Genomic DNA, 57,671 nt, shown 5'->3' with positions numbered 1-57,671 from the left:
CAAGAAGATTGAGCACCTCGCCCTGCACCGAGACATCGAGGCCTGCTGTCGGCTCATCGGCGATGATCAAATCGGGTTTGAGCGCAAGGGCTCGCGCGATGCCCACACGCCTGGCCTGACCGCCGGAAAGCTGATGGGGATAGCGGCGAGCAAAATCCCCTGGCAAGCCGACCATGCGCAGCAGGCGCTCCGCTTCGCCTCCGGCATCGCGATCTTTTAACCCGTGGATGCGGAAAGGCTCTGTCAGGAGCGATCGAACAGTCAGCCTCGGCGAGAGTGAGCCAATTGGGTCCTGGAACATCATCGCCATGCGCCGCAAGTAGGGCTTGCGATCAGCCCCTTTGAGCTCTTCAATTTCCTGTCCGTCGAAGTTGATGCTGCCGCTCACAGCCCGCTGCAAGCCGATGATAGTGCGCGCAATCGTGGATTTGCCCGAACCGCTTTCACCGACAAGGGCCAGCGTCTCGCCCTTGCGGATTTCAAAAGAGACACCGCATACTGCGTCGATGAAAGGGGCCTTCGTCCCGGTTGCGAACGCCTTCAACTGACCCATGGTGCGGAAGCGGACGCAGAGGTCCTGAACGCGGAGGAGCGCAGTCATGCCGAAACCAGTCGCTTTTCGTCGAGAAGATGGCATCGGGCGACTTGGTCCAGGCCGACGCGGTACTCGACCGGGTTCTCTTGCAGACAGCGATTGAATGCTTGGGGACACCGGGTGCGAAAGATACATCCCTGCTTGCTGCCCAGAAGACTCGGCACCTCACCGGGTATGGTCGGCAAAGTCCGTGTCTTTTGTCTGATCCGTCCCGGATCGCAGTCAAGCAGCGCGCGCGTGTAGGGGTGAGCAGGATTGTGAAAGATGTCCCGGACAGCTCCCTGCTCCACCACTTCGCCCGCATACATGACCGCAACCCGGTCGCACAGCTCAGCCACCGCGCCGAGGTGGTGGGAGACGAAGAGAATCGAGCAACCAATTTCTTTTTGCAGATCCTTGAGCAAATGAATGATCTGCACTTCCAGCGTTGCATCGAGTGCGGTGGTTGGCTCGTCGGCGACGAGGAGCGCTGGTTTCACAAGCAGCGCCATGGCAATGCAAACGCGCTGCCGCATGCCGCCAGAGAAGTGATGCGGATAGGCGCCGATTCGGCTTTCCGGATCGGGAATTCCGACCCGGTGAAGCATTGCGAGGGCACGAGCGCGCTTTTCGCTCCGGCTTACTTGTTCGTGGTGCTGGATATCGATCATCTGATTCTCAATGGTCCGCACCGGATTCAGTGCGGTCATCGGATCCTGAAAGATCATGGAGAGACGATCCCCGAGCAGGCTCCGACGCGCTGGAGCGGGCATTTTGAGCAGGTCTCGACCTCCGAACAGGATGCTGCCGGCTGTGACATCTGCATTTTCAGAGAGCAGGCCCATCACTGTATATGCGAGTGTCGATTTTCCGGATCCACTCTCGCCAACGATGCCAACCACCTGTCCGGCTGGCACATCGAGCGACACGTTTCGCAGTGCATGGATGCGTCCACGCGGTGTGCCGAAATCGAGATTTAGGTCGCGGATCTCAAGAAGCGGCCGGACGGACCTATGCTGTGTCAGATCCTCGCGTCTCATAACTCTTTCCGCAATTTTGGATCGAATGTGTCGCGCAGCGCCTCACCCAGGAACGTGAAGCCAAGCGTTGCCAGGACGATCGGAATGCCGCCGGCTATGACAAGCCAGGGCGTCTGGTCGATGTAGCTATAGCCATCGTTGAGGATCGCTCCCCAATCGGGCGTCGGCGGTCGCACGCCCATGCCGAGAAAGCTGAGACCCGCCTCTACGGCGATGACGGCCGGGACGTCCATGCTCACGAGAATGAGAAGTGGGCCGAGGACATTGGGCAGTACGTGCACGGCGAGGATGCGCGTTGTGCCAGCGCCCATACTACGCTCTGCGGCTATGTACTCACTGCTACGCAGCGCTTCTGTCTGGGTGCGCACGACACGCGCGTAAATGGGCATGGATGTTATTGCGATGACGAGAATGACACTCGCCAGACTGGGTCCCAGAAGCGCGATCATGGCCAGCGCGAAAATGATACTGGGAAACGACCGGATCGTATCGAAGAAAAGCAGAAGTAAATTGTCGAGCCAGCGGGGACCGAATCCCGCGATCAAACCAAGGACCAGGCCGACGGCTAGTGAACTGCCGAGAGAGGCGAAGGCAACGAAGAGCGGGATGCGGCCGCCCATGATGGTGCGAGAAAACGTGTCGCGGCCCAGTTGGTCTGTGCCCAGCAGAAAATCCAGTGAAGGTGCAGCCAGACGTGGCCCAACCATGATCCGGATCGGATCATGCGTGACAATCAGCGGAGCGAAGATCGCGCTCGCGAACACGAGCACGACGAGCACGGCTCCAAGCACGCCTAGACGGTTCTTTCGTAATTGCCGCAGGAAGGTGCTAGAGGCGCCAGTATCAATGGCATCGTTGGCGACTCGAGAGATGGCTTCAACCCTTACCATGTCAGAGCTTTTCCCGGGTTCGGGGATCGAGGAATGCATTCACAAGGTCCGAGAGCGTCGTGGCGACAACGATAAGGAACGTGGTGACGAGCACGACGCCCATCACTGTTGGATAGTTGCGCGTATTGACCGCGGTCACGATCAACGCGCCGATGCCAGGTCTCGCAAAAACCACTTCGATAAAGACAGCGGACGAAAGCAGCCACGCGATGCCTACCCCGAGTATGGTCACAGTCGGCAGGATCGCGAGCGGCAGCGCGTAGCGCGCAACAATGCGCCATTCCGAGATCCCGAAGGAGCGGGCCATGCGGATGTGATTTTCACCCAGGACCTCGAGCATCGAGGCGCGCACCAGCCGGGAGATGTAGCCGACCCAGCCAATCCCTATGGCGAAAGCTGGGAGGATGAGATAAGCAAGTCCATCCCACAATCCATTGCCGACACCGATCGCTGGCAGCCAGCGCAGAGTCACGGCAAAAATCAGCAGCGCGTAGACCGCCACGACGAAGGACGGAATTGCGATCGTCGCGACCGTCACGACGCCGGCCACCTGGTCTACCAAGGAGTTGCGCCGCATAGCCGAGTAACAGCCGAGCGGCACGGCTGTCACGACCGCCCAGAAGATCGAGACCAGGATCAGTTCGATGGTATAGGGCAATTGCTCGAACACGATTTCGGCAACAGGTCTTTTGCTGAACACGTCGTAACCGAGATTGCCGTGGAGCAGCCCGCGGAAAAACGTGACGATCTGCACAACGAGCGGCTTGTCCAGCCCCATCTGCTCGTGCAGTTGCGCCTTCATTTCAAGCGTCGCCCGCGGGCCGAGCATAACCGCGGCAGGATCGCCGGGCACTGCCCTGATCATAAGGAATAGTAGCGTCACCGCGATCGCAATTATTGCGACCGCGAGGACAATTCGTTTTAGGAGGTAGAGCCACATCCTCTAAGTCACACCGGCTTAAAATTGAGGAAGAGCGGGTACCCGTCCGGACGAGTTGCTGCCTGCGCACGCGTGGTGCGATACATCACTGGATTGCCTCCATATGTCACGAACCGGTAGGCGCCAGATTCCTCCATGAGATCCTGCATCTCATAGTAAAGCTTCGCCCGCTCATTCGGGTCGCTGATGGTGACCGCCTTAGCGCTGAGCTCGTCAAAACGCTCGCTACGGAAGCGTTCCCAGTTCCAAACGCCCACTTGAGCTTGCACGAACCAGGACGTTGCGTAATACGGATCGGGCACACTGGAGAAGCCCATGACGCTGAGCTGCATCTCCTTCCAGCGATCGCCTTCCGATTCCATGCCGAGTGTCCAGAACGAGCCGGAATCCTGGACATTGATCTCGACCGTGATACCGAGCTGCGATAATTGCGCCTGCACAGTCTGGGCCACAGTCGAAGACCCGCTCTCGTTCAGGCAATCGATGGTCAAGGTAAGATCGCTCACGCCGGCCTTTTCCAGGAACTCCTTGGCTTTCGCGAGATCGCCTTCCGGCGGGACGAGCGCTTTGTCGCGATGCCCCAGAATACCTGGAGGAATGGTGCCTGTCGCGACCTCCGCCTGTCCGGCATACGCGGCATCCAGGATCTGTGGCACATTGATCGCCCACTGGATTGCCTTGCGGACATTGATGTCCTTCAGCTTTGGATGATCCATATTCATGCCGATCCAGTAGTAATAGAGCGAGGGATGTTCCTCGACTTTGGTGTCGGCGGGCGGATTGCTCTTGAATGTCGCAAGCGAATCCAGACTGATACGAGTGAAATCGGTGTCGCCCGCCTGATAGGCGCGTTCCGCTGTCTTGTCGTCGTTAATTGGAACGATGCGGATTTCGTCAAAGCCTGGCTTTGGCCCCAACCAGTCCGGGTTGCGCGTCAAAAGCACATGCTGGCTTTGTTTGAAATCGGCAAGCACATATGGCCCGGAGAAAGCCGGCGGCTTCATGCCGAAACTACTGCCATCACCGGTCGCCTTCATCACCGCATCCTCGGAAACGATATGGCCAACCCCATAAGGGAAAGCGACGTTCCAGACCGGCACGAACGGCGTCTTGAATACGACAACGCCAGTATAGTCATCCTCGATCTCAACATGATCGAGCGGCCCCCAATCGGGCTTTTGCGGCGAATTGTGCTTGATCACGCGCTCGAAGGAGAATTTGACGTCCTTGGCGGTTATCTCGCCATGGCCGCCAGTAAATTTGATGCCCTTCTTGAGATGGAAGCGGATATGCGTCGGATCGACCTGCTCGACTTTTTCTGCGGCCTCCAATTCCCAGCCCCATTCCGAACCCGGCTTGTAACGCGTGAGCTTCGAATAGATGCAGGCCATAACGTCGATTTCGTTGCTACCCGTGTAGAAGCCGGGATCGAGCGTTTTGAGGTCCAGAAGGCCGCGCGCCTTGAGCACCTTGCCTTCCGCTGCCCAGATGGCTTGCGACAAGGGCATCCCGGCGATGAGACCTCCGCCGAGCGCGGCGCCGGTCTTAAGAAAAGCCCTTCTGCTCACACTAGCTGCGGTACTATTCATAGTCTGTTCCTCCCTTTCCGTTGAGCGTTTCCCTTCGCAGCCGGGCCGCTTTCGTATTGCTTAGTCTGGCACGTCAGCGAGATCGCGAGTCGCACTTTCGACAGGTCGTCGGCGCGGGCCGCGTCTGCTGCTATCGCTGCCAAACAGGTTCCCAGAAACAGGAATTATACCAACATTGGACATTTAACGAACGAATATAATTCGGGGCTGACATCGGCTTTCTCGATGCCTGCCGATCCAAAGGCACGGGACGATGGTCGCTTGTCGATCGATAAATACATCATCAGTGTTTTTTCTGTAGCTGAACGGGAGCATCGGGCCGTGCGTTTCGGGGGAGTCACAGCTTTGCGGTATCTCTGCCGGCCATCACCGCAAGCACGTGATCCGTGTGCTCAGCCGTCGGGGGACCAAGCGGGGGCGCTTGAGCGGCATAGCCTGCTTTATCCGGATGGCGAGCTTCGCGATAAGCTGCTGCCGATCAACGCAGCTACGATGGATCGGCTCCTGTCGCAGGTACGATGAACACATCCGCTCTCGGTGGCGATGGCGGCCACGGTTTTGCTGGTTGTGTTCAGTCGTTTTTGCGTGCTGGCGCCGAGGGTGACGTGTCTAGCGTCTTCGATGCGCTTTTTTCCATTTGCACGTATACCGCGAGCTGCACAATCGAAAGCGGCACATCGAGATGCTGCTGCTTAAGTATGAGTAGCAGTGCCTTCCTGACGATCTGGTCCCGCGGGGGGCAACATCGAGGCTTATGGCCGCGACAGTGATTCCGCACCGCCTCGTCCAACATCACGATTCGTAGATTTTCCGCAGCCGGCGTCTTGCCAACGTGACGCTCGATCGATGGTGCGCCGTGCTCACACCCCGAACATGTCCGCCGATCTTGGTCAACAACAAATATTTGATTGGATACGGTTTCAAACCGTAATAACGGCGCAGGAAGTCTGAGCCGCGGAACCGCTAATGCAGGAAATTGCATCTCGTCGTCCCTCGATCCGCTGACCAATGTAGTCGAACCGGCTTAGATTTCCGATCAGTTCACACGGCTGAAGTGCGATGCCCGCAACTTGAATGGAATGTGCTTAAGTCAGCGGAGACAATGCGCCACGAGCAGCGGGCCGGGCGGCTTCTATCCCCTTCGTTGGCGCGAGACGCAAAACGTCGACGATATTGGCGAAGGCGCGCTCAGGCTGAAGCGATTCAAGAGCAGAAATCGGACCGATAGACGGGGAGCAGTGGCACTTCATCGACTAGGCTGTGGTCTCAGAACGTCGTTAGGAACCATGTTGCGTTGTCTCAAATCGTATGCCGAACTGTCGCGAATATTCTTTTCGCACATTCGCAGAAGGTCGATAGTGGTTTCCGGCAATTATTGCCACATGAGGAATGCTCGATGACCACGCGGCAGCCATCCGAATCGAAACGCACTCCTACGAACCCGGGCCTAGCCGGCCCAATCGTCTTCGCCTTTTATCTCGTTCCGGATTTCACGATGCTGGCTTTTTCCTCGGCGATCGAGGCGCTGCGGCTTGCCAATCGTGTACTCGGTTACAAAGCATTTAAGTGGCGTCTTGTTTCCGACGACGGTGGCGCGGTTCGCGCAAGTTGCGGTCTTCCCGTGCTGACCGATAGCTATTTGGCTATGGAGCGCAAGTGCCTGTTCGGCACGGATCGTCCGTCAATGGCGGTCGTCTGCGCGGACCTCGGCATGGAAGAATACTCCAACAGATCGCTGGAAGCCTGGCTGCGCGAATGCAGGCATCGCGGCATCAACGTTGGAGCGCTCGGTACTGGTACTTACGTGCTGGCCAGGGCGGGACTGCTGGATAACAAGCGTTGCACCATACACTGGGAGAAACTGCCGGGCTTTGCTGAAAGGTTCACCCGTCCTGTTGCAAATTCCAGCATTTATGAGGTCGACGGCAAGATCTGGACCTGTGCCGGCGGGTCCGCCTCTTTCGACATGATGCTGCACCTGATCGAGCGGGACTTCGGCGAGCAGACAGCGGCCGTCATCTGCGAGCAGGCGTTGGTTGAGCGGGTGCGAGCTCCCGGCGAGCGTCAGCGGCTACATTTGTCACCTCGCCAGGGGATATCGAACAAGACTGTTATCAGAGCGGTCGAGCAGATGGAACTGAACATGACGGAACCGCTGTCCATGGATGACCTCGCCGCCCGTCTCGGGCTGTCCCGTCGTCAGATCGAGAGACTGTTCCGGTACGAGCTCGAATGTTCGCCGGTTCGGTACTATCGCGAGTTGCGGCTCGAGCGGGCCCGGCTGCTGCTCAAGCAATCGACCATGCTGATCGTAGATATCGCCGTTGCCTGTGGCTTCATTTCGGCCTCACACTTCTCTAAGTGCTACCGTGAGGCAAACGGCACCTCGCCTCAGGAAGCTCGCAGAACTAGGCTTCGGCAATCGCCGCATCCCGTGAAATCGGATCCGGCAATTGCAAACGTCAGACTGCCGAGAAAGATTTTCGTGGAAGCGGCGTAGACAAAAAATAGCGCCCACATGCCGGCGTCGCCATTGGCTAAGGCCTGTCGAGATTCAGGATTGGACGAAGAGGCCGCGGCCTGAGGGTTTTTTTCAGGCGACGGAATTTTACTCAGTGAACTAAGCACGAGTGACGCGATCAGAGTGTGTCTCCTTGGTCGGCGCCGGCGCATGCATTGTGCAAGCATCGGTGCGCCGGTCGCCGATTATCTCGATACCCTTTGAGAGTGAGATCACGGCGTGGCTACGAAACCATGCAGACGTCATTCGGACCTCCGATCGCTGAAGGCCGGCTGCGCGGCGTTGACCGACGCATCCCAATAAGAACATCGGTCGGCAGTAACTGGAAACGCTAATTAACCGGTCGAGGAAGCAGGGGCGCCGCAGGCCAGTTCGTCAGCAACCGCCCGTCCTTAAAGCGCTTTTACCGCAGCAGCGCAGCAGAGCTCTGGGACCGAAATTGTCGGGGGGTTTGCTGGCAGTAATCGCGGAAAACCCGGCTCAGATGCGAGCTGTCACAAAAGCCGCACTCTAGCGCAATCGTGGAAGTCGATTTCTCCGTCCGTGCTAACAGGTGGCGTGCATGGTCGAGACGAATTCGGGTGTATACTACTTGCGGAGAAATACCGAGGTCGGATCGGCAGTGACGCTCGATCCGCCGCTTATTCAAATCGAGCTTGTCGGCAATTTGGTCGATGGTGAGTGGGACATCCAAGTGGTGCTGCATGAGCAACACAACCCGTTTCAAGATTTCGTCCCGAACGACAATATCCAGGCTTCCAGTCGGCTGGGCAGTTTCATCCTTCGCAGCTTCGTTGAACATCATGATCCGCAAGCTTTTGGCGGCGAGAGCCTTACCCAGGTGTCGATCTACGAGAAAAGCGGCCAGATGTGCGGTGCTGGCACCGCCCGAACAGGTCAGCCGGTCGCGATCGACCACAAAGATCTGATCCGAGACGGCCAGCAAACCATCGAAAAGCCTCAGGAAGTCTGAATTGTGGAACCAGCTGACGCAACATCGGTAGCCGTCCATAAGGCCGGCCCGGTGCAGGATAAACGAGCCGGTACACAGGCCCACCAGCGGAATGCCTAAAGCGGCCGCTCGTCTTAGATGCTCGTCAAAACGCGCATCCGCCAGGAGACTGTTCTTGTCGAGGAGACCTCCGACAACAACAAGATAGTCAAAGCGTTTGAGGTCGCCGATCCTTTCGTGAGGAGAGATTGCGACGCCGCAACTCGACATTATCGGCGACATATCGGGAGAGATGATACGCCACTGACAGCGAATGGGTCGACTCCGGTCGCCGTCGTCCGCGGATAAGCGAAGCACATCAACGAAATTGGCAAAAGCCCCAAGCGTGAAGCGATTGAGTAGGACAAATCCTACGGATAGTGGCGCGCGACCCCGATTCGGCGCCAAGTCGGAATTTCGGTGAGTGGCACGTTGTCGCAAAACTACTGGCATGCCGACGCAATTTCCTTTCCGAGACTCTAAGGGCCAGGTGTTATGGGCGCGACCCGATTCCAACGTCGCGGCAAGAACGCCGCCGGAGCAATCTCAAGTGGTCCATCACTGGTCCCGCAATGGCAATGAGCTTGGCCGCTCCCCGTGTCGCTATTTTCGGGATCTGAGGTTCGAACGTGCGAGGATCCTGCTTGCCCAGTCAGCTCTGCCGGTTATGGACGTCGCGACTTTCGGCGGCTTCCTTTCTGCGTCCCACTTTTCGAAATTCTTTCGCGCGGCCCACCTGATAGCCCATCAAGCGCGTAGGCTCCCCCCGGGAGATATCTAAATGTGCCTTCGCAGCGCTTTCAGCCTGCCGCGATTTGAATGGAAATCGGCGTAGCATCTTCTCGTGTCAAAGATGCGCCCCAGGTTGCGTGTGCCGGCGGTCCTAATAGCCCGCTTCCCTGTTGAACAACGGAAAGACGTCAAGCCCGAGCTCGAGGCGACGGACATTGTTTGCGATCACTGCGGCTGCGCTGGATGCAAACGTAGCCCCAGACATATGTGGTGTCACAAACACACGCGGATGAGACCAGTATGGATGCTCGACAGGAAGCGGCTCCTGGGCAAATGCATCCAATGCCGCGCCCGCAAGGTGGCCGCGATCGAGAGCTTCGAGCAGCGCATCGTCATGGACGACCGCTCCCCGGCTAATGTTGATGAAGAACCCACCTTGACGCATCGCTGCAAAGATACCGGCATCCAGGAAATGACGGGTTTTGTGTGAGAGGGGCAGCGCATTGATGATCACATCGGTATTGCCTAAGAACTCAGCGAGGGAATCGGTCCCCTGATAGCAGTCCACCCCTTCGATCTGTCGCTTGCTGCCGTCCCACCCGCTGACGGCATATCCGAAATCACGGATGCGACTGGCGACTTCCGTGCCGATGCGACCCAGGCCGCACACCCCCGCGCGAAAATCTCTCGTGGGGACGATTTGCTGGCGATGCCAGACCCGGTCTTTCTGTTGGGAGCGGTAATCCGCATACCGCCTATGAAAGGTCAGCACCCAGTATAGGGCATGGGCAGCCATGTCGCGGGCGACGGCCGGGTCGGCAAGCAGGATCACGGGAACGTCGGGCAGGCTTGTATCTGCCACGAAATGCTCGGCGCCAGCGCCGAGCGAAAAAATCGCCTTGAGATTGGGATAACGGTTGAGGTCACCCGCCGGATGGTTCCAGACCATTGCATAAACGACCTCGTCAGGATCGATTGGTTCACCGAACACTTTGACAGGCAATTCAGGAAGCTGGCGGCTGATTTCTCTTCGCCAGCTTTCATTGTCGTAGCCGTGGTTGTTCAACAAGATAGTCATGGGTTCGGGTGCCATAGTTGGAGGAGAATCGGCTCGCACGGAAAGGACGGCTGGCCGTTGGACCTCCGTGCAAACTTCTGCAGACGAATGGACGCTGGAAACCCCGGCTATCGTCGGCCAAGGCTTCCAGCTGTCAGGTTAGTATCGATACGAAGGATCGACGCGATCGCACTGGCGCAACAGTGCAGGCCATTCATACTTGCCAAGCGGGAAATCGTCGTACTGACGATGCGCCAGACGCCAGATGTCTTCACTGCTCTTGCCGAGCTTCAGGCCTGTGGAATAGGCGTCGATCAACACGCGGCAGGCGCGGACCGTGTAATAAAGGTTCATGAAGGCTTCACCGGCGTTGGCACCGACCGCGAGGAACCCATGGTTCTTCATGATGAGGCATTTCTTGCCTTCGATGTTCTTGGCAAGACGATCCCGCTCCTCAAGGGTCAGCGACAGGCCTTCCCAGTCGTGGTAGCCGATGTCGCCCCACAGCATCGACCCGTCTTGCGTCAGGAACTCCAGGCCATCCTGCAGCGCCGTGATGGCGAGGCCTGCCGGCGCGTGGCTGTGAAACACCACCTTCATGTCGTGATGGGTGTTGTGGATTGCCGAATGGATGACGAAGCCTGCGGTATTGACGTCTGGCGGGCCGTACAGAACCTTTCCCTGCTCGTCGACTTTGATCAGGTTCGACGCCGTGACCTCGTTATAAAGCAGGCCGAAGCGGTTCAGGAGGAACTGATGGTCGGTACCCGGAACCCGCATCGTGATGTGGTTCCAGATCAGATCGTCGTAGCCGTACATGTTGGCGAGGCGATAGAGGGCCGCAAGGTCGACTCGCGCTTCCCATTCTTCCTTGGAGATGTTCGCGTGGCCGCCCTGGACGCTGAAGTCCTCGGCTTTCATCTCATGTGCCATTGGTGGTCCTTTCGATCGGTTGTTGTCAGGTGGAGCGGAGGAATGTGCCGTTTTGCTCTTCCAGGAGCTTTACGGCCATGAGATGGTTCTGGTCAAAACCGTACTGGTCGACTGCTTTCTTGTAGATCGCCTCAACCTGCTCGCACATGGGCAGGGTGGCGCCGACAGATCCTGCCAGTTCCAGGGTCAGGGCCATGTCTTTGTGCGCGAGCCCCAGTGCGAAGCCGGGATCGTAACTGCCGTCGAGAATAGCCGGACCGTAGCGGTCCGCGACGTAACTTGCGCCGGTGCTGCCCTGGATGATGCCCAGCATGATGTGAGCAGGGACCCCACCTTTTACCCCCAGCATCAGGGCCTCGCTGAGCGCTACCGAGTTGAGATAGCAGAGCACGACTTGTGCAATCTTGGCGACATAGCCCGCCCCGTGGGGGCCAAGGTGCATGACCCGGTTGCCTATCTTATCCAAGATGGGTTTGCAGCGCGCAAATACCTGCGCGTCTCCGCCGACCATGATCATCAGCGTTCCGGCAGCTGCTCCTTCAATCCCGCCGGTAACCGGAGCGTCCAAGAAATCGACTTCGCGGGCTGCGGCGGCGGCGCGGATGCGGCTCTCGCAGTCGAGATTGTTGGTTGAAAGGTCTATCCAGACCGCGCCTTTCGGCAGCGCTCCCAGCATGCCCTCATCAGATAACGCGACGGCTTCGATGATCTTTGGGTTTGGCAGTGATGTAAACGCGATATCGGCACCGGAGGCCGCCTCGGCAGCGGTTACGGCCGACGAGATCGCCCGGTTGCCGGCCGCTGCTCCAGTCGCCCGCACCGCATCAACCTTGTTTGTATCCAGGTCGAACAGCGCGAGCTCGTATCCGGCGCGCGCCAGGTTACTGGCCATTGGCCCGCCCATGTTGCCCAACCCGATAAATGCAATCCGCATATATATCTCCGTTCAGTGGCCAGTCAGGGCCGTTTCGGCGCTCCAGCTGTCGCGTCGTGACCGATGCTACACCACTCTTTCTCACCCGGATTGACGTGGCAAACGAATATAATTAGGGAGTCATATCGAAGAATTCGATTTGAGGGCAGGTTTTTTGAACATCGAGCATATCAGGGCATTTTTGGAAGTCCGCTCGACCGGCAGCTTCCAGCACGCCGCCGACCAGCTTAACGTCACCCAGTCAACGATCAGCGCCCGGATAAAGGCGCTGGAACGTCGGCTTAACCGCCAGCTGTTTTACCGCAAGCGCAACGGAGTGGCCCTTACGACGGGCGGTCATCAGTTTCATTCGAGCGCGGTGAATATCGTGCGCGCCTGGGAGCGCGGTCAGCAGGTCGCCACGCTGCCGGAAGGCCTGAATGCTTTTGTCACTCTGGGGGTCGAGGATAATCACTGGCCTCGCGTCGTGCCGGGCTGGTTGGAACGCATGGCCAAGGCTTTACCGGATGGCGTCGCAAGCGCGCTTTGTGAGCATTCGGATATACTTATGGAGAAACTGCGAGCCGGACTGCTTGACATTGCCGTGCTCTATGACCCGCGTCACTGCGCGGAGGCGCGAATCGAGCCCCTCAACAGCGAAGAACTCGTGATGGTGTCGACCAAACCACGTGCTGTTCAGAGCGGTGTTGTTCCTGGCTACGTTTTCGTGGATTGGGGGGAGACGTTCCGGGCCCAACACAGCATGCATTTCCCTGGCGTGTTTAGCCATAAGCTGACGATTCGCAATTCCGCGGTGGCAATGGATCATATCCTGGCCAACAGCGGCTCTGGGTATTTCCTGGCGGAATCCGTGGCGTCTCTCGTCAAATCCGGCCGCCTGCATCTGGTCGAGGGGGCGCCGCGCTTTCAACGAACAGTTTTCGTCGCCGTGCGGATTGACGTCATTGCGCCAGAATCTATCAAAATCGCTATGGATGCTTTGCGCGACACTATCGTCTGTATTTCCAGTGGACTGCCAGAGAAATAACATGAAAATCACAGCGTTGAAGACCCGGCTCACCAATATTCCATTCGCGAAGCCGATTACCACTGCAATCCATGATATGCGATCGGTCGGCTGCCTGCTTGTCTACTTGGAAACCGATGTCGGGCTGGTTGGTCAGAGCTATCTTTTCACGCTGAACGCAGTCCGGCTCAAAGCCTTCGACGAGATGGTCCGCGGCTTTTCACATCGCATTGTGGGTCAGGACCCCCACTATGTGACAGCGATCAATTCTTCCATATGGGCGGAAATCAACCCCACTGGCTATGCCGGCGTCACGATCTCTGCGCTTTCTGCGCTTGATACCGCCTGCTGGGACCTGATCGGCAAAAGCGTGGACCGACCGCTGCATCACATTTTCGGGGCCTGCCGGGATCGCATCCGCACTTACGCCAGCGGCGGGCTCTGGCTTTCGCAGACCATCGACGAGCTGACCGACGAAGCGGCGAGTTTCCTTCAGCAGGGCTTTCGGGCGATGAAGGTCCGCGTCGGCAATGCCGATCCGCGCAAGGATTTCGAACGTGTCAAGGCGGTCCGGGAGACGGTCGGACCGTCCATTGAAATCCTTGTGGACGCCAACCAAGCACTCAAACCGAAGCAGGCGATCCGCTTGGGCCGAATGCTCGAAGAACTGGACGTCGGTTGGCTAGAGGAGCCCGTTTCCGTCCATGACCTCGTTGGCCAGGCGGAAGTCCGGAACGCACTCGACATGCCGATCGCTTCGGGTGAGACCGAGTGGACCCGCTTCGGCATCCGCAACACCATTGATGCTCGCGCCGCAGATGTGTTGATGCCGGACCTCCAGAGGATTGGCGGGCTAACCGAGATGCGCCGGGTAGCCGCGCTCGCGGAAGCGTATAGCCTGCCGATCTCCACTCATATCTTCACCGAGCACAGCCTGTGTATCGCCGGGTCAGCCGCCAACTGCATCTCTGTGGAGCACATGCCGTGGTATGCCCCGCTGTTTTGTGAAGAGATGGAAATCGTAGACGGGGACATTCTCATATCTGCACGGCCCGGGACCGGCTTCACCTTCGATGAGATGGCCCTGAGCCGCTTTGCCGTCGACTGACGCTCGCTGCATCGGAAAACTCGATGTCAGGCTCGAATTATATTCGTTAGTTAAATGTTTGCCGATCTTATAATTTCTGATGCGGGGAACCACCCCGGCAGTGAGGTCCGGGGGCATCGCCTGGAATGGAACACCAACAGGAGAGAACAATGCTTTCACGCACGCTAAAGCTGACTGCCGCCGCCTTCATAGCCACCCTCGCCGCGACTGCGGCCGAAGCAAAATGCGGCGATGTCACCATCACGGAAATGAACTGGGCCTCGGGCTCGATCGTCACGGCCGTCTCCAAGTTCCTGATGGAGCAGGGCTACGGCTGCAAGGTCACGGTTGTTCCTTCGGCTACTGCTACTGCAGTCACATCGGTTGCAGAGACCGGCCGTCCCGACATCGTCACCGAACTCTGGCTCAACGGCGCGCCAGCTTATCCAGCATTGGTGGCCGCCGGCAAAGTTAAGACGTTGGGCCATGTCCTGACCCCCGGCGGCATTGATGCATGGTGGGTCCCACAATACCTCGTTGACGAACATCCGGAACTTGCGAAGATCGACGGCATTCTGGCCCATCCAGACTGGGTCGGCGGCAAATTCCATAACTGCCCCGAAGGCTGGGGTTGTAAGATCACAAACGACCATTTGGCTGAGGCTTTCGATCTGAAAGGCCACGGCATTGAAGTTTTTAATCACGGCTCCGGAGAGACCCTGGCAGCGGCGATCGCCGCTGCCAACGAGAACAAGCAGCCTTGGTTCGGTTACTACTGGGGTCCAACATCCGTTCTCGGCAAGTACAAGATGGCCAAGGTCGACATTGGCCCGTATGTCCCCGAGATCCACGCCTGCAACGCGGTGGAAACGTGCAAGACACCCGGTAAGTCGGCTTATCCGCCGGCAGAGGTGGTGACGGCAGCGACAACGGATTTCGAGAAGCGCGAGCCCGATATTGCAGCGCTCATGTCCAAGGTGACCTTCACAAATGAGCAGATGAGCGAGACACTGGCCTGGCAGGATAGCAAGAAGGCTTCGGCCGACGAATCGGCGGTCCACTTCCTGACCACCTACAAGACGGTGTGGGCGGACTGGCTCAGCCCCGAGGCCAAGGAAAAGCTCGCGGCGGTCCTGAAGTGAGATCCGCCATCTCGGTCACCGGGCCCACCACCCAAGGGATGTATCGGCCTGGTGGTTGACTTGGCGAAATGCTTGGCGGCACCTCAAGCACGTCGACAAGCCCCTCTCGGTCAATTCCGGTGGCGCGCCCTGATGGGCGTGGCTGCCGGATTGCGGCGATTTAAGGCTAGACATGGCAGCTTACGAAAAAGCTTTTGACACGCTGGGACTGCGGTCCTGGTGCGACGCCGGCGCCATCAGCGGTCCCATGTCGATGGACGATCTACTTGCAAAGGCCGGCGCAGCGGGGACCGACCAAACCGAATCTTTCCCGTTTCCCTCCCTGGACGTCCTTCATAAGGTTTGCGGCGCCATCCCACGCACCCGCGACATGACGGCCGGGTTGGAACGTCTGTTCCTGGACGTGAAAGACCCCGTCAAAGTCGTTCTGGACCCGGTGACGCAGCCATTGAGCTGGGCCTTGCGCAACGCTATCGATCTGATGCAGTCACTTCCTTGGTGGGCGGCGATCCTGATGCTGGTCGCCATCGCCCATTTTGCCGGACGTCGCACCGGCGTGACGGTTTTCGTGCTGGTGGCGTTCCTGGGGTTGGCGTTCGTTGACCATTTTGGCTACGCCATGCAGACGCTCGCCATCATCATGGTCTGTACATTCATCTGCGTCCTGTTCGGCGTGCCAATCGGCATCGCGATGTCACGCAGCAACCGGTTAGAGCGTTGGCTGACGCCTTTTCTGGACCTGCTGCAGACGCTGCCCACCTTCGTCTACCTCATCCCCCTGATCTTCCTGTTCAGCGTCACGGAGCCGAAGCTCTACGGCATCGCGATTATTCTCTATGCGATCGTGCCGTCGATCAGGCTGACGAACCTCGGCATCCGACTGGTGGACAAGGACGTTCTGGAGGCGGGGGAGGCCTTCGGCATGACTTCCTGGCAAAAACTCTATCGCGTCCAGTTGCCGCTCGCCCTGCCGAACATCATGGCTGGTATCAACCAGACCATCATGCTGTCGTTATCCATGGTTGTCATCGCTTCGCTGGTGTCCGCGCCCGGCCTTGGAACCCTTGTGTTGCGCGGTATCAACAAACTTGAACTCGGCGTCGGCCTTGTCGCGGGCCTCGGCATCGTGCTCCTAGCCATTGTTCTCGACCGGGTCAGCCGGGCAGCCCTCCAGCGCGTCAACAAGATGCATCAGTCGCGGACATGAGCATGACCGAGAGCTTCGTATCCATCCGCAACCTGTACAAGATCTTTGGCAATAATGCGCCGGCCATGGTGACCTACGCGAAGGCGGGGATGCACAAAAAGGATATGCTGCAAGCCCATGGCCATGTGCTCGGGTTGCGCGACATCAATGTTGAAATCAAAAAAGGCGAGATCACGGTGATCATGGGGCTGTCAGGCTCCGGAAAATCAACCTTGATCCGTCACCTCAACCGCCTTGTCGACCCTACGGCCGGTGAGGTGATCGTCAACGGCACAGACATTATGAAGCTCGACCGGCTCCGGCTCCAGCATCTGCGCCGGACCCAGATGTCCATGGTCTTTCAAAATTTTGCGCTGCTGCCGCATGAAACGGTCCTGCGCAACGCCGGCATGCCATGTTCGGTGCGCGGGGACGGGCGGTCCAAGACCGACGAAACGGCTCGCAAGTGGCTGGGCAGGGTCGGCCTCGCGGGCTCGGAGGCGCTGTATCCCCATCAACTCTCGGGCGGCATGCAGCAGCGCGTCGGACTCGCGCGGGCGCTGACGTCGAACTCCGAGCTCATGCTCATGGACGAAGCCTATTCGGCCCTTGACCCGCTTATTCGATCAAGCATGCAGGACCTTCTCCTGGAATTGCAAAAGGACCTCCAGAAGACCGTCGTGTTCATCACTCATGACCTAGATGAGGCTCTCAAGCTCGCCGACCATCTTGTGATCCTGAAGGACGGAGAGATCGTGCAGCAGGGGGAGCCGCAGTACATTCTCCTCAACCCGGCCGACCCTTACATCGAAGACTTCGTCAGCGATATCAACCGCGCCCGCGTGCTTCGCGTGCGTTCGGTGATGGAGAAGACGATTGCCGAAGACGATGGTTACGAAGTCCTCGACGGGGACGAGACCTTGGAGCGGGCGATCCTCCGATCCCATGGCGCCGCCGACAAATCCTTTGCAGTGCACTCGGACGGAGCCCGGGTCGGCACGCTCAAGATGACTGACGTTCTGAAGGCGCTTGTACCCACCGCCGCGACGGGGCGGAACCACAGCAACATGTAAGGTCAAGCCACTACAATGGGATTCCCATGGCGCTCCTCAACCGAATGGACCTCGCTGTTGCCGCCTAAGTGTCCAACGAAGTGGCTGCGGTCCCTCATGGAGAAGCTCACCAGGCGTCGCTTCTTTGATGGAAAAAGATGGGGGCGAAATGACGGTGCTTGAACATGCAGAATACGATGCCGTCGGCTTGGCCTTTTTGTTGAGCGCGGGCGAAATGACTCCTGTCGGACTGATCCGCATGGCCCGAGAGGCTTACGATGAGGTTAATCCGCGCATTAACCCTGTAATCGTTAGGAGGCTGCTGAAGACGCAAGCCACACACGGTCCTCGGCCATGAATCCCACGAACGAACCCCATCTTGGAGGACCCGCCGCATGACGCTCGCCTCGATCCGCAATCCCGACCTCGCCGTGGCTGCCGACAACAAGCCGCGCTGGGAACTGCCTGACTACCGCCGCCACGGCTTCCACAACCTCCACAGGATGGCCCGTTACAGCCTCTCCTTCCGCGCACCCTCGGTCTTTCCCCTCATGAAGCAGGTCGACTGGACAATCGGCGAACGGCCTGATGTCGCTCGTTTCCTCGCCATGCCGCATTTCTCCGCCTTCGTCGTGGTGCAGGGCGGACGCATCCTATACGAGGCGTATGCGCCGGACTTCGGTCCCGAGAGGCCGCACAGCATCCAATCGATCACCAAGACGACGCTCAACTTCATGCTGGGCCGCTGCGTCGCCGACAGCCTCGTCGACCTTTCCCTCAGAGTTAGGGACTATCTGCCCGAGATCGGCGCGGGCTATGCGGATGCAACGCTGCGCGATGTCGCCGACATGAACGTTGCCAACGACTTTTCCGAGGATCTCAACGACCCCTACGCGACGTGGTTTGCGATGGAGCGCGACGCAGGATGGCGCTTGCCACCGGAGGGCGAGAAGGACGGCACAATTCGAGCCTTCCTCTGTGGAGTCGCTAGCAACGATCTCGTGAATCGTACCGGCCACGCGCTCTACAAGTCGACTAACAGCGAGGTCATCGGCTGGATAGTCGAGCGCGCCAGCGACCGGCCGCTGCGCGACTGGCTGATCGAGATTGTCGAGGCCGCGGGCATCGAAGGGTGCTTCCATATCACCTGCGACCGTGAGGGCGTGCCGCTGGTCAACGGCGGCGCCTGCCTCTCCGCCCGGGACCTCGCGCGCTACGGCCTGCTCTTCGCGCGCAAGGGCGAGGGTGTCGACGGGCGCCGCGTGGGCGATGCCGCCTTCATCGAAGATACCCGCCGCAATCCCGGGCCCTCCCTACAGAAGTCGCGCCGCTATAGCCGCCAAACGATGACCGACGGCATCTGGCTCGGCCACGGCGGCTGGGGCGGTCAGTACATGCTTGCAAACCCTGACACCGGCACTGTCGCCGTCTACTTCAGCGTACTCGAGAACAAGAGTGCCTCTGACGGCAACTTCAGCGACCAGCTCGTCGAGATGATGGCTAGTCTTGCTGCAGAGTTATGAGCGGGTCGTATGGAGAAATGCTTCGGATCTGGCCACATCCGAGTCGATGGATCTGCGGGCACGGCTGGGAACCTTGATTGCCGCCGGCGGCCCAGAGCCGGCGTTAGATTCCATCCAGTAACATGTCCCGATCTGTTTCCGAGAAAACCGACATCGCCGCCATCGAGGGCCATCAACCGCGAACAACCTACTGCAACTCTCGCGCACGTCCAGCGCCATTCCCTGTTTCCCAGATCGAGTCGAAGTTGCGCAACATCATTTCCGCGACGCTGAAGGTGTGCTTGCCTTGCCGGGAAGTCAGGCGAGCGTCGATGTCGGGATAGATAAAGAAGGGAAGCGAAATTCGTTCGGCCGGACCGGTGTGCACGACCTGATGGGGCGTGCTCTTGAAGCGGTCATCACTCAAGGCTTGAAGCATGTCGCCCAGATTGACAACGAGACTGTCGGGCAGGCTCGGCGCCGGCACCCAGCGTCCCCCGAACCACACCTGCAAGGAGCGCGTGGGAAGTTCCTCCTGCAGCAGCAGCGTGAAGAAGCCATTGTCGGTATGCTTTCCGGCCGTGCCGCCAGTAGATGGATATCGGATCACGCGTTGCAGGACCGTCGGCGGGCTGAAATGGCGTCGGAACCAGCCTTCTTCCATATCGAGCAGGTTGGCCAGCGCCTTCCCGAGCTGCGGCACAACCTTGTTGACCACGGTAGCCTGCAAAGCAAGCAGGCTTTGGGCGAAACCAGGAGCCACCGCGTCATCCGGAAGGCGTGTACAACCAGCAAACGGACGCCGGTCGCTTTCGTTCTCGATTCCGAGGTCGAACATTTCCTTTGGATCGGGACCGGCTTCGGGATGTAGCACCTCGCCGTACAACGGACTGTATCCACGGGCGGTAGTGGGGTACACGTTTTGGGCGGAGTGGCCGTAACGTTCCTTTGTCGGCTGTGGCAACGCGAAGAACCGCCGGGAAGCCTGTATCGCTTCTGCGATCTGTTCTTTCGGGATTCCGTGCTCGAGGTAGAAGAACCCGTACTCCTCGCAGGCCAGGCGTAGGCGATCGCGCTCTTCGTGTCGCGTTGCATCGGCTGCCAGTTTTGCTAGTGAGATTTGCGGTAGCGTGATCATAGTTGCTCCTCCGTTGGTGCGTTGGCTTTATCGGTTACCCGGAAAACCCAGTAATGTGCGCCCTCCTCAGCGATGTATTTGGCGTCGTTTAGACACTGTACCGTCACAAGCACGCCCGCATCCTGCAGACGCCTTACCTCGTTTTCAAACGATGTGGCCTCCGCATAGCTCTTGCGGGTACTTACGATGATGAATCCGTTTGGGCGCGTGACGCGCACGAGTTCGCGCAGTGCGTCCGGTCGGATGTGCCCGAGCGTGAAGACGCCGCAGCAGATGGTGATGTCATAGCTCGCGCTGGCGTGGTCGGAGAGCGGCCCGTTAAGGTCGACATTGCCTCGGACATGGCGGTAGACGCCGGTTTGCCGGGCCTTTTCCGCCATTTCGTCGGAGAGGTCGATCCCGTCGATCAGCCGGAAGCCGAGGCGTTCCAGTTCCCCGCCGACAAGGCCCGTTCCGCAGCCAGCGTCCAGGATTGCGATGGCAGTTCGTTCGCTGGCTAAATACGCTGTCTGCACAGTGCCCGCCAATTCCGCAACAACCGTAGGCCCGCAGTACCCGTCGCGGCCAACATCCAGTTCATAGGAACTGGCCCATCCGCGATAGAAGTGGGTCAAGCGATCGACGTCGCCGTCGAGGGTATGGGAATCCTTGATACGTTTTCGTGCGGCTTGCTTCAGTGCGGTCCTTTGATCGAGGTTGTTCATTACAGGTCCTCCATTTAGGTGCAGATGAGATCCGGTATCGTTGTCAGCGGCGGCGCAAGGGCATCGGCTAGATCCACAAGCTGCTCGTTGCTGCATTGCTGAGCATGGCTATCCGACCATGCGGAGGCGCCTACGCTCCAGGTGATAACGTCATGGATCAGGGCATCGTTCAGGCCCATGCCGCGCCCAAGATCAAACGCCTCGTCAAGGATCAGGCGATTGACCTGGGTGAGTTCGCCGGACAGAGACTCGAGCAAGCGTATCTGGATGTCGCTGAGTGGGACGTCGTCGAGCGAAAACACATGCTCACGCTTCGGTTTGATCCGTCCGATGGGATCGACGAGGAATTCTTGGTCTGGCGGATACGCGTGGTTGGCACCGTACTTGGATGGTGCGCGATAGCCCGGCACTTGCAATCGAACGCCGAAGACCACCTCCGCCAACTCGACGACTCGCAGATGGCCGTCGTATCGGTCGAACTTCCGTCCCGCCTCGCTATAGCGCTTTTCGACCGCGCGCCCGATCGGCAGCCCCACGCGCAGTTCGTCGGCCAGTTGGACGGTCAAGCCCATGTCCTTCACCGTGATCTCCAGAGTGCAAGACCGATCGTAGCTGCCATCCAGGAGAAACGGGACGAACTGCTCGATTGCAACGGAGTTTGCGGACGAGGCGACGAACTTGCGCCACGCCTGCTGGGCTGGGACGCCCTCTTGTACGCTTTGGCAGAGCGCCTGACCGCTCGCCACGGCTGCAGTGTAAAAGAGCAGGTTCGTCAGCAATTTGACTGATTGGCCCTGACCGATGTCACCTACATGGAAGGAGACGGCTCCCAGGGTCTGCAACACCGTCTCGCAACGCACATAGGCCTCCGGTGGCCCGCCGACGAAGAAGCTCACATTGGCGAAATCGACCCCCATGTGGGACAAGTTGCTCACGGGCGCTTCTAATGAATCCACGCCAATTGCTGCAGCCAGTCGGGCGATCTCGAACGTGTTGTGATAGTCGGTGGTGGACGTATCGATCCACACGCTCCCCGGTACCATTCCGGCCAAGGCGCCTTGCTCGCCTGTCATGTTGTCAAAGACGTCGTGTGGCAGCGGCAGGCACGTGATGACAATTTCGCAATCGCGGGCCGCGTCGCGCGGTGCATCATGCCACCGGGCTCCCTTTTTCAGCACGTCTCTCGCAGCCGCGGAATCGATGTCGTAGACTTCCACCTGATAGCCGGCCTGCAGGAGCTTGGCGATCATCGGTCGCCCCATGCTGCCAGTACCAATGAATCCGATGCGTTTGACGTAGCGGAAATGAGCGGCGCTTACAGCCTCTACGGCAGACACTAGATTTCCTTTCATAACTACAATCGCTATTTTATATCAGTTTCATGTCCAACAATACCTTATCAATGGATATAAACACCAGACTACGATAGATGAAAGGGATTATATGTAAAAACATTTTACATGTTTATTGCTGGCTTGTTAAACATGTTTAATTTTTGGCAGACAAAGTTCACAATTGCGAACCACACAAAGGTGGAAGCTGGGCACCGGACAATCTGTGAGACCAAGGTGCCGCCGGTCAAGAACCTGGGCGATGGCCATACGAGTTGATCGGCGTTGATTCCGCGGAAGCCTGGCGATCGGGTGAAGACGAAGCGTCGCGACGCCACCATGCTCGCCCGCCTTCATCGCACCGGAGCGTTGACCCCGTCTGGATGCCCGACGCCGGCAAACGACACCTCAACACAAATTTGGGCTTGCATTTCCTATGCATGAGGCTCTGCGCCGGCCAGCCGGCTTAACCCTCGTACCGTTGCATATTGGATGACGGGCCGCCCTCAGGCCCAGCAATCATAGGGGCTGCTAGGGCGTCATGGGGATTGATCGTGCCGAACTCGAAAGTTTACTATGCCGAGAGACGACGGTCTCCATTCGACCTCAGGTTGTGTGTCGAGATGTGTCCGGTTGGAGACGTCTATGTTCGGAACTTGACACACTGACGCGCAAGTATTCCGCGCAGCGGCACGAAACACATGGTTTTGCCCTATTACAAGCACTGCCTCTTCGTTGGCCCACGGATTGCATAGGACACGGTGGAGGATCCGTTTACGAAAATTGCGATCTGGCGGTCTCCGACCGAGGAGCTCGATATGAAACTTGCTCAAACGATAAAACTCAATGCGATAGACGCTGCACTCTTGAGTGCTGTCGCGCCGATCGAAGCTCTGCCGCGTTCGGCACGGGCGCCACTGTCATTTGCCCAGCAGCGGTTGGTGATCGGCACGCTGAACGCTAACCGCTCTCGCCCCGAGATAGAGGGGCTGATCAGCTGCTTGGTCCACAGCTTCGCGGTGAGGATCGTTCTGTCGGGCGATCCGACGCTGGAGACATTGCTGGGGCAGGTGAACATTGCGAGGACCAGAACGTGAGCGACCGTGAGATGAACGCGCGGACGACCTCGGCATCGCCTCGCGTTCGCCCACTTCAATCATCGCCCACCAACTGGGACTCGTCGCACCCTGCCGCTGCCATGAATTTCATCGAGGGGACGCGCGACGTATCCGAGGGTGAGCTACAAGCTAACGGCATCACGCGTTATCATGTCACAAACTTCTATCGTGAACAAATCACCAACAATGTTTATTATGATCAGCTTAAACACATCGTCGAACCCTCATTCGAAGAGTTTGAGAGTTCCGGCAATCTGGATACGAGCGGCGAGCACGACAACACGGTCGCGCCCGGACTTCAGCATAAGTATGCTCAGACGGGATTGTTGCTGGTAACAGACCGTTGCGCTTCATATTGCCGTTATTGCTTTCGCAAACGCATTGTTGGCAAGAACTCCAATGAAATTGCAACTGATTTCTCTCGGATTGCGGATTATATTGATGGCCATCCGGAGATTACGAACGTACTGCTATCGGGGGGCGACCCGTTCGTGCTCAGCACCGCCAAGCTCGACAAAATTCTTGATTATCTGCTGCCGATCTCACATCTGGATTCGATTCGATTCGGCACAAAAACTGTCGCCTACCAGCCCAAGCGGTTCGAGGATCCCGCTCTACCGGCTTTGTTCCAACGGATCCATGAAGCGGGTAAGGCCGCAGTTATCGTCACACATTTCGATCACATCGGTGAAATCTCGGCGGACGCAGAGCGCAACATTGGCTCTTTGCGCGCCCATGGCGTACAGTTCCTCAATCAATCCGTGCTCCTCGCGAAAGTCAACGATGATTCCAAGATCTTGGCGGCGACCTTCGCCAAGTGCCATCAAATGGGCGTCCACCCTTATTACCTATTTCAAGGTAGGCCAGTGAAAGGCGCATCGCATTTTCAGGTGTCTCTGCGCCGCGGAATAGAGATTGCGCGCGGCATCAACCAACGTCTTAGCGGCATCCAGAAAACATTTAAATACATCATGTCCCACTACACAGGAAAGATAGAGATCCTCGACCTAGGAGGCGATGGCCGAGTGTATATGCGATACCATCAAAACAAGACTCCCGAAAAGATCGGAAAAATCTTTTCCCGGCCGCACCTCGAGGGCGCCTGCTGGTTGGACGATTTGCCGGAAGGATGAGATCGAAAGTCGCGGAATGCTGTCACCGTACCAGTTCGAGCTGAACAAAGGCCGCGGTTGCGCTTCTTTAGGGCAGCGCCATTAGGCGGTGGTGACGGCTTTTCCGTTCCAGCGACGGGCTGCTCGAACAGTACTGACCGCACGCTGCACTGATAACGGTGGCAATTAGCGCCCCTGAAAGAGGGCAGGACGTTTGTCCAGGAAGGCTTCGACCGCCTCACGGTGATCCGAAGTATTATGGCACATGCCTTGAAATGCTGCGCAGAGGTCGAGGAAATCAGGAAGGTCCAATCTCCGCGCTGCCTTCAGCAGCCGTTTTGCGAGTCGAAGTGCTTGAGGAGGTTTTCCTGCAATGCTTGCAGCAAGCTGCAGGGCTCGCGACCGCAATTCGGATGCTGTCGCGATCTCAAGGACGATTCCCAGTCGTAGAGCTTCCTCGGCGCGCACCAGACGCCCGGTGAAGATCAACTCCGCCGCCCTTTGGGGACCGAGCAGATCCTGCAGGAACAAGGCACCGCCATCTCCCGGTACGATGCCAAGATTGATGAATGTGGAGCCGAATACTGCGTCCTCCGCTGCTATTCGGATGTCGCACATTGTTGCCAGATCGAAACCAGCACCGATTGCCGCCCCATTGACGGCAGCAATGACAGGGACCTCCAGCCGGTGCATGGCAAGCGCAATTCGTTGGATGCCGCGGCGATAGCGTTCTTGTACCTCAAACACATCGCCAGCGAAGCTTCCCCTACTGTCCCGCATGTCCTTGACGTTGCCGCCGGCGGAAAACGCCTTGCCAGCCCCTGTGATGACCAGAACCGAGATGGGCGCCCCACCATTGATCCAGTCAACCGTTTGCACGATGTCGTCTATCAAACTCGTTCCAGTCAGTTCGTTGCGGACGTCGTCGCGATCCAGCACGACCACGGCGACACGGTCGCTGACCTCGAGTTCCGAGTTGATGAGTTTCGGCAGATCTGTCATGCCTCAATCCCTTGCTTCTCTGCCGACCGCACTATGGAGGACGCGGTAAGAAGGATGCGAACATCCAGGACTGCCAGACCGTCGGGATACGCATGAATGGGATTGAGGTCGAGTTCATCGATTTCCGGGAAGGCTTCAACCAGGTCCGAGATACTCACCATAAAATCTGCGAGCGCGTCTCGATCAACCGGCGCTCCCCCGCGCACGCCATCGAGAACCGCTTGCGCCTTGATTTCGTCTAACATCGCAAAGGCATCATTGCGCGAGATGGGAAGCGCACGAAACACGACATCCCTAAAAACTTCGACAAGGATCCCGCCCAGTCCAAACATGATGACCGGACCGTATGTGGCATCGCGCACGACGCCGACAATGACCTCGACGCCTCCCTTCGCTGCCATCGGAGTGACGAGGACGCCTGCAATGTTCGGATTGGTTACTGCAGCCTTAACATTGGCGACGATCTCAAGGAAGCCGCGCTGTACCGATGCGACGTCGGCGACATTGAGTTTGACTCCGCCGGCCTCTGTCTTGTGCAGAATATCGCGAGATACGATTTTCATCGCGACCGGCTGTGCGCCGAGACGGAAAAAAGCCGCTTCGGCCTCTTTTTCATCGAGAGCCAACAAAGCCGGGGCCAGATCTAGGCCAAAATCATGCAGGCTGTCTCTGCCTTCGTGCTCCAAGACCAGCCGCCTACCCTCAGCTCTGCACCGCGCAAGAACCTGCTCAAAGACTTTCCCGTGCTGCGCTCGCTTTGGCGGCAAAGCTGCTATGTCCCGGCCCACCTCACCGTACTCCGCCAAAGCCTGCATGCATCGCACGGCCGTTTCCAGGGAGTTGTGAACTGGGATCCCGGCGCGGCGCATGTCCAAGAGTGGCAAAGGCCGCTGATCTGCCTGAAGCGCACTGTACAGGCTGTGTACAACCACGGGCTTGCCGAACCGGCGTGGCATTGCGCTGATGAGGTTAGTGGCATCGATTTCTGCGGCGAGCAGGTCTTCTGAGAAACGAACCGCGTAACCGCCGTAGAGACCGGAGATCAGAAGTCCATCCACCATCGGATCCTGCAAGAGAATCTCGGCGCAAGCGGCGAAAACCGAGGGGTCCGAATCCGTACCCCCGGCTACGTCGACAGGGTTGATAACCGACGCGGCCGGAGGAAGTACCGCCGCAAGCCGCCGCCGCGTCTCTTCGCTCATGGGAGCGAGCGCCAGCCCGCGCTCGGACAGGGCGTCGGCGGCAATTGTCGCGTGACCTCCGCCGTCCGCAAGGATGGCGAGGCGGCGCGAGCGCATGATGGGCGGTAGCAGCGATAGCGTCTCCGCCATCGGCAGGATCTCATCGGACCGGTGCGCAAGGATTGCGCCGGCTTGCCTCAGCACGCCCTCGCTGACCGCATATTCGCCAGCCAAAGCGCCGGTATGAGATTTCGCGGAAATGCGTCCGGCACTTGTCCGACCCGATTTGTAGACGACAACTGGTTTCTCTAGCGAGATCCGCCTCAAGGCGTTTAAAAAGCGGCGGCCGTCTTTCAGGCCTTCCACGTAGACGATCACCACGTTGGTGTTGGCATCGGCCGCAAAGTAGTCGAGGTACTCGTCGAAGCGGATATCGGCCTCGTTACCCACTCCCACATAAGTGCTCAAACCCACATGCCCGTTGGCTTGAGCTTCAGTGACGAGCGACAGAGCCATGTTTCCGGATTGGGACAAAAGGCCAATGCTGCCCTTCCGCAAATCCGAAAAGCCGACGAGATTGCAGGCTTTGTGAGTATTGAACATGCCCGAGGTGTTTGGCCCGATGATCCTCACCCCGCCAGCGCTCGCAGCGGCTAGCACTGCATCCTGGAGCCGCTTGCCGCCGTCTCCAGCCTCCCCAAAGCCACCCGCCAGAACCACGGCACCCCGCACTCCTTTTGCGGCGCATTCGGTGATGACTGAAGGAACCGTCGCCGCGGGAGTGCAGACCAGCGCAAGATCGACGGGCCCGGGCAGGCTGCCCAGATCGGGCAGACACCTAATGCCGCAGATTTCAATCTCATTTGGATTAATCGGGTAGATTGCCCCGGCATAGCCGTCATCCAGGAGTTTTCTTAGCGACCGATATCCCCTCTTTGCCGGGTTCTTTGATGCGCCGATGATCGCAATGGAGTCGGGGGACAGAATGTTGAGGAGGTCATTCGACGCCATGTTATTCCCCCCGAAAGATCGGCGAACGCTTTTCCGCGAAGGCGTCGACGCCCTCCTGCCAATCGCGCGTGGTCGAACAAAACATCATGCCTTCGAGCTCAGCAGTAAGAGCAGAGTCGAACGTCCCATGAGCAGCTGACGCCAACTGCTCTTTGGCAAGCTGCATCGAGAATGGCGCCTTCTTTGACAGTTCACTCGCCAAAGTGCGGATGCTCTCAGCAAATTCCTCGTCAGGGATACAGCGTAAGGCAAGTCCGATCTTAACCGCTTCCGCCCCGTCAATCTGCCGACCGAAGAAGATCAGCTCACGCGCTTTTGCGAGACCTACAAGCCGTGGAAGGATGTTCGTAACCCCACCCCCCAGGAGTGCGCCAAGGCCAATTTCGGGAAATCCGATCCGCGCCGAGGCGGCCATGACCATAAAATCGCAAGCGAGAGCCATCTCGGCACCAGCGCCAAGCGCATAGCCGTTCACGCCCGCAATGATCGGTTTTGGATGTGAGACCAGACGTCTACACACCCTTTGTTCGCTCATCAAATATTGTCGCCTATCGAAGGCCGTGCGACCCGCCTTGTGCTCCTTCAAATCGGCGCCGACACAAAACGCCCGTCCTTCTCCGGTCAGGACAATGACGCGCACGGTCTTGTCGCGTTCCGCCTCATCGAGAGCCGCCAGGACATCATCGTATAATTTCTGCACCACTGCGTTCAAGCGGTGCGGGCGGTTCAGACGAATTTCGGCGACGCCATTCTGGATTTCGTAGGCGACCGTTTCAAACATTATGTACTTCCTATAACCCGCTGGATCGGTGATCACGGTTGGCGGGCACGATAACAGAGGCGATTTGATTTGCAACACATGTTTCAATCTTGCGCGGGCGAGCTATATGGATCATAGCTCCGGCGAGAAATGCGATTGCTCAGCGGTGAACATTATTGGAATTGAATGACCGTCCGTTATTTGCATTGCCCCCCAAACAGCGGCCGGCTTACCACGGGCTGGCCTTGCTTCGTTGCCGCTGGGGCCAGCCGCTTTGGCGCGGACGGCCTGGAGCATCACGATGCGGAAGCGGTCCGAGAGAGCACTTAGCCCAGAATGAAACACATGTTGCGCATGCGACAACGCTGCGCTACCTAGGGGTCATGGCTGACGGACCTCTTTCGGAACGATTGATCGCAAGCTTCGACACAATGTCAGAGCAGTTCCAGTTGGCGGCGCGCTATATTATCGACCAGCCACATGACGTCGCACTGTTGTCGATGCGCGACCAGGCGCGTGTGGCCGGGGTCCAACCGGCTACCATGACGCGACTTGCCAAGCATCTTGGCCTCACAGGTTACGACGAGCTTCGCGAAATGTATGCTGAGGCCGTTCGCAGCGGCGATGTCGGATTCGCCGGAAAGGCCGATGTGCAAGCGATGGCGCAAAGGCGCAAAGGCGAACATGGCCTTGCGCGCGAAATTCTTCGAGCTCAAGCGGCCGAGATTGTCCATCTGGCTGAGTCTCAGCTTGATGCAATCGTATTAACGGCAAGGCGCCTTGCATCCGCCAAGTGCGTTTTTTGTGTCGGATTGAGGTCAAGCCACGCAACGGCTTGGCATCTGCATTATATCATTTCGATGATAAGGGAAAAGTCGGTCATGCTTGATGCAGTCGGTGGCACCGGTTCGGACGCACTTGCCCGTGCCACCCCCAACGATGTGCTCTTTGCGACAAGCGTGTTTCCTTACACGCGCGCCACGGTTGAGATCGCCGAGTATGCGCATCAACATCGCATTCCCATCGTCGCCATTACCGACAGCGAGGTTGCCCCGCTGGCCCGAGTGGCCGACGATGTCGTTCTCGTCGAGACGAAGAGTCCCTCGTTTTTCCACACCATGACACCGGCGTTCGCGGTCGCGGAGGTGCTGGGCGCGCTGATCGCAGGGCGGAGTGCGGAAGCCGCACGTGAGTCTCTTCTGCGGTTCGATGCGCATCTTGCGGATTTCGGCACACACTTGAAGTCGAGAGCTTGGACGCGAAAAGTCCGCCCGTCCCCGTCAGCCTCTCGAGCGACAAGGCAAATGGACGGCAAGAGGCATAAGACGATCGTGCCGAATCAGGAATGATGTCTAGCAGGCTGCTGAAATTGGCGCTGCGTCGCAGCAAGCCGATGCGACAGGTGCGATTTTTAGCGGTTTGAAGCCGGATTTGGTTTCTGGTCGCAGAGGTTTTTCCGGTCAATTGGCCCGGAAACTTGGACATGCTCAAGACCGTACCACCGGGCCATTCTATATGGAGCAAGGCTACGCATCATCCCCGTCCTTTCATTCGCATGCCTTCGGGGTCGAAGAGCGGGCCGATGGTGACGGTGGCGTCTAGCATTTGCCGAGCGATGTCGATCTTCACCCGGACGCCATCCTTCAGCGGTTCACGGCTGTGGCCGAGTCCCACGGGTTTCCCGATACGGTAACCGAAGGTGCAGGAGGACGTCTGACCTACAATGCGGCCGTCCAAATAGATCGGCTCGTGTCCCAAAAGCACAGCGGTATCGTCATCAAGCGTAAGCGAGACCATGCGCGAGACCTCGCCACGCGCGCGAGCGTCTGCCAAAGCGTTGGCGCCGATGAAGCCACCTCCCTTACGGACTGCGAAATCGAGCCCCGCGGCGATTGGCGTGACATCGCCATCCAGTTCATGTCCCATGGCGCAGAAGCCTTTCTCGATTCGCATTGACGTCTGTGCAAACAGACCAGCCGGCTTGGCCCCTGCTGCCACAAGCGCGGCGTAGATCGCCGGCACATCATCCGCCCGGCAGGTCAGTTCCCACCCTGCCTCGCCGACATAGGACATTCGCGCGGCACGCACGTGCTTTCCGGCGATATGTGCCGTACCATGCTTAAAATAACCGACCTTCTTGAGCTCCGCTGCTGCCCCACATTCGCTGACGATCCGCGCGGCCTCCGGCCCCATTAGCCCAAGAACCGCGTAAGATTCCGTGCTGTCGGTCAGGGTGACGTTGTTGTAGCCTTGAGAGTGGCGGCGCAGCCAGGCGAGATCACGTTTAATGGCCGTCGTGCCGACGAAAAGGCGGTAGTGATCCTGAGCAATCCGATGCACGGTCAGATCAGATTCGAAGGTACCGCGGTCGTTGAGTATCGCAGTATAGATCACCGACCCGGGCGTGCGTGCCATATGGCCAGCACAAACATACAGCAGGAAGCTTTCCGCATCCGGACCCTCAACCTCGATTTTGCCGAAGGGGGAGGCATCGAAGATCGCAACCTGCTCATGCGCAGCCATGACTTCTGCGCGTACATTCTCGAACCAATCGGGCCGATCGAAACGCAGAACGGGCTCCGCAGTCTTGTCAAAATAGAGCGGACGTTCCCAGCCATAAAACTGTCCCATATGCGCCTTCGCCTCGCGATACTCCTTATCGAGCGGTAGGGCGCGCAGATTGCGGGCGGTTTTCAATTGCTTGCCGGGATAGGCAATGTCGTAATGAGTGCCAAGGATTTCTGGTGCACGGGCCATCAAATGTTCGAGGTTGTTGAAGACAGGCGCGAAGCGCTTGGCATCGGCTTCGGTGAGGTCATAGGCAGTGTGGCCGTGCACAATGCAATGGGCAAGGTTCATCCCCGCGCCGCCGCCGGAGGCGATCCCTACCGAGTTCATCCCGCAGCCTAGGAATAGCCCCCGGGTCTCGGCCGTCTCACCAAGCATGAAGGTGCCGTCAGGCGTAAAGCTTTCCGGCCCATTCAACAGCATCTTCACCTCGGCCTTCTCAAGTGCGGGGAGTCGGTGCAGTGCGTTTATCATCATCGGTTCGAAATGATCCCAGTCCTCCGGTAGCAGGCTGAATTCGAAGGTTTCATTCAGGACGCCCGGGGCGATTGGCTTGCCCATCGGCTCAAAGCAACCAACTAGCAACCCGCCAGAATCATCCCGGATGTACAAGTGATTGTCATGATCCGAAAGCGTTGGCGTGTTGCCCACGATGCCTTCGATAGGTTTCGTCAGCAGGTAGAAATGTTCGCATGCGAGCGCCGGGACTTCCGCGCCCGCCATCCCACCTACTTCGCGCGACCAGAGCCCAGTACAGAGCGCAATCGCGTCGCACATAATCGTACCTTGTGAGGTCTCCACCCCGCGCACACGCCCGTTGTCCGTCAATATGCCGGTGACACCAGTGCGTTCAAACAGCTTGGCGCCCAGCTTCTTAGCGGCCTTCACCAGTGCGGCGCAAACATCAGAGGGAGAGACCCGCCCATCCTCGGGCGACCACACCGCGCCCAAAACATCCTCTGCATTCATTAGCGGCCAACGTTCCTTCGCCTCTTCAGCGGAGATAGATCGGGCGTTAGTCCCGTAGGCCTGTGCCAGCGCCTCTTGCCGCCGAATATGGGTAAGGCGGTCCGGATTCGTAGCGATCGAGAGCGATCCTTTCTGTATCCAGCCGACCGATTGTCCCGTTTCTTGCTCGAGTTGCGAATAGAGTTCGACCGAATACTGGATCATCCGCGTCAGATTGCGAGAGTGCCGAAGAGCCCGGACCTGGGCAGCAGAATGCCATGTCGTCCCTGATGTCAGCGCGTTACGTTCCAGCAGGATCGCATCGCCTACACCCATCTTTGCAAGGTGATAGAGGGTCGAACACCCCATGATGCCGCCACCGATGACAACGACGGACGCATGCGAAGGCAAGGTATCGGCCATGTTTCTTCCCAAAGCAGATTGGAGTTTTCCACGCGAATTTAGTGGCAATGAGCTTGTCACAAAAAACATTTATAGTAAATATCCGCAGGAAATAACATATGTTTTCAGTGGCGTTGGACCGCGAAAATGGATCCCACCTTAAAGACCCGCATCACCTCCGCGCTCAAGGAGGAACTCCCCGCTTTGCCGCGAGGATTGCGAACGGTCGCCAAATACATCGTGGATCATCCGTCAGACTTCGGCCTCGATCCTATCCGGGAGACGGCGCGTAAGGCGGGTGTTAGCACCTATACTCTCGTGCGTTTAGCCGAGCGGTTGGGATTCGGCGGCTATGATGAGCTACGCGAACCGTTTAGGCACGCGCTTGTATCGGCCTCTGCCGGTGTCGAACAGCCCGAATGGATTGAGCGTTTGAGGGAGAATGGCGCATTAGGTGAGGTGCAAGCCGACGCCTCGCTGAACACTCTCGCAATCGTACAGCGCTCCCTTGAGCGCCAGCTCCCCGAACAGATGCATCGGGTCGTGACAATGCTACTGGAGGCGCGCACCGTCTATCTAACCGCGGTCAGAGCCAGCTATTCAGTGGCCTATTACCTCCACTACGTCGGCCGCATGGCGTTGCCCACGCTGCAATTGGTACCACGACACATGAACAGCGCGATTGACGAGCTGCATACCGCAAGTGAGGGCGACGTCATGATAGCCATAACGTTCACTCCATATTCCCGAGAAACGATAGAAGCTTGCACATTCGCGCGCCGCAAAGGCGTGAAGCTGATTCTCATTTCCGACAGTGAAATTGTATCGTCAGACTTCAGTGCCGATGAGACGATCATCGTTTCCGTCCTGTCGACGCATCATTTTTGCTGTTACGCTGGCGCGACAGCCCTGATCGACACGCTCATAGCCCTGTTGGTGGCTCATGGCGGCGACACGGCCAAAGCCCGTATCAAGTCTTATGAAGATCTGCGCAGGGACAATCAGGCCTATTGGGTCGCACAAAAATAACGATAGTTTTTTTATCGGTGTGACAAGGCTTGTCGAGTTTCACCGTGAGCTTATGACGGCAGTGGCGAGCTTGATGAAGCTGCAAAGCTCCGGTCGCTTTTGCCGGCGCATGCGATACGCTTGAATTCCTTGAGTTTGCAGAAGAAGTTCTTGTTCGGGCGGAGACGCCAACCTGTGACGGGATCTGGCGCCGTGCTTTCCTCTAGCCACCGGCCGCCCCGTGGGACTGCAGGCCGGTGCTGTCAAAAGAAGATGCACTCGATCCACCGGCGGAACTCGGCAATCAGCCGTTTGTCGGGCGGTTGCCGCTTGCCTAGACACCCCACCAATAAGCGATCCGCGCAAACGCCAACGTTGCAACAAATCCTTGAACTAAATTTACAGAATCTTTGCGATCGCAAATCGCTGAGAATGCTACGTTCATTCACAAGGTCTGAGGTCAGGCACCGCTGAAAAGCTGGTGCCGATTTACACCGGCCGCGCGTAGCAAGAAAGATGGGCAATCAATGGCAACAAGAGCACTCATTTTGGTCGAAGGCGATGAAACGGGTAATGGTCTCCTCTATATCCAAGCAGCCCAGCGCCTTAGTCTTTATCCAATTACGCTATCGGCTAATCCAGAAAAGTACGACTATCTTGCGGTGCAAGGCTACGAAGCAATCCGCGTCGATACAGCCGATCTCGACGCGTTGATTCGCGAATGTTCCAATCTAGCGGCCAATTATGACGTAGCTGGCATTACGACCTCCCTGGAAGCGTTCTATGCAACAATTGGCACGCTTTGTCGGTATTTCGATTTGCCGGGACCGAACCCCGGCTCCATTGAACGATGCTGCGACAAATTTGTTCAACGTCAGCTCCTCGCGGAGGCCGGCGTTCCAATACCTGCTTATCGCTTGGCAGCGGATGCGACGGAGGTGGAAAGCTCTGCAGCGGAGATCGGCCTGCCTGTGATTGTTAAGCCAGCCGTAGGCAGCGGCAGCAGCGGCGTCCGATTGTGCCGCAATGCCGACGAGTTGGCCGAACATACCACCTATTTGTTGGGCGGGAAGCACATATGGCGATCTTCGCCGAGGATGTTGGTCGAAGAATTCATACAGGGTCCATATTATAGCGCTGACATAATGGGGAATGAGGTCATTGGGATTGAGGCTGCTGACTTCGGGCCTCCACCGCATTTCGTGTTCCGGCATTTTACTTTTCCGGCACCGATAACTGATGAGGCGTACAAACGCATCGCCGATGTGTCGCTGGGCTGTTTGAGAGCCCTCGACCTTGGCTGGGGGCCAACCAACATTGAATTCCGTTTGGCGAAGCGTGGCCCGGTCGTCATTGAAGTCAATCCGCGCCTTCCGGGTGGGCCCAATCCTAAATTGGTTCGGCTGGCTTATGGTGTCGATCTCGTCACCGAGCACATCAAGCTTGTCATCGGCATGGAATGGGATTTGCGCAGAAGGCATTCGCAAACTGCGGCCGCGCGGAACCTACTTCCTGATCGCGATGGCACGCTCGATTGGATCGGTGGCGACAGCCAGGCGGCTACCATATCAGGCGTCGCCGAGGTCAAATTGCAACTTAAATCCAAGACGCCGATCTTCAGGAAAGGCGATTATCGGGACTGTATCGGACACGTCATCGCCGTTTCGCCCACCCTTGCTCGCACCGAGGCGATTCTTCGGAGTGCCGTCGACTTGATCGATTGGTCGATCACACCGTTTCCGACCCTCAGCGAACAGGAGCAGTCTGCGGTCACTCACCCCTGCATCAGCGCAAATGACGCGAGGTAAGGGTGTCTGCGCCTGGTACGTCAAGTGCTCTGAACGATATCTCATCGCCACGATCATGGTTCTGTCCGTGGCCAGCGCAAGGCCGCCATCCATAACGTCGGTTCTTGCTTGTGACGATGCGACCATCCTTTTCGAGGATGGCTTCTTGGAGGTGGTCGAGATCGCGCAGTAGCGACTGCCATTTCGGACGTAAGACCTTTGGTCCGGCAGAGGCGACGCAGTTTGCTGAGTACGAGCGGCAGGATGAGCAGAACGCATGCCCCCGAAGACGGCATAGGATTGATCGAAGCTCGGGAGTAATGACGGCTGCCTGGGCGACGCGGTGCAGGCTCTCGTGTCGAGCAAATCGCGATACCACAGCACGGCCTTGAGTGGGCCAACCTTCGCGTTGGTGGGTCACCAATGTGATGCCGTTCCTCTGCAATTGCCGACACGATCTTGAAGTTCTTTCGTTTTTTCCGCTGGCCTTGAGGTATAACGCGGGTAGGGCGAGCTGCTGACCAATGCCTTGTCGCCCTTGAGCTGTGCCTGGAGGCGGCGACGATCGCTCCAGGGCTCGCGGACGCGGGTTCGCTCCACAACGCGCTCAAGCCGCCAGCGGATCTCATCCTCATCCAGCAGATGTCGCTGGTCCTGCAGCACGGTTCGGTCCACAATCTACGCCATGGTGTCGAGATCTTGGAGGGCATCCGGGCCGAGTGCTTCGATGCGCCATTCGTCGTAGCCGGGCGGACCGCCATTCTTCGGGCGGCAATCATCCTTGCTGCTAATCAGGCCGGGTAGCCAGGGCGGGCTGCGGCTCAAGCCAAGTTTCGATCCGGACCTCGTGCTTGCAGCAGTCCGCCATGTCGTATTCTTAGACGACCTTGTCGTCGCAGCGTAAATTGAGGCTACAACGCGTTCAGTCAGAGTTTCGGCTCGCAGATCCAGAAACCATAATACACAACGTGGGTGCGAGACTGATACAGGTGAAGGCCGCACCCAGCCAAGCACCACCTGAAAAACGCCATGAGTTCCTTGAACGTCATGCCGCCAGCATCCATGACCCGCCGCCAGAGCATAGGGCTCACATTGAGCAGGTGAAACTTGAGTTGCATGTTCGAACCGTTGGCTCCGCCATGGGTCGATCTCGACTTCAGGCATACTCCAATCCAGTCCGTGCTGAGGCTACCGCGACAAGTTCTATGCCGCTCTCGCTCTGACTACCGCGAACGCCACGCGCTTTTTCCTGCTCTCCAATAAACGATCCGTGCACCAATGCCGATCTTGGGACTGCAGGGTCGGTCCGCCATGCAAAAATCATATGTTGCAACGCTGCAAAAATGATCTAAATGTTTCCTAGGCGCCAATACTTACTTGTCAATCCGGAGGTACGCATGAGCCTCGCTCGTCAGGAGACTTTAGAATCGATCTTCAGCGTTGATCTCGGTGACGCCACGACCACACGACATAAGGTCTCCCCGGTAGAATCGGTGTATGTGACCATGCGCGACGGAGTTAGGATTGCCTTGGACGTCGTTCGTCCTACGGATGAGGATGTCGGGACCAAGCATGATACCATCTTGGTCATGACGCGGTACTGGCGTGGGATCAAAGGGAGTTCTTCCAACCACTACGCCGATCTATTTGTGCCAAAAGGATATGCCGTGGTCGTTGGCGATGTTCGCGGCACAGGCGCATCCTTCGGCGTGTGGCCTCATCACCGCGCGCGCGCCGAAACATTAGACTTCACCGAGGTAATGGACTGGATCGTCGCGCAGCCCTGGTCCACGGGACAGGTGGTCGGTTACGGCCTGTCCTATACTGCGAATACAGCGGACTGGATGGCGGAGCGGAACCATCCGGCGCTGAAGGGCATCGTACCACGGTTCGCCGACTACGATAGTTATGAGGATTTACTCCTTCCCGGCGGAATCCCTAACCTCATCATGGGACGAACTTGGGCCAACAAAGTCAAGGACTTCGATCGTAATATAGTAGCCCTTGCCGACGGCGAGCACTCGCCGGGCGTGCGTCCAGTCGCACCGGCTGACGTGGACCTTGACGCGGCCGTGCGCGATCACGAACAGGTCCCGTCGGTCTGGGAGGGCTTTCAGCAGGTGACCTTCAAGGACGATCGTCCCGCGACCTGGGGCGGAGCATCAATGCTTGACTGGAGTACTCAGGAGGCAGCAGACTGGCTTGACCGCTCAGGCACACCAACCCAAAACTGGGCGAGCTGGTTCGACGCCGGAACGGCGCAAGGCGCCGTTCGACGCTTCCTCCGACAGTCAAATCCGATGAACGTGTTCATCGGCCCTTGGAACCATGGCGGTGATATTCCCTACGATCCGCTACTTGCAGCCGATGAAGTAATCCCTCCAACTACACCCACACAAGAGGCCAACGATATCCGCTTCATGAACTTGTGCTTCAAGGGTCAGGCGGTCCGCGAGCTGGGCAAGGTTCTCCACTACTACACCCTAGGAGAAGGCGTTTGGAAATCGACCCGCTCGTGGCCGCCCCTTGCAACGCGTTATCGCTGGTATTTGGCAGGCGGCTTCCGCCTCAGTTCATCGCCAGACGCGAGTGGCGTCGACTCGCTTCAGGTTGACCCGGCGCTGGGAGACGTCGCATCAACCCGGTGGACCACCAACAACGACTGTGGCAAGGTCGATTATAGAGATCGGCGCCAGCTGGACGCCGCTCGCCTCGTCTACACGAGCGACCCGCTGACGCGCGACCTTGAGATCACCGGTCATCCGGTCATTCATCTGAACATCACTTCGACCCGCGAGGACGGCGCCTTTTTCGTCTATCTCGAAGCCGTAAGGCCGGACGGTGTATCCTGTTATCTCACCGAAGGTCAGTTGCGCGCCCTGCATCGGAAGGTGTGGGCCGAATCACCATTCAGCGCCCTTGGACCGCAGCATAGCTATCTGCAACGCGATGCCGAACTACTCACGCCAGGTGAGGCCGCTGTCCTGGCGTTCACCTTGCAGCCGATCTCCGCCCGTCTCCCGGAAGGTTACCGCCTGAGGGTGTCTCTCGCCGGTAGTGAGACGACCACGTTCGCCCATGTGCCGAGCGACGGTGAACCGCCCTTGCTCAAGTTTCATCGTGGCACCTCGGGCTGCTACATCGACCTGCCGATCATCAAGCCTTGAGCAGAAGCCCAGATTGTTACAAACTAGGGATCTACCGAATGGGAGAGGTCTTCGGCGATCCTGTTCGGCGGTAAACCGAGATATGACGGTTGGCTGTATCGGTGAACGCACCTCTCGCCCAATCTCCCCAGCGCTCCGCTAACTCCAGTCCTACGTATTCGGCCATGGTATCGAGCTCCTGGTGAAAAACGTAGCGACTACGCTGTGGAAAACGTCTGACCGATGTGCCAGAAAACCAGAGGAGGGTTGAAATCAAGTTCTGGTTAAGTGGTTCTTGGATTGCCGCATAGATGAATGGATTATCGTGATCAACGAGTGTAGTAGAAATTTTCTGGCCGTTGACGAAACCAGCCAAGACTGGAACAGGCAATTCTATCACAAAAACTCCCCCCTCATCTAGCGCCTGTGCCGCAGATCTGAGGCAAGCTATTTGCTCTTCGCGCCTGGAGAGAACGTAAACGTATTATAAACGCAATAGACCAGATTGTAGCGTTGCTCTGGACTGAAATCGGCTATGTCCTCGTTCCAGGCCTTTATCAGACCGGTACGCTTGGCGAGAAGTTTCAACATGCGGTCCGAATTGTCGATACCTTCGACCTTGACGCCGCGCTCGCTCAATGGTACCGCCACGCGCCCGCTGCCTATGCCAAGTTCAAGGGCACCTCCTCCGCCGGATAATCGCTCAAGAAAGGCGGCCGTTTCGTCTGCCTCAAGGTCTTTACCTAGCATGCTGGTAATTTGTTCATAGGTCGGAGCCAAATTCTCATCATAACTATATTCATTAGAAATATTCGTTACTCCTGTATTTGTGTATATCCGTCACCAGGAACTGGCGAAGGGCAACGACGTGGTCAGGGTTTCAAGCGTGTCATCAGGATGGACATTGAACGGCTCCGTTCGTGGGTGAACCTCGCAGTTCAAAGGGCAAGCGCTATGCCAACTAGTCGGATCCAGCCGGTGGCGATGCGAAACAAGCTCTACGGCGGCGGCTGCATCCGCCTGCAGGTGCGACCAGTTCAGCGACCGAATGGCGATTGTCGGAAACCGCACAAAATTGTGCCGTTGCAGCCAGACGGAACCGGTAATTGCACACCCCTGCCTTGCGGTGGGCAGTGAGTGGGTGCTTAACTTGTTGATTGGATTGATGGTCCGTCGTCGGGCAGTTTTGAGGACGGAGCGGATGTCGGGGGAGAGCTTGACGGCCCAGAAGATTGAGAGGTCACCCTGACGGGAGGAACTTGAAGTGATCCGCGGGGAATTGCCAGCACTGAAGGCCTAAGCTTCGCGCGTACGCTGACACCCCTGATCCGGTCATGGCATGGCGGCTGACCAGCTTCCCGACGATCCGGACGCGCTGAAGGCGATGGTCCTGGCGCGCGACGTCGAGAACGCCCGCCTGATCCAGATCATCAAGGAATTGCAGCGTCACCGCTTCGGCCGAAGAGCTGAGACGCTTCCCGAGGATCAGTTGCTGCTGGGGCTCGAAGAGGCCGAGCAGATCGAGGCCGCCGACGAGGAAGAGAATGAACAAGCATCTCCCGCAGAGCGTCTGGAGCGCGCCAGGAAGCGCCGGAAGAACCGCGGCGCGTTGCCACCCCATCTGCCGCGGGTGGAAATGGTCGTCAACATCGAGGACCATGCCTGTCCGGGCTGCCGCAATGGCTTGCATCGGATCGGTGAGGACGTGAGCGAGCGGCTCGACATCGTGCCAGTGCAGCTGCGTGTGATCGTCGTGCGCCGGCCCAAATATGCCTGCCGCGCCTGCGAGGACGTGGTGGTTCAGGCTCCCGCACCCGCCCGGCTGATCGAGAGCGGTTTGCCAACCGAGGCGACGGTCGCTCAGGTGCTGGTGTCCAAATATGCTGACCACCTGCCGCTCTATCGTCAGGCGCAGATCTATGCCCGGCAGGGCATCAATCTCGACCGGTCCACGCTCGCCGACTGGGTCGGCCGCGCCGCCTGGCACGTTCGTCCGGTGCATGAGCGGCTGCTTGGCAAGCTGAACACTTCACCGAAGCTCTTTGCTGACGAAACCACGGCGCCGGTGCTCGATCCGGGCCGCGGCAAGACGAAGACTGGGCAGCTGTGGGCCTATGCCCGCGATGACCGCCCATGGAATGGAAGCGACCCGCCGGGCGTCGCCTATGTCTATGCGCCGGACCGAAAGGCCGAGCGTCCGATCGCTCATCTCGCAGGCTTCACCGGAATCCTTCAGGTCGACGGCTATGGCGGCTATCGCGTGCTGGCCGAGAAAAGCGACGTGACGCTCGCCTTCTGCTGGGCACACGTGCGCCGGCGCTTCTATGAACTGGCGGCAGCCGGTTCCGGGCCGATTGCCAGCGAGGCGCTGAGACGGATCGCCGAGCTCTACAAGATCGAAGAGTCATCCGCGGCCGGTCGGCTGACGAACGCCGCGCGATGCGTCAGGAAAATAGCCGCGCTATCATTGCCGATCTCCAACCTTGGCTGCGCGAAAAGCTCGGCCTGATTAGTCAGAAGACCAAGCTCGCAGAGGCAATCCGCTACACGCTCTCGCGCTGGCAAGGCCTGACCCGCTTCCTCGACGACGGCCGCATCGAGATCGACTCCAATACAGTCGAGCGCTCCATTCGTCCGATCGCGCTCAATCGGAAGAACGCCCTCTTTGCAGGCTCCGATGGCGGCGCCGAACACTGGGCAGTCGTCGCCTCGCTGATCGAAACCTGCAAACTCAACGGCGTCGAGCCCCTCGGCTATCTCGCCGATGTCCTCACCAGGATCGTCAATGGCCACCCGAACAGCCAGATCGACGACCTGCTGCCCTGGGCCTACATCCCGGCTCCCGAACTCAGGGCCGTGGCCTGAGAACAGCGCTCTGATGTCCGCTGCCAGCGAAACGCCAGTGGCGCCCGCATCAATTGGATGTTCTCGACTGAGCAGGCCCGTCTCAAAATGGCCAAAACCTATCCAAAGCCAACCGCCAAAGAGTCATAATCTCTGTGCAGGGTGTTAGACGCTGAGCTCGTGAATGGCCTGGGTAGGAGTGGCGGCAACCCACCCTCGCTCTTCCCGCCAATTGTCGGTGAGGTTCGCGAAACGCGAGAGGCTGAAGGAGCCGAGATCCGCAAAGCTGCAGCGGCCGTAGCGGAGCAGTTCCATGATCGCCCGCCCCGCGGCCGGCGACAGCCCGAACCCTACAGACGACATGGTGGCCACCACCGCGTTGTCGACGCTCGCAAGGCGATCGATGATCGGCCGACCGTCCGGCGTGCATTCGATGAAGCCGGCCCACGACCGGATGACCCGTGCGTGAGACGACAGCGGCAGGAGTTCGGCAACCCTTTTCGCGATGCTGCGAATGAGCGGCGATCCGCTCTTCGGTACACCGGCAGCGGGCGCGCAAGGGAGCCATTCATACGGCCCCCCACCACAAGGTTGCCCCGTAGCGTCTGCCGGCCATAGAGCCCGTTGCCGTCCACATTGGTGAAAGGCATCAGCGGCAGGGGTTCGGTGAGCACCATTTCGGCGCGGGCCGAGGCCACAGGAACGATCTCGTCAAGCTGTGCCGCCATCGCCCCGCTATTGGGGCCCGTCGCAAGAACCACAGCATCACACGCGAAACTGCCGCTCGCGGTCTCCACCTCGACAATTCGGCCGTTGCGCACGCGAAAACCCGTCGCGCTCGTCTGTTGAATGATACGTCCGCCTAGGTCGTCAACCGCCCAGGCCTAGGCCTGCAGCGTCCTCAGCGGATTCATGTGGCCGCCGCCATGGAAATACACGCCGCCAAGAGCATCGGTGCCGGCCAGCGGCACGAGTTCGGCAAGCTGCCTGGCATCGAGCCGCTCGACACGACAGCCAACATGCTCGGCGGCGTAGATGGACGATTTCAGCGCGGAAAGCTGCGCCTCGGTTCGAACGATTTTGAACCGACCCGGCCGGAACTCGGTCGGATAGCCCAAAAGCTCGTTCATATGCGGCCAGAGAGCTTCGGCTTCCGGGAAGAGCGGGCTGTAAAACGCTCCTGATCCGCCGCCACTGCGCCCGGAGGCTTCACTTCCGATCACGCCAGCTTCCAACACGATGACCTTGATGCCATTGCGCAGAAGCCACCAGGCCGCGCTCAAGCCGATGACGCCGCCGCCGACGATGACAACCTCGGCGCCGGGAGCGACGGAACTGCTTCGAGCACGGGGAGCCGGTGCGACCAGATCCCAGTGCGGCTTGTATTGGTCGGGAATGTCGAACCATTCCACCCAGTTCTGGGTGATGCTGGCGGGCTCATGGTCTTCTGCCAGCACCGACAATGGGACCGGCCGGACGGGAAAGCGATAGGACGCCAAGCCCGATTCCGAGACATCGCGTCTCAGTTCGTACGCAAGCATTTCAGAAATCTGCTCGCGGCACCGGCGCCCTTGGCAGGGGCCCATTCCGGCGCGCGTGACCCGTTTCAGTTGGTCCTGTAGCAGAACGCCGCCCTTTGCCAGACGGGCGAGCCCGCCTTCCCGGGCCGCCAACACCGGCACATGGCGCTGCGACCTGGCGGAACCGATATCGTCCGCCGTCACTTCTTCGCACTGGCAGACACAGTTCTCTGCCATTTGCGAATGCAAGGCAGCGATCCACGCTGCCTTGTTGCGGTCTCCATTGCCCGGAACCAACGGCGTCATGCCGTTAGGCAACGACAATGTCGCGCAGGCCGCTACGATGCCTTCGACCGCGAACCTTGCCTCCTGCCGGGCGATTTCGGGATCGCCGGATTTGAGCTGGCTCGTGCCGGCACAGTCGCCAATGGCATAGACGCCGGGAAGCGTGGTCTCGAATGTCGTCCTCAGAACCGGCACAAAGCCGCTGCGGCCCGGATCGAGCCGCATCTGCGCGCCGGCTGCCGCCAGAAGCTCGATGTTCGGCACCGAGCCGATTGCGTTAATGACGGTATCGCAGGCGAGGGTTCTGGGCGCGGAGCCGTTGCGGCCATCCACTTTCAACGCTGTCACACCTTCGATATCACTTTCGACACCTGCGGGAATGACGTTGAGCAGGACGGGAACCTGACGCTCCGCCATCTCGGCCATGAAGTCCGCTCCGCCACGAGGAAAGGCTTGCGCCTCGATGACGGCGGCGACACGAATACGGGCGGCCTGCGCCTGTCTCACGATGAGAAGGGCTTCGGTGCCCGACCCAATGACGACGGCCGTCCTCGCCTTGAGCGCGGCATAGCGGTTGATCAGCAGGGCCGCGGCCGCGGCACCCATGACACCCGGCGTTTCCCAACCCGGAAAGGCAAGGCAGAAGCGGCACCCGGTTGCCAATATGGCGTTCTTGAATCGGATGATGCGAATTTTGCCATGCGTCTCCACCATGGCGAGCCTGCCCGGAAGCCACGCCAGACTTGGCCCCTTGGTGTAGATGCCGAGAACGGAGGTAGCGAGATCGATGTCGATCCCTTCCTCAAAGGCGGCCTCGAAATTTGAGGCAATCGTCTGGATGAGATCGCGGGTATTTGCTACTTCCTGGCCGTAACGGCTGCCGAAATAATATGGCACATCCATGCCGAACAGCAGCGGATCGATCGGGTTCTCGTCGACGAGATGGACTGAGATACCTGATTTCGCGGCGAGGATTGCCGCTTTAACCCCGGCGATGCCCGCCCCGACAACGAGCAAATCCGTGTCGACATACACTCGGATGTCCTTGTCCTGAACCGAACTGGGGTCAGCTACATTAGCCAATTCTGCCTCCCCTAATGAAACGTCTGTTTCATATTTCAATTTGTGAATGTAATGGTTCACGGCCACAAATTGAAGTCAACGGGATTGAAGCGACCGGGTCGGCTGTTTGCTTCAATTTCTTGACGACAGCCTCAGTTCAGCGACGCATTCCGAACCGCTAGTGGTGCGAATAATGAGTTCAACGACTATTTAAACTTTAAAACAGAAAATACAAAACCTTAATAAATCTTTGATTTTAAAAACCACGCGCTATATGCAAGGATGGTTCGAAGTCAGAAATCACTAGAAAATGGGGTAATGTCGAGATGGACAACCAATTTTTATTATCAGGTCTTCATTCTCACTTCAGTGAAGATTACTTGCATTTTGCTGACTTTGTAAACCCCCCTGAGAGAAGTGACCGGGAGGCTGGAGCAATTTGGGAGCTTCTGTCCCTTAAACAAGGAAGCTCAGTTCTTGAACTTGGATGCGGTTATGGGCGGATTACCAACAGGTTGGCAGAAAAAGGAGCGCGGGTAGTCGGACTTGATCTCTCGCCGATCTTGCTTAAAAAGGCCGAACAAGATGCAGCTGAGCGTCGGGTAGATGTCGAATATGTGCTTGGCGACATGCGTTCACTTCCCTGGCGAGATCGGTTCGATGCCGCTTTTCTGTGGTATACGACGTTTGGCTATTTCGACGATGCGGGCAATGAGAGAGTTCTTCATGAGGCCGCTTCTTCACTTAAAAAGGACGGATGTTTGCTAATTGATCACGTCAATCGCTTCGCTTTGCTGCGCGACAAGTCGCCTGCCTGCCACGTTGTGCAGCGTAATGACGATCTTAGAATCGATATAATGACCAATGATGCGCTGACCGAACGTCTGAACTCCGAAAGGATTGTCGTTCGCAATGGCTGCGTTAGACGAACGAGTCTGTCTTTCAGGCAGTACGGGTTTCCTGAATATAGTCGCATGTTGCGAAGCGCGGGATTCGAGACTGTCGAAGCTTTTGGGCAGGAAGGCGGAATGTTTGCATCAGATGGCCCGCGCCTCGTGGTGCTCGCGCATAAGTAGTCCACGCTGGAGTAACGGCACAATTTCGTGGAACCTCAGTCCTGCTGCTACGAACTAGATGTTTGATCCCAGGCTTTGATGGCGCATACTTTTCGTCCGAATCAAAGGATGCGCTATGGGCCAGGTTCTTCATGGGAGCGCCACGACGACAGAGGCGATCCGTCGAGCGATACAGCATAGTCAAGAGAGCCTGAGGGCGCTGGCGAAGCGCTACGGCATCAATCAGAAGACGGTTAGGAAGTGGAGGAACCGGACGTCGGCCGCCGATCTTCCGACTGGCCCCAGAGATCCGAAGTCGACAGTGCTATCGACTGAGGAAGAGGCGGTCATTTCGTCGCCTTTCGGCGTTATACGCTGCTGCCACTGGACGATTGCCTCTATGCTCTCCAACCGACGATCCCGCATCTGTCGCGGTCATCCTTGCATCGCTGCCTGCAGCGTCACGGGATAGGCAGGTTGCCGGATGTCGAGGGCGACAAGCCGGCAAGGAAGAAGTTCAAGGCCTATCCAATCGGCTACTTCCATATCGACGTCGCCGAGGTCCGAACCGAGCAGGGCAAGCTGCATATGTTCGTGGCCATAGATCGGACCTCGAAGTTAGCTTTCGTCGAGCTGCACGAGAAGGCAACGACAGCGGTCTTCGCCGATTTCCTGCGCCATCTTCTTGATGCTGTCCCTTACAAGATCCACACAGTGCTTACCGACAACGGCATTCAGTTCACGACCCCAGGTGCCGGCGGCTCGGCCGTTCCGCTGATCAAGGAAGCCATGGCGGCGGGAGAAATCATATGGGCGCACGCCTTCGAACATACTTGCGCCAAGGCCGATATCGACCACCGAACGACAAAGCCAAGGCACCCATGGACCAACGGCCAGGTCGAACGCATGAACCGCACGATCAAGGATGCGACCGTCAAACGCTTCTACTACGAGAGCCATGACCAACTGCGCCAGCATCTCGCCGATTTCGTCTTAGCCTATAATTCGGCCGTCGACTGAAGACCCTCAAGGGCCTCACGCCCCTTGAATACATCTGCAAAATCTGGACAAAAGAGCCCGAACGATTCAGGCTCGATCCAACCCATCAAACCTTGGGACTAAACATTTTAAACTAACCGTACGATTGACGTCGCCGCATGAGCCGATAACCTTAACCCTGCGCTCGAGACGTCCTATCGGGTGAAGGCGTCTGTGGTTATGCCACAGGACTCAGCGAAGGATAGGCCGCCGCAGCCGGTAGGGCAGGGATGTCAGTGGCTGGCGCGCGCACGTGGCAAGCCACGACGCGCCCGTCTGGCATTGGCACCAAAGGCGGCACTTCGATGCGGCACCGCTCCACCGCGAGTGGGCAACGCGGATGGAACGCGCATCCGCTCGGCGGGTTGATCGGGCTTGGCACCTCGCCCTCAACGGGCGCCTCCAGCCGGACCCGCGTCGGATCCGGCACGGGTGCCGCCGCGATCAGCGCCTCGGTGTAGGGATGGACCGGTTTCGCGAAGAGCGCCTCGCTCGGGGCGAGCTCCACGATCCGCCCCAAATACATGACCGCGACGCGATGCGCGATATGCTCCACGACGCCAAGGTCATGCGAGATGAAGACGAAGGCGATGCCCATCTGCTGCTGGAGATCCAGAAGCAGATTCAGGATCTGCGCCTGCACGGAGACGTCAAGGGCTGACACCGCTTCGTCGGCGATGATGAGAGAGGGGTTGAGCGACAGGGCGCGGGCAATGCCGAGCCGCTGGCGCTGACCGCCCGACAATTCGGACGGAAGCCTATGCATCATCTCAGGCGACATCCCGACCTTCTGAAGAAGATCTGCGGCAAGCGCGTTGCGCTGCTTCCGGCTGAGACGCTCGAAATTCTCCACGGGTTCGGTGATGATCTGCCCGGCCGTGAGACGCGGATTCAGCGAGGAGTAAGGATCCTGAAAGACCATCTGCATCCGACGGCGCCACGCGTGAAGCACGTCCTTCTTGAGGCCTGCAATGTCGGTCCCGTCGATCAGCACGCGCCCACCCGTCGGTTCCACGAGTCGCATCAGGAGCCGCGCCACGGTGGACTTGCCACAGCCGGATTCGCCGACGATGCAAAGCGTCTCGCCCGCCTCGACGGTGAAGGATACATCCTCCACCGCCCGGATCACCGGAATTGTCTTCTTCAGGAATCCAGCACCGAGCGGATAATGCTTGGTCAGATTTTCGACTTTCAGCAGAGGACCGTTCATGCGCCCATCACCTCTTCGGCGCGCCAGCAAGCTGCGGCGTGGCTCGACCCGACATCACGCAAGACGGGCGTCTTCTCGCGGCAAATATCGATTGCGAACGGGCAGCGAGGAGCAAAACTACACCCGACAAGGGGCTCGCGCAGGCTTGGCACGATGCCGGGGATTTCCGGAAGGCGGCGCTGACGGCCGCGACGCGGGTCAGGCACCGATCGCATCAGGCCCTGGGTGTAGGGGTGCGCGGGACGCGCGAACAGATCTATCACGTTCGCTCGTTCTACGATCCGGCCAGCATACATCACGATCACGCGCTGGCATGTCTCGGCTACGACGCCAAGATCATGCGTGATGAACATCACGGCCGTTCCCGTGCGCTCTTTCAGATCGACAATGAGCCGCAGGATCTGCGCCTGGATTGTGACGTCGAGCGCGGTGGTCGGCTCGTCGGCAATCAAGAGTTCCGGCGAGCAGGCAAGGGCCATGGCGATCATGGCGCGTTGGCGCATGCCGCCTGACATTTCGTGGGGGTAATTGTTGACGCGGCGCTCGGGATCCGCGATGCGCACGAGCCGGAGCATCTCTTCGGCCTTTGCCATGGCAACGGAACGGGACGCTTTTGTGTGGATCTGCACCGCTTCGGCGATCTGGTGGCCGACCGTATAGACCGGGTTCAGGCTCGTCATCGGCTCCTGGAAGATCATGGCGATCTGGTCGCCACGGATCTTTCGCATCTCCCGATCGGACAACTCAAGCAGGTCGCGTCCGTGAAAGCGCACCTCGCCGCCGACAGTCCTGGCGGTCAGCTTCGGCAGCAGGCGAAGGATGGAGAGAGCGGTGACGCTCTTGCCGCATCCGGATTCGCCGACGACGCCGAGCGTTTCGCCTTTCTTCACCTGGAAGCTGATGCCGCCCAAGGCGCGGGTGACGCTTTCCTCGCCGTAAAAGTGCGTCGCAAGGTCGCGAACGTCGAGAAGCACATCATCCTCTGCAGATTCTCGCATCAGCATGTCAACGTCTCCGCTTTGAGCGGGGATCGAACATGTCGCGCAGGCCGTCGCCAAGCAGGTTGACGGCAAGGACTGTGACGGCAAGGCAGATACCGGGGGCGAAGATCGTCAATGGTGCGATGGCGAGATACAGGCGCGAACTGGCGATCATGTTGCCCCAGCTGGGGATCTCGGGCGGCACGCCCACGCCGAGGAAGCTCAGCCCCGCCTCCGTCAAGATCGCGCTGGCGCAAACAGTAGCTCCCTGGACCATCAGAGCTGGAATGGTGCTCGGCAGGATATGCCGCCACAGCACCTTGGGCAGGCGCGCCCCGCCGCAGAGCGCGGCCTCCACGTAGGGACGCTCGCGAACACCCAGAACCACCGAACGAACCAGCCGCGCGACGGCTGGCGTTTCGGGGATGGCGATGGCAACAATGAGGATGCCGATGCCGGGGCCCGTCAGCGAGATGAGGGCAATCGCCAGCAGGATCGTCGGGATCGACATCAGGCCGTCCATGACCCGCATGACGACGTTGTCGAAGCTGCGGCTGTAGCCGGCGATGACACCGATCAAAAGCCCAGCAAGAGCCGCGCACGCCGCCGACATCAGCCCTACCATGAGGGAGATCCGGGCGCCGAAGATCGTTCGGGCAAACACGTTCCGGCCCAGATTGTCGCTCCCGAACCACATCTCGGCCGAAGGCGGCTGGAGGCGCTTGAATGGATCCATTTTCACCGCATCGCCGGCGAAAAGTGGGGCGGCGAGCGCCAGAACGATCAACAGCGCCAAGAGCCCCCCGCCTGCTAGGACGAGCGGATGCCGCCTTGCCAGACGCGGAAGGTCAGATATTCCTAGGCGGCCCGTTGGGAGCATTTCAACCGGCGCAGTGATGAGCGTCATATCAGTACCGAATGCGTGGGTCGATCAGCGTATAGGCAAGATCGACCGTGAGGTTGATCAAGACGTACAGACCAGAAGTCAGGATGAGCACGCTTTGGATGATGGGATAGTCGCGGTTGTTGATTGCATCCACGACCAGACGACCGATACCGGGTATGTTGAACACCGTTTCCGTCAGAACGACACCGCCGATCAGATAGGCGAAGCTTATGCCGATGACGGTCAGAATGGGGACGCCGGCATTCTTCAAGGCATGGTGGAAAAGCATGGCATAGGACGAAGCCCCCTTGGCAGCGGCCGTCCGCATATAGTCTTCCGACAGCACTTCGAGCATACTGGCCCGCGTAACCCGCGCCATAAACGCGATATAACCAAGACTTAAAGCCACGGTTGGCAGGATAAGATGCACAAACCAAGGACCGAGGCCACTATCAATCGACGCATATCCCTGGACCGGAAGCCAATGCATCCTGAACGCGAAGAAGTAAATGAGAAAATAACCGATGACAAAGACAGGAACGGAATAACCAAGCGCGGAAAAGGCCGCGAGGAGCCGATCTATCAGGCCGCCAGTTCGCCACGCGGCAAGGATACCGAACGAAACCCCCCCAGTCACTGACAGGATCATCGTCAGGATCGACAGAGAAGTTGTCGGTTCAAGTCGCTGTGAGATGAGCTCAAGAACCGGTCGTCCCGCAAAGATTGACGTGCCAAAATCGCCCCTGAGCATGTCGCGCACCCAACGTAAGAACTGAACTGGCATGGGATCGTTCAGGCCCAGTTGCTCGCGTATGCCGGCGATCATCTCCGCCGTCGCCGATCTGCCGGCGATCATGGCCGCCGGGTCGCCGGGCGCCAACCTGAGTAGCAGGAAGACGAAAATCCCGACCATCGCCATGACGGCGATGGCCGAAACCATTCTGCGTAGGACGTAGACGGCCACTAGGCAGACGCCTTTTCCATGTTCCACATTGCCAAGTAGCCGCCGGGCGTATCGAGGAGACCAGTAAGCGTCTTCCGGTGCGCAATAGGTGCAATGATTTGGCCTATAAGAGCGTAACCGGCGAAGTCCCACCAAATTTTTTGCATCTTGCGGGCCAATGCCTTGCGTTCCTCCGAAGTAGGAACATTCGCCCACGTGGCCCGGAGAGCTTCGTACTCATCGTTCTTCGGCCAACCATACCAAGCCTTATCACCATTAGCGGCTAAGAGAACATTGCTGATCGGATCGCCCATAGCGAAATCGGGCCAGTCGGAGATAAATATACTCCAGCCGCCGCTCTCCACCGGTCCCTTGTTTGACCGACGTGTGGCTAGACCGCCCCAGTCGCTCGGAGCAAGCTCAGCGTTCACTCCAATGTTGCGCAATGCGCTTACCAGCAGTTGGCAGCCATTGCTTACTGACGCCCAATCGGTCGGCTGCAGGATAACGACCTTTTCGCCTGCATATCCGGCCTCCTTGAACAACTGTTTCGCTTTTTCTGGATCGCCCCCTTTTTTGAACCAAGCTGTATTTTCGTCATTTGAAGCAGGCGTATCGTTCCCGAACATCGAGGTCGCCGTGCGGATATATTTTGGATCACCATACATTCCGCGCAGCATAGCCTCTTGATCGATCAGAAGAACGATGGCCTGCCGCGCTTTGATATTGTTGAAAGGCTTTTGCAGGCAGTTCATCCGCACGAATGCAACATTTCCCGACTTATTGAGCACCTGAAGCTCAAGATCGGGGTCGCCTTCTACTGCCGGGTAAAGGTCTGCGGGGACATTCGTAGAAAAATCCACCTCGCCAGCCTGCAGTGCCGCGAAAGCAGTCTGCTGATCGGCTATATTGTTCCACATTACACGATCTACTTTGGCGATTTTTCCCCCGGCGTATGCAGAAGGAGTTTCCTTTCGTGGCACGTATTTCTCATTGCGGTCATAAGTGACAACATTACCTTGCTTCGTAAGAGCTTCATTGAACTTGAATGGCCCGGATCCGATGTTCGCAGTAACCTGCTCGGTAGCGGGACGGTTCGCGTCCTGCTCGCGCATGACAAAAAGGAACTGGCCTGAGGCTGATGCTAAAATATCGATCAAAAGGCCCAGCGGTTCCTTTAGAGCGATGGTGAAGGTCTTGTCGTCGTTTTTCGAAATATCCTTGGCCCGCCGTAGGAGCAGTTGCCCGCCCGCATCCACTTGCCCCCATCGCCGGATCGAAGCGACACAATCGGCCGCAGTGACAGGGCTGCCGTCATGCCAGCCTAGCCCGTCCCGGAGCTCGAATGTATAGGTCCTCTTGTCGTCGGATACCTCCCACTTTTCGATCATTTGGGGCTGTGGCGTAAACCTGGAATCTAAGGCAAAAAGCGTGTCGTAAATCGCTAAGCCATGCTCTTGGGTAATGTTTGCAGTCGAGGCGACCGGATCGTAGATGCGAAGGTCCTCTTTCACCATGCGCACAGTCCGGGCGTCAGCGGGAGAAGTCTGCGCCCGAACGATTGATGGGATCGCAAACGCCGTTCCGGCGGCCATTCCGGCCTTAACAAAGGTGCGTCTACAAATTGTCATGCTGGTTCCTCCCTTTGGGTTGAAACAAACGTTGCATATTTCTCCTCATGAGTCAAATGTGGCTTGGGTGCGCTATGGTTCGCGCCCGACGAGAGAACTGTTTCCCGGTTTCCATTCGACCGCGCCCTCCGGACGTTCAAACTGGGCCCCAAATGCTGGCGGGCTCGCGAGCGCCGCCAAAGACTTTAGCCTCGGGCGATCTCCTGCGGGGCAAGCAGCAAGCGCATCACCACCAAACGATGAAAGGCCAAGTCGGGTCTGTCCTCCAGGCCGCGGGCAACGTGACAACGGCGTCGCGGCTATTTGCCTACCGCGCATGTTGTGTCCGAAGCCTGACAAGAATGTCCGAAACCCGACCGAAGAGTTTGCTTGGGCTAGGGCCCTGCTACCGAAAAAATGGTGCAGTGCAGACCGATGCTAGTCCGGCACGCAACTTGCATCGACGTTGATGTCAGCAGTACCTTCAGTGATATTGGACCAGCTCTCGCCTTTCGCGCTTTCCCTTGACAGTCCGTTATAAACCGAAGGGCGCCGTGGTTACCCAGATACTTGAGTTCGCGACCGGTCTCATCGCGCTGGTCTGCAGGTCGGTGGCATCGGGCAACAGCATTTCAAATCGCCTGAGACGGGCCCCGCGCCAGATGAGTAGTCGACCGTATGACCGGCTTTGCGATCTCAATCGAGTTACCTCTCGGCGGCGGCGTAGCACCTGCAGGCCCGATCCACTCCGGTCCCGCCGAGCATCGCATACTGTCGCACATCCTTCCACAAGGAGGCGGCACTAATAATAAGCCGTGAAAGAACGGCTGTATTTTCTGCTCAGCATCGGCTCTCGCGAAAGTATATATCGGAATGGATTTGCCAATCGTTAGCGCCATCAAGGACCGCTACGAGTTCCTCCCGCAGCAAATGCAGGTCGCTGCGCGTTGGTTGCTCGACCATCCGACTGAGGTCGCATTGCTGTCGATGAGAGAGCAGGCGCGCCGCGCAAGAGTGCCTCCAGCGACATTAACGCGACTTGCAAAGCGCCTTGGCTTCGATGGTTTCGACAGATTGAAAGAGATATTCGCGGACAGCATCAGGGACCGGCCGGTAAGTTTCGCGGGGCACGCGAAGAAAACACTGCCGCCACCGGACCTCGGGAGCGACGGCGTTCTGATCGGCGATACAATCAAAGCCTTGCATGGCCATCTAAGTGAGTTCGCAAACCCAGCCGTGATTGGCGCCCTGGCAGCGGCCGCCGATTTCATGGTGAAGTCACGATCTATCTTCTGCATCGGTGTCCGCTCAAGTTTTCCCGTAGCCCATCTGATGCACTATGTCGGGTCATTGCTCGGCTCGCCCACGATGCTAGTCGACGGAATAGGGGGCACGGCCAATGATGCGCTTCGGTCTATCGGTTCACGAGACGTTTTGCTGGCGGTTAGCGTTAGTCCATACAGTCGCTACACAATGCAGGTCGCCGAGTTCGCGGTCTCGCGCGGTGCGAAGCTAGTCGCATTGACCGACAGCGAGCTATCTCCGATCGCTAAACTATCGGAAATTGTGATCCGCGTTCGGACCGAAATGCCTTCGGTTTTTCACACCATGACTCCGGCATTCGCGGCGGTGGAGTGTCTCGTGGAACTGATCGCGGCCAAGCGCGGAAGCCGCGCGCTTGATGCCTTGGCGGCGAACGAAGCACATCTCGCAGCATTCGACACTTATGTCCTGCAGAGACCGCGCATGCGCTAATTCCGATCGACCGGGAGCAGTTCACAGAGCCGCTATTCAAAGGTTCATTTGGCCGGCGCTCATTTCAAGCTTCAAGGCTCGCCGACGCGCTCGAGCCGATTGTCTCGGTGCCGTTGCGGCAGATTGCCAAGGATCTTGGCCGGCGCATATGCCGGCGAGAAAGCTGCGAGTGCCCCTGGCGATCGCCGTGGCGAACAAGTTGGCGCGGGCAAACCGTCGAGGCCGTTTGCGACACAATCGGTCAAATCTTCAAAAGGGGTCAGTTAAACGAACGCCGAAATAATTTCCTCGAGCTGGATATGACCAAACTTAAAATCCTTCCGCTCTACAGGGCACAACATGCGCGCCAGCATATCGGAGCCGTGCCCCCCGCGCCGAGTGCGGAATGCCGCTGGGGTTACGGCTCTGCGAGGACCCGTCGCTATTCGGGTTCTGTTTCTCAGGATCCGATGATCGGTAAGTCGATGCAACAACCGGTCGGACCACGATGAAATTTGAGCAACGGCGGCAGCCCGTCCGCGGGCACACTGGTGAACGTGGGGTGGTCGCTGCCGGCGAGAACCACCCTCAGGCGGTAACCTGCCGGGAGACGGGCGGAGATCGGCTGTAAGGTGAACGCCAGGATAGTAGCCTTGCCCGGCGTGAGCGGTTCGGCGTCCCGTTGCAGATAGCTATGCTGCGGTCCTAGGGCGCTGAATGGTGATTCGGCCCACACCTTCCGGTGCAGGGCGCGCAACTGACCTTCGGTGAGATAACAGGATACACCGTCCGGCCTTACGGCTTCGAAATAGACGAAAAAAGAGCCGTCCTCGCGGGTCGAGGTGATGTTCAAATGGACGACAGGATGGCCAGTGATCTCAAGGTCACGCGTCAGCGGCTCGCTCATATAGGCGAGGCTACCGGCATCCAACCGTCGATGATCTCCTGCAAGATTTACGGTTGGTGCGAAATCCCACCGCGTTGGAGTTGGGTCCCCCAGCTCAGGATCGACCAGAATCGAGTCGAACCCGGTGTCATCAGGGGATGAGTTCAGGCGGGAGCCACTCCCAAAATACCAGCGTTGACGGGTTGCGAGGGGCGGCCATGAGCGGGTTGATTTCCAAACGCCTTCACCGAGGGTGTAGTAGTGGAGGAGCTTCCCATGCTCTCGGGTAACCTGGCCGTTGAAGCACAATTCGGCGAATTGGGTGTCAATTGCCTCCTGCGTCGGCGGCGCCGGAAGGATCGCCTCACCCACTTCCCGTAGCGGATCCCGGGCCCTGCCGGCGCCATGGCTCCAAGGGCCAATGATCACGGTCATCGGATTTGACTGTTGCATGAACCGGCGAATGGCCCCTTGCGCGGTTCCGCCGTCGAACCAACTCGCCCAGTTTTGGGTTGGCGTGCCCGAGTGAGAGACCCGGTCCGCTACCTCCATGATACTCCAGTCGAGCATGGAGTCTCCTGCCCAGCTGTCGGGACGATCGTCTTTAAACGTTACCTGCTGCAAGCCTTCCCAGAGGGATGGCACCCGCTCGTGCGCGCGCAACGCCGCCTCGAGGTCTGCTTCGCCCGATCCGACGGGGCGAACGCCCGGCGAGCGCTCGCCATTGGCGAGCATCCTAAGATTGCGATCCAGATCTTTGTTTTTGTTCCCCCAGTCTCGCCCGAAGGAGGCGTTTGGTACGCCGCCCGGAAAGAATTCATCTTCATAAGGATCGTAATCGGCATGCCGCGGGATGATACCCCTCAGCGCAGGATGATTTCGCTCCGCCATCCAGTCCGACGTGTTGGCGGTGTAGGACAGACCATGTCCGACGACCCGGCCCGTGGACCAGGGCTGCGAGACGATCCAGTCGAGTACTTCGCTGAAATCTAATGTTTCAGCACGCGTACGGGGATGGGGCCAAACGCCGAAGGATGCGCCTGTACCGCGAACATCTCCGACGACCACGGCGTAGCCGTGCGGGACAAACAGGTCAGCCCATTCATTGGACGGCTCTCCTTTGACGCCCCGCCAGTAGCGTGTCATCACCAGAATGGTGTTGCGCTTGGCGTTGGCGCTGTCACCCATTGGACGGGCGACATCCAATGCGATCCTCACGCCATCCCGCATGGTGAGGTACGTCGATTCGAGCGGGCCGACCTTGTGCCGTATGGGCATAGCGCAACCGATATCAACGTTTAAAACTGGTTCTAAAGGCTCCTGACGAGCGAGGCTCATGCGTATGTCCATATTGACAAGTGAGCACCGGCGCCCACTCTAAAGAAACATTTAGATCATTTGTGGAGTCGATGCAACATATGACTTTGCTGGCGAACAAGCTCCAATGCAAGGAGAGCAAAAGGTTCTGGCTGGTCGTCAAAGCCGCCCGCAAGTGCCGAGAAGGAAGAAGCGCAATTGAAGGCTGAGAAAAACAAGAAGGGCTTGGGTGCGATTCAGCAAGATCCCAGGCGCGTCCTTGGTCGAAAGGCGAATGAACGGATCGAACAGAAGGACAGCCGGCAACTCAGTGTCGTTGCTTGGCTTAAGGGGTCCCGTATTTGGATGAAAATCACCCTCACGGGGAGGGACTATTTCGGGAGGTGACGTCTATTTTCGGACGCGTTCAGCTTTCATCGTCGACCAGTGTCGCACCGAGGAACTTCATGGCGGACATTGACGGAAAGGGGAGGGAAGACGCCTCTGGCCAATCGTTGCAAGGCCCGCCGGAACGAACCGGCGGGCGAGACGGGAGGATGGAATCAGGCGGCGAGAACGGCCTTAGACTCGGCCAAGTCGTAGCCGAGCGCCTCGGCCACGGGACGGAGGGTTTCGCAATCGACAGCGGGCGAAGAAAGTGGACCCTGCCGGATCAAATGGATTAGCCAGTCCCCGGATCTTGACGTGCCTCGTAATCGGGATCGTCATTGCGCAGAAGAGCCGGCGCCCGCTGGTACTGGCATCTGCCGGACCCTTCGTAGCGAAGTCCCAGTACCGGTGTCCATCGACCCGGAAGTACCTGTTCCTCACCCACCGTGCTCATGGGATGGGTCGACTTGCCCATTTCCAGAGTATTTGCCAGATGTGCGAATCTATCGATGAGATGCTTGCTTTCGCTGGCGGTGCCACCAGATTCTCGAACGCTGACCCCTGCGGACCTGCTCGACATGATCCTGCAGTTGCTTGGCAGGACCGCCGCGCTTCCGGATCGACGGGGCGTAACTGGACTCGTAGATAACGACGTCCGGCACCCTGTGTCCGACCCCCAGCCCGAGGAAGCTCCTGTCGCAAGACGCAATGAGCCGTTTCGACCTGTTCGGCACGCAGCGCCTCGGCAGTGTGCCAAGCGCCAGATAGTAGCCGCTCAGATCCGGCGTCTGGCATACTCAAAAGCATTGCACTTGAGCTCGCGGAAAACGTCGAACGGAGCCGTCGGTCCCCTCAAGAACTCAGCGCCGATTGACTCCCTTAAAAACGTCGGGTCCCCGACATCACCTGTCGGGTTCGTCGAGTCTGCGACCCCGGTGCGGGGCGGCCTGGCATCCTGCCGCACGGAAGAATATTCTTCTTCGGCACGATCCGCCAAATCGGCACGATGTTTGCAAACATCGGTGCGAACAGCATGGCTCTCACTAAGAAATGTTTTCTTCGCCTCGTTCGGCCAATTGGCACGAGTTTTGAAACCCTCGTTGCGAGGCGGCAGCAGGTGCCGACCGGCGCGCCGCCGCTGACCATCTGCCCTACACGGAGGAACTGGCATGAACACCCTCGATCAACGGACCACACTGGAGCAAGCCGCACGAAAGCGCATCAAGGATTCCCACGCCCTCGACAGCGACGCCGATCGCTTGTCCCACTTCTATCGCGAATGGGCCAGTTCCTACGATCTGGATGTCGGCCGCGATGGGTACTGCGGGCCGATGATCGTGGCGGAACTGGCGGGCGCCGTGCAGACCGCCTATTTGGCCAAGCAGCGAGCAGCCATCTCAATCCTTGACGCCGGCTGCGGAACAGGCCTGCTCGGCATGCAGCTGGACCGCCTCGGCTTCGGGTTGATCGACGGGTTCGACCTCTCCGAGGAGATGGCCGAAAAGGCCCGGGAAACCCGTGTCTACCGCCATGTCCAAGG

The 57,671-nt window shown here is 58.5% G+C and carries 44 protein-coding genes and 4 pseudogenes (1 of these 48 running past the window's edge); 21 read left to right on the top strand and 27 right to left on the bottom strand.

Features of this window, described 5'->3' with window-relative positions:
* The 5 genes in view from NKI64_RS27210 to NKI64_RS27190 are tightly spaced (at most 8 nt apart) and all read right to left on the bottom strand, a layout consistent with a single transcriptional unit that may run on beyond the window.
* Positions 1 to 601, bottom strand: the 5' portion of a protein-coding gene (locus tag NKI64_RS27210) for an ABC transporter ATP-binding protein (RefSeq protein WP_352671192.1). Its footprint begins 398 nt before the window's first position; only the first 601 of its 999 coding nucleotides appear in the window; the start codon lies at positions 599 to 601; its stop codon lies off the left edge, out of view.
* Positions 598 to 1,614 (bottom strand): ABC transporter ATP-binding protein, encoded by a 1,017-nt coding sequence (locus NKI64_RS27205; RefSeq protein ID WP_352671189.1) that lies wholly within the window; start codon positions 1,612 to 1,614, stop codon positions 598 to 600. The genes NKI64_RS27210 and NKI64_RS27205 overlap by 4 nt, the downstream gene beginning before the upstream one ends.
* Complete coding sequence (locus NKI64_RS27200) at positions 1,611 to 2,504, bottom strand: ABC transporter permease (protein WP_352671186.1); 894 nt, start codon at positions 2,502 to 2,504, stop codon at positions 1,611 to 1,613. Before NKI64_RS27200 ends, NKI64_RS27205 begins: the two co-directional genes overlap by 4 nt.
* A 1-nt stretch (position 2,505) precedes the next feature.
* On the bottom strand, positions 2,506 to 3,444 hold the full coding sequence (locus NKI64_RS27195; protein WP_352671183.1) for an ABC transporter permease: 939 nt from the start codon (positions 3,442 to 3,444) through the stop codon (positions 2,506 to 2,508).
* Positions 3,445 to 3,452: 8 nt separating this feature from the next.
* Complete coding sequence (locus NKI64_RS27190) at positions 3,453 to 5,033, bottom strand: ABC transporter substrate-binding protein (RefSeq protein WP_352671180.1); 1,581 nt, start codon at positions 5,031 to 5,033, stop codon at positions 3,453 to 3,455.
* Between the two features lie 1,495 nt (positions 5,034 to 6,528).
* Here NKI64_RS27190 and NKI64_RS27185 point away from each other — a divergent pair.
* Positions 6,529 to 7,533, top strand: coding sequence for a GlxA family transcriptional regulator (locus tag NKI64_RS27185; protein WP_352671300.1), 1,005 nt, complete (start codon positions 6,529 to 6,531; stop codon positions 7,531 to 7,533).
* A gap of 424 nt (positions 7,534 to 7,957) precedes the next feature.
* Here the strand turns inward: NKI64_RS27185 and NKI64_RS27180 are convergent, their stop codons facing one another.
* Positions 7,958 to 8,776 carry a GlxA family transcriptional regulator gene (locus tag NKI64_RS27180; RefSeq protein WP_352671298.1) on the bottom strand — a complete coding sequence of 273 codons (819 nt, stop codon included), beginning with the start codon at positions 8,774 to 8,776 and terminating at the stop codon, positions 7,958 to 7,960.
* A gap of 220 nt (positions 8,777 to 8,996) precedes the next feature.
* Between NKI64_RS27180 and NKI64_RS32205 the strand changes: the two genes are divergently transcribed.
* The gene (locus NKI64_RS32205) at positions 8,997 to 9,326 is read left to right on the top strand and encodes a helix-turn-helix domain-containing protein (RefSeq protein ID WP_502901399.1); all 330 of its coding nucleotides are present in this window, start codon (positions 8,997 to 8,999) and stop codon (positions 9,324 to 9,326) included.
* A gap of 102 nt (positions 9,327 to 9,428) precedes the next feature.
* Here NKI64_RS32205 and NKI64_RS27170 read toward each other — a convergent pair whose 3' ends face one another.
* The 3 genes from NKI64_RS27170 to NKI64_RS27160 form a co-directional block, all read right to left on the bottom strand.
* Entirely contained in the window at positions 9,429 to 10,355 is a 927-nt protein-coding gene (locus tag NKI64_RS27170) for a 2-hydroxyacid dehydrogenase (RefSeq protein ID WP_352671177.1), read from the bottom strand.
* 138 nt (positions 10,356 to 10,493) lie between these two features.
* A complete protein-coding gene (locus tag NKI64_RS27165) occupies positions 10,494 to 11,267 on the bottom strand; it encodes a class II aldolase/adducin family protein (protein WP_352671174.1) in 774 nt (257 codons plus the stop codon).
* Positions 11,268 to 11,292: 25 nt separating this feature from the next.
* Entirely contained in the window at positions 11,293 to 12,201 is a 909-nt protein-coding gene (locus NKI64_RS27160; protein WP_352671171.1) for an NAD(P)-dependent oxidoreductase, read from the bottom strand.
* A gap of 154 nt (positions 12,202 to 12,355) precedes the next feature.
* Between NKI64_RS27160 and NKI64_RS27155 the strand changes: the two genes are divergently transcribed.
* The 6 genes from NKI64_RS27155 to NKI64_RS27130 all read left to right on the top strand — a co-directional run bounded on the left by NKI64_RS27155 (position 12,356) and on the right by NKI64_RS27130 (position 19,197).
* On the top strand, positions 12,356 to 13,228 hold the full coding sequence (locus NKI64_RS27155; protein ID WP_352671168.1) for a LysR family transcriptional regulator: 873 nt from the start codon (positions 12,356 to 12,358) through the stop codon (positions 13,226 to 13,228).
* A 1-nt stretch (position 13,229) separates the two neighbouring features.
* On the top strand, positions 13,230 to 14,315 hold the full coding sequence (locus NKI64_RS27150; RefSeq protein ID WP_352671165.1) for a mandelate racemase/muconate lactonizing enzyme family protein: 1,086 nt from the start codon (positions 13,230 to 13,232) through the stop codon (positions 14,313 to 14,315).
* 149 nt (positions 14,316 to 14,464) lie between these two features.
* Positions 14,465 to 15,436, top strand: coding sequence for an ABC transporter substrate-binding protein (locus tag NKI64_RS27145; protein WP_352671162.1), 972 nt, complete (start codon positions 14,465 to 14,467; stop codon positions 15,434 to 15,436).
* A 172-nt stretch (positions 15,437 to 15,608) separates the two neighbouring features.
* Complete coding sequence (locus NKI64_RS27140; protein WP_352671159.1) at positions 15,609 to 16,643, top strand: ABC transporter permease; 1,035 nt, start codon at positions 15,609 to 15,611, stop codon at positions 16,641 to 16,643.
* On the top strand, positions 16,640 to 17,695 hold the full coding sequence (locus NKI64_RS27135) for a quaternary amine ABC transporter ATP-binding protein (protein WP_352671156.1): 1,056 nt from the start codon (positions 16,640 to 16,642) through the stop codon (positions 17,693 to 17,695). The genes NKI64_RS27140 and NKI64_RS27135 overlap by 4 nt, the downstream gene beginning before the upstream one ends.
* A 374-nt stretch (positions 17,696 to 18,069) precedes the next feature.
* Complete coding sequence (locus NKI64_RS27130) at positions 18,070 to 19,197, top strand: serine hydrolase domain-containing protein (RefSeq protein WP_352671153.1); 1,128 nt, start codon at positions 18,070 to 18,072, stop codon at positions 19,195 to 19,197.
* Positions 19,198 to 19,384: 187 nt separating this feature from the next.
* On the opposite strand, the gene NKI64_RS27125 is transcribed toward NKI64_RS27130, so the two are convergent.
* The 3 genes from NKI64_RS27125 to NKI64_RS27115 are packed head-to-tail and all read right to left on the bottom strand — an operon-like array spanning position 19,385 to position 22,355.
* Positions 19,385 to 20,314 carry an isopenicillin N synthase family dioxygenase gene (locus NKI64_RS27125; protein WP_352671150.1) on the bottom strand — a complete coding sequence of 310 codons (930 nt, stop codon included), beginning with the start codon at positions 20,312 to 20,314 and terminating at the stop codon, positions 19,385 to 19,387.
* Positions 20,311 to 21,018 (bottom strand): class I SAM-dependent DNA methyltransferase, encoded by a 708-nt coding sequence (locus tag NKI64_RS27120; RefSeq protein ID WP_352671147.1) that lies wholly within the window; start codon positions 21,016 to 21,018, stop codon positions 20,311 to 20,313. The genes NKI64_RS27125 and NKI64_RS27120 overlap by 4 nt, the downstream gene beginning before the upstream one ends.
* Positions 21,019 to 21,032: 14 nt before the next feature.
* Positions 21,033 to 22,355, bottom strand: a complete 1,323-nt coding sequence (locus tag NKI64_RS27115) for an NAD(P)-dependent oxidoreductase (RefSeq protein ID WP_352671144.1) — start codon at positions 22,353 to 22,355, stop codon at positions 21,033 to 21,035.
* Between the two features lie 276 nt (positions 22,356 to 22,631).
* On the opposite strand from NKI64_RS27115, the pseudogene NKI64_RS32200 reads away from it, so the two are divergent.
* The 3 genes and pseudogenes from NKI64_RS32200 to NKI64_RS27105 all read left to right on the top strand — a co-directional run.
* Positions 22,632 to 22,747, top strand: a pseudogene (locus tag NKI64_RS32200) (IS110 family transposase); the annotation flags it as partial.
* A gap of 420 nt (positions 22,748 to 23,167) precedes the next feature.
* Positions 23,168 to 23,446, top strand: a complete 279-nt coding sequence (locus tag NKI64_RS27110) for a hypothetical protein (protein WP_352671141.1) — start codon at positions 23,168 to 23,170, stop codon at positions 23,444 to 23,446.
* 101 nt (positions 23,447 to 23,547) lie between these two features.
* Complete coding sequence (locus tag NKI64_RS27105) at positions 23,548 to 24,600, top strand: KamA family radical SAM protein (RefSeq protein ID WP_352671296.1); 1,053 nt, start codon at positions 23,548 to 23,550, stop codon at positions 24,598 to 24,600.
* 165 nt (positions 24,601 to 24,765) lie between these two features.
* On the opposite strand, the gene NKI64_RS27100 is transcribed toward NKI64_RS27105, so the two are convergent.
* The 3 genes from NKI64_RS27100 to NKI64_RS27090 are packed head-to-tail and all read right to left on the bottom strand — an operon-like array spanning position 24,766 to position 28,554.
* Entirely contained in the window at positions 24,766 to 25,581 is an 816-nt protein-coding gene (locus NKI64_RS27100) for an enoyl-CoA hydratase-related protein (RefSeq protein WP_352671138.1), read from the bottom strand.
* On the bottom strand, positions 25,578 to 27,773 hold the full coding sequence (locus NKI64_RS27095; protein WP_352671135.1) for an acetate--CoA ligase family protein: 2,196 nt from the start codon (positions 27,771 to 27,773) through the stop codon (positions 25,578 to 25,580). Before NKI64_RS27095 ends, NKI64_RS27100 begins: the two co-directional genes overlap by 4 nt.
* Position 27,774: 1 nt before the next feature.
* Positions 27,775 to 28,554, bottom strand: coding sequence for an enoyl-CoA hydratase/isomerase family protein (locus NKI64_RS27090; protein WP_352671131.1), 780 nt, complete (start codon positions 28,552 to 28,554; stop codon positions 27,775 to 27,777).
* Positions 28,555 to 28,916: 362 nt separating this feature from the next.
* Here NKI64_RS27090 and NKI64_RS27085 point away from each other — a divergent pair, with 362 nt between their 5' ends.
* On the top strand, positions 28,917 to 29,882 hold the full coding sequence (locus NKI64_RS27085) for a MurR/RpiR family transcriptional regulator (RefSeq protein WP_352671128.1): 966 nt from the start codon (positions 28,917 to 28,919) through the stop codon (positions 29,880 to 29,882).
* Positions 29,883 to 30,066: 184 nt separating this feature from the next.
* On the opposite strand, the gene NKI64_RS27080 is transcribed toward NKI64_RS27085, so the two are convergent.
* Positions 30,067 to 32,472, bottom strand: a complete 2,406-nt coding sequence (locus NKI64_RS27080) for a GcvT family protein (RefSeq protein ID WP_352671125.1) — start codon at positions 32,470 to 32,472, stop codon at positions 30,067 to 30,069.
* A 126-nt stretch (positions 32,473 to 32,598) separates the two neighbouring features.
* On the opposite strand from NKI64_RS27080, the gene NKI64_RS27075 reads away from it, so the two are divergent.
* Together NKI64_RS27075 and NKI64_RS27070 are read left to right on the top strand one after the other, a co-directional pair.
* Entirely contained in the window at positions 32,599 to 33,480 is an 882-nt protein-coding gene (locus tag NKI64_RS27075) for a MurR/RpiR family transcriptional regulator (RefSeq protein ID WP_352671122.1), read from the top strand.
* A gap of 506 nt (positions 33,481 to 33,986) precedes the next feature.
* Positions 33,987 to 35,267, top strand: coding sequence for an ATP-grasp domain-containing protein (locus NKI64_RS27070; RefSeq protein ID WP_352671119.1), 1,281 nt, complete (start codon positions 33,987 to 33,989; stop codon positions 35,265 to 35,267).
* A 396-nt stretch (positions 35,268 to 35,663) separates the two neighbouring features.
* On the opposite strand, the gene NKI64_RS27065 is transcribed toward NKI64_RS27070, so the two are convergent.
* Positions 35,664 to 35,909, bottom strand: coding sequence for a hypothetical protein (locus NKI64_RS27065; RefSeq protein WP_352671116.1), 246 nt, complete (start codon positions 35,907 to 35,909; stop codon positions 35,664 to 35,666).
* 15 nt (positions 35,910 to 35,924) lie between these two features.
* Positions 35,925 to 36,071 (bottom strand): hypothetical protein, encoded by a 147-nt coding sequence (locus NKI64_RS27060; RefSeq protein ID WP_352671113.1) that lies wholly within the window; start codon positions 36,069 to 36,071, stop codon positions 35,925 to 35,927.
* A 572-nt stretch (positions 36,072 to 36,643) separates the two neighbouring features.
* Here NKI64_RS27060 and NKI64_RS27055 point away from each other — a divergent pair.
* Entirely contained in the window at positions 36,644 to 38,413 is a 1,770-nt protein-coding gene (locus tag NKI64_RS27055) for a CocE/NonD family hydrolase (protein ID WP_352671110.1), read from the top strand.
* Between the two features lie 426 nt (positions 38,414 to 38,839).
* Here the strand turns inward: NKI64_RS27055 and NKI64_RS27050 are convergent, their stop codons facing one another.
* Positions 38,840 to 39,172: a methyltransferase domain-containing protein gene (locus tag NKI64_RS27050; protein WP_352671107.1), complete on the bottom strand. Its 333-nt coding sequence runs from the start codon at positions 39,170 to 39,172 to the stop codon at positions 38,840 to 38,842.
* A 559-nt stretch (positions 39,173 to 39,731) separates the two neighbouring features.
* On the opposite strand from NKI64_RS27050, the pseudogene tnpC reads away from it, so the two are divergent.
* A pseudogene (gene tnpC / locus NKI64_RS27045) lies at positions 39,732 to 41,023 on the top strand (IS66 family transposase); the annotation flags it as partial.
* Positions 41,021 to 41,257: a transposase domain-containing protein gene (locus tag NKI64_RS27040; protein ID WP_352671294.1), complete on the top strand. Its 237-nt coding sequence runs from the start codon at positions 41,021 to 41,023 to the stop codon at positions 41,255 to 41,257. The pseudogene tnpC and the gene NKI64_RS27040, both read left to right, overlap by 3 nt.
* A gap of 144 nt (positions 41,258 to 41,401) precedes the next feature.
* Here the strand turns inward: NKI64_RS27040 and NKI64_RS32195 are convergent, their stop codons facing one another.
* Together NKI64_RS32195 and NKI64_RS27025 are read right to left on the bottom strand one after the other, a co-directional pair.
* Positions 41,402 to 41,713 (bottom strand): FAD-dependent oxidoreductase, encoded by a 312-nt coding sequence (locus tag NKI64_RS32195; RefSeq protein WP_502901401.1) that lies wholly within the window; start codon positions 41,711 to 41,713, stop codon positions 41,402 to 41,404.
* 98 nt (positions 41,714 to 41,811) lie between these two features.
* Positions 41,812 to 44,076 (bottom strand): annotated as a pseudogene (locus NKI64_RS27025) (FAD-dependent oxidoreductase); the annotation flags it as partial.
* A 353-nt stretch (positions 44,077 to 44,429) separates the two neighbouring features.
* Here NKI64_RS27025 and NKI64_RS27020 point away from each other — a divergent pair.
* Complete coding sequence (locus NKI64_RS27020) at positions 44,430 to 45,179, top strand: class I SAM-dependent methyltransferase (RefSeq protein ID WP_352671101.1); 750 nt, start codon at positions 44,430 to 44,432, stop codon at positions 45,177 to 45,179.
* 115 nt (positions 45,180 to 45,294) lie between these two features.
* Positions 45,295 to 46,294: pseudogene (locus tag NKI64_RS27015) on the top strand (IS481 family transposase).
* Between the two features lie 80 nt (positions 46,295 to 46,374).
* On the opposite strand, the gene NKI64_RS27010 reads toward NKI64_RS27015, so the two are convergent.
* Genes NKI64_RS27010 through NKI64_RS26990 form a run of 5 tightly spaced genes read right to left on the bottom strand, consistent with a single transcriptional unit; the run spans position 46,375 to position 51,846 of the window.
* Positions 46,375 to 47,406 (bottom strand): ABC transporter ATP-binding protein, encoded by a 1,032-nt coding sequence (locus NKI64_RS27010; RefSeq protein ID WP_352671098.1) that lies wholly within the window; start codon positions 47,404 to 47,406, stop codon positions 46,375 to 46,377.
* On the bottom strand, positions 47,403 to 48,404 hold the full coding sequence (locus NKI64_RS27005; protein WP_502901400.1) for an ABC transporter ATP-binding protein: 1,002 nt from the start codon (positions 48,402 to 48,404) through the stop codon (positions 47,403 to 47,405). Before NKI64_RS27005 ends, NKI64_RS27010 begins: the two co-directional genes overlap by 4 nt.
* A gap of 7 nt (positions 48,405 to 48,411) precedes the next feature.
* A complete protein-coding gene (locus NKI64_RS27000) occupies positions 48,412 to 49,293 on the bottom strand; it encodes an ABC transporter permease (RefSeq protein ID WP_352671092.1) in 882 nt (293 codons plus the stop codon).
* A 1-nt stretch (position 49,294) separates the two neighbouring features.
* Positions 49,295 to 50,236, bottom strand: coding sequence for an ABC transporter permease (locus NKI64_RS26995; protein WP_352671089.1), 942 nt, complete (start codon positions 50,234 to 50,236; stop codon positions 49,295 to 49,297).
* Positions 50,236 to 51,846, bottom strand: coding sequence for an ABC transporter substrate-binding protein (locus tag NKI64_RS26990; protein ID WP_352671086.1), 1,611 nt, complete (start codon positions 51,844 to 51,846; stop codon positions 50,236 to 50,238). Before NKI64_RS26990 ends, NKI64_RS26995 begins: the two co-directional genes overlap by 1 nt.
* Before the next feature lie 852 nt (positions 51,847 to 52,698).
* Between NKI64_RS26990 and NKI64_RS26985 the strand changes: the two genes are divergently transcribed.
* On the top strand, positions 52,699 to 53,580 hold the full coding sequence (locus NKI64_RS26985) for a MurR/RpiR family transcriptional regulator (RefSeq protein WP_352671083.1): 882 nt from the start codon (positions 52,699 to 52,701) through the stop codon (positions 53,578 to 53,580).
* A 439-nt stretch (positions 53,581 to 54,019) separates the two neighbouring features.
* Here NKI64_RS26985 and NKI64_RS26980 read toward each other — a convergent pair whose 3' ends face one another.
* The gene (locus NKI64_RS26980) at positions 54,020 to 55,783 is read right to left on the bottom strand and encodes a CocE/NonD family hydrolase (protein WP_352671081.1); all 1,764 of its coding nucleotides are present in this window, start codon (positions 55,781 to 55,783) and stop codon (positions 54,020 to 54,022) included.
* A gap of 1,517 nt (positions 55,784 to 57,300) precedes the next feature.
* On the opposite strand from NKI64_RS26980, the gene NKI64_RS26975 reads away from it, so the two are divergent.
* Positions 57,301 to 57,671, top strand: a 371-nt coding sequence (locus tag NKI64_RS26975; RefSeq protein ID WP_352671079.1) for a class I SAM-dependent DNA methyltransferase, incomplete at its 3' end; no start/stop codon positions are given.

It is taken from the genome of Mesorhizobium sp. M0478 (assembly GCF_040321305.1).
Classification (GTDB): Bacteria; Pseudomonadota; Alphaproteobacteria; order Rhizobiales; family Rhizobiaceae; genus Mesorhizobium.
This window is presented reverse-complemented; position numbering and strand designations above follow the sequence as displayed.

Bases quoted from the DNA above. Each gene is read 5' to 3' on its own strand.
- NKI64_RS27005 (WP_502901400.1), bottom strand. From the start codon at position 48,404: ATGCGAGAATCTGCAGAGGATGATGTGCTTCTCGACGTTCGCGACCTT.
- NKI64_RS26985 (WP_352671083.1), top strand. From the start codon at position 52,699: ATGGATTTGCCAATCGTTAGCGCCATCAAGGACCGCTACGAGTTCCTC.
- NKI64_RS27160 (WP_352671171.1), bottom strand. From the start codon at position 12,201: ATGCGGATTGCATTTATCGGGTTGGGCAACATGGGCGGGCCAATGGCC.
- NKI64_RS27120 (WP_352671147.1), bottom strand. From the start codon at position 21,018: ATGAACAACCTCGATCAAAGGACCGCACTGAAGCAAGCCGCACGAAAA.
- NKI64_RS27200 (WP_352671186.1), bottom strand. From the start codon at position 2,504: ATGGTAAGGGTTGAAGCCATCTCTCGAGTCGCCAACGATGCCATTGAT.
- NKI64_RS27095 (WP_352671135.1), bottom strand. From the start codon at position 27,773: ATGGCGTCGAATGACCTCCTCAACATTCTGTCCCCCGACTCCATTGCG.
- NKI64_RS27195 (WP_352671183.1), bottom strand. From the start codon at position 3,444: ATGTGGCTCTACCTCCTAAAACGAATTGTCCTCGCGGTCGCAATAATT.
- NKI64_RS27145 (WP_352671162.1), top strand. From the start codon at position 14,465: ATGCTTTCACGCACGCTAAAGCTGACTGCCGCCGCCTTCATAGCCACC.
- NKI64_RS26980 (WP_352671081.1), bottom strand. From the start codon at position 55,783: ATGAGCCTCGCTCGTCAGGAGCCTTTAGAACCAGTTTTAAACGTTGAT.
- NKI64_RS27180 (WP_352671298.1), bottom strand. From the start codon at position 8,776: ATGTCGAGTTGCGGCGTCGCAATCTCTCCTCACGAAAGGATCGGCGAC.
- NKI64_RS27080 (WP_352671125.1), bottom strand. From the start codon at position 32,472: ATGGCCGATACCTTGCCTTCGCATGCGTCCGTCGTTGTCATCGGTGGC.
- NKI64_RS27165 (WP_352671174.1), bottom strand. From the start codon at position 11,267: ATGGCACATGAGATGAAAGCCGAGGACTTCAGCGTCCAGGGCGGCCAC.
- NKI64_RS27000 (WP_352671092.1), bottom strand. From the start codon at position 49,293: ATGACGCTCATCACTGCGCCGGTTGAAATGCTCCCAACGGGCCGCCTA.
- NKI64_RS27070 (WP_352671119.1), top strand. From the start codon at position 33,987: ATGGCAACAAGAGCACTCATTTTGGTCGAAGGCGATGAAACGGGTAAT.
- NKI64_RS27085 (WP_352671128.1), top strand. From the start codon at position 28,917: ATGGCTGACGGACCTCTTTCGGAACGATTGATCGCAAGCTTCGACACA.
- NKI64_RS27020 (WP_352671101.1), top strand. From the start codon at position 44,430: ATGGACAACCAATTTTTATTATCAGGTCTTCATTCTCACTTCAGTGAA.
- NKI64_RS27135 (WP_352671156.1), top strand. From the start codon at position 16,640: ATGAGCATGACCGAGAGCTTCGTATCCATCCGCAACCTGTACAAGATC.
- NKI64_RS26990 (WP_352671086.1), bottom strand. From the start codon at position 51,846: ATGACAATTTGTAGACGCACCTTTGTTAAGGCCGGAATGGCCGCCGGA.
- NKI64_RS27090 (WP_352671131.1), bottom strand. From the start codon at position 28,554: ATGTTTGAAACGGTCGCCTACGAAATCCAGAATGGCGTCGCCGAAATT.
- NKI64_RS27170 (WP_352671177.1), bottom strand. From the start codon at position 10,355: ATGACTATCTTGTTGAACAACCACGGCTACGACAATGAAAGCTGGCGA.
- NKI64_RS27140 (WP_352671159.1), top strand. From the start codon at position 15,609: ATGGCAGCTTACGAAAAAGCTTTTGACACGCTGGGACTGCGGTCCTGG.
- NKI64_RS27075 (WP_352671122.1), top strand. From the start codon at position 32,599: ATGGATCCCACCTTAAAGACCCGCATCACCTCCGCGCTCAAGGAGGAA.
- NKI64_RS27010 (WP_352671098.1), bottom strand. From the start codon at position 47,406: ATGAACGGTCCTCTGCTGAAAGTCGAAAATCTGACCAAGCATTATCCG.
- NKI64_RS27185 (WP_352671300.1), top strand. From the start codon at position 6,529: ATGCTGGCTTTTTCCTCGGCGATCGAGGCGCTGCGGCTTGCCAATCGT.
- NKI64_RS27130 (WP_352671153.1), top strand. From the start codon at position 18,070: ATGACGCTCGCCTCGATCCGCAATCCCGACCTCGCCGTGGCTGCCGAC.
- NKI64_RS27190 (WP_352671180.1), bottom strand. From the start codon at position 5,033: ATGAATAGTACCGCAGCTAGTGTGAGCAGAAGGGCTTTTCTTAAGACC.
- NKI64_RS27055 (WP_352671110.1), top strand. From the start codon at position 36,644: ATGAGCCTCGCTCGTCAGGAGACTTTAGAATCGATCTTCAGCGTTGAT.
- NKI64_RS27150 (WP_352671165.1), top strand. From the start codon at position 13,230: ATGAAAATCACAGCGTTGAAGACCCGGCTCACCAATATTCCATTCGCG.
- NKI64_RS27110 (WP_352671141.1), top strand. From the start codon at position 23,168: ATGAAACTTGCTCAAACGATAAAACTCAATGCGATAGACGCTGCACTC.
- NKI64_RS27125 (WP_352671150.1), bottom strand. From the start codon at position 20,314: ATGATCACGCTACCGCAAATCTCACTAGCAAAACTGGCAGCCGATGCA.
- NKI64_RS27105 (WP_352671296.1), top strand. From the start codon at position 23,548: ATGAATTTCATCGAGGGGACGCGCGACGTATCCGAGGGTGAGCTACAA.
- NKI64_RS27205 (WP_352671189.1), bottom strand. From the start codon at position 1,614: ATGAGACGCGAGGATCTGACACAGCATAGGTCCGTCCGGCCGCTTCTT.
- NKI64_RS27100 (WP_352671138.1), bottom strand. From the start codon at position 25,581: ATGACAGATCTGCCGAAACTCATCAACTCGGAACTCGAGGTCAGCGAC.
- NKI64_RS32205 (WP_502901399.1), top strand. From the start codon at position 8,997: ATGCCGACGCAATTTCCTTTCCGAGACTCTAAGGGCCAGGTGTTATGG.